Annotated in this window: 63 protein-coding genes (2 of these 63 cut by a window edge); 40 read left to right on the top strand and 23 right to left on the bottom strand. The window is 67.0% G+C overall.

The features are described 5' to 3' along the window. Positions 1–349: the 5' portion of a hypothetical protein gene (locus tag FVQ89_RS11165; RefSeq protein WP_147902012.1), read on the bottom strand. The gene continues 188 nt to the left of window position 1, outside the view; 349 of the gene's 537 nt are visible here — the first part of the coding sequence; its start codon is at positions 347–349; the stop codon falls past the left edge of the window. Between the two features lie 57 nt (positions 350–406). Between FVQ89_RS11165 and FVQ89_RS11170 the strand changes: the two genes are divergently transcribed. Beyond that, positions 407–706 carry a hypothetical protein gene (locus FVQ89_RS11170; protein WP_147902013.1) on the top strand — a complete coding sequence of 100 codons (300 nt, stop codon included), beginning with the start codon at positions 407–409 and terminating at the stop codon, positions 704–706. A gap of 2 nt (positions 707–708) precedes the next feature. On the opposite strand, the gene FVQ89_RS11175 is transcribed toward FVQ89_RS11170, so the two are convergent. After that, positions 709–963, bottom strand: coding sequence for a hypothetical protein (locus FVQ89_RS11175; protein WP_147902014.1), 255 nt, complete (start codon positions 961–963; stop codon positions 709–711). A gap of 53 nt (positions 964–1,016) precedes the next feature. Between FVQ89_RS11175 and FVQ89_RS11180 the strand changes: the two genes are divergently transcribed. The 5 genes from FVQ89_RS11180 to FVQ89_RS11200 all read left to right on the top strand — a co-directional run bounded on the left by FVQ89_RS11180 (position 1,017) and on the right by FVQ89_RS11200 (position 4,121). After that, entirely contained in the window at positions 1,017–1,427 is a 411-nt protein-coding gene (locus FVQ89_RS11180) for a hypothetical protein (protein ID WP_147902015.1), read from the top strand. Next, a complete protein-coding gene (locus tag FVQ89_RS11185) occupies positions 1,427–1,753 on the top strand; it encodes a hypothetical protein (protein WP_147902016.1) in 327 nt (108 codons plus the stop codon). The genes FVQ89_RS11180 and FVQ89_RS11185 overlap by 1 nt, the downstream gene beginning before the upstream one ends. A gap of 378 nt (positions 1,754–2,131) precedes the next feature. Next, a complete protein-coding gene (locus FVQ89_RS11190; RefSeq protein ID WP_187265013.1) occupies positions 2,132–2,695 on the top strand; it encodes a hypothetical protein in 564 nt (187 codons plus the stop codon). After that, positions 2,695–3,087 carry a hypothetical protein gene (locus FVQ89_RS11195; RefSeq protein WP_147902018.1) on the top strand — a complete coding sequence of 131 codons (393 nt, stop codon included), beginning with the start codon at positions 2,695–2,697 and terminating at the stop codon, positions 3,085–3,087. The genes FVQ89_RS11190 and FVQ89_RS11195 overlap by 1 nt, the downstream gene beginning before the upstream one ends. Beyond that, a complete protein-coding gene (locus FVQ89_RS11200) occupies positions 3,084–4,121 on the top strand; it encodes a hypothetical protein (protein WP_147902019.1) in 1,038 nt (345 codons plus the stop codon). The genes FVQ89_RS11195 and FVQ89_RS11200 overlap by 4 nt, the downstream gene beginning before the upstream one ends. Before the next feature lie 117 nt (positions 4,122–4,238). Here the strand turns inward: FVQ89_RS11200 and FVQ89_RS11205 are convergent, their stop codons facing one another. Beyond that, positions 4,239–4,733, bottom strand: coding sequence for a hypothetical protein (locus tag FVQ89_RS11205; RefSeq protein ID WP_147902020.1), 495 nt, complete (start codon positions 4,731–4,733; stop codon positions 4,239–4,241). Positions 4,734–4,866: 133 nt separating this feature from the next. Here FVQ89_RS11205 and FVQ89_RS11210 point away from each other — a divergent pair, with 133 nt between their 5' ends. The 26 genes from FVQ89_RS11210 to FVQ89_RS11340 all read left to right on the top strand — a co-directional run bounded on the left by FVQ89_RS11210 (position 4,867) and on the right by FVQ89_RS11340 (position 29,052). Further along, positions 4,867–5,625 (top strand): HNH endonuclease, encoded by a 759-nt coding sequence (locus tag FVQ89_RS11210; protein WP_147902021.1) that lies wholly within the window; start codon positions 4,867–4,869, stop codon positions 5,623–5,625. 769 nt (positions 5,626–6,394) lie between these two features. Then, entirely contained in the window at positions 6,395–6,610 is a 216-nt protein-coding gene (locus tag FVQ89_RS11215; RefSeq protein WP_147902022.1) for a hypothetical protein, read from the top strand. Then, complete coding sequence (locus FVQ89_RS11220; protein WP_147902023.1) at positions 6,610–7,107, top strand: hypothetical protein; 498 nt, start codon at positions 6,610–6,612, stop codon at positions 7,105–7,107. The genes FVQ89_RS11215 and FVQ89_RS11220 overlap by 1 nt, the downstream gene beginning before the upstream one ends. A 2-nt stretch (positions 7,108–7,109) precedes the next feature. Beyond that, positions 7,110–8,810, top strand: a complete 1,701-nt coding sequence (locus tag FVQ89_RS11225; RefSeq protein WP_147902024.1) for a terminase — start codon at positions 7,110–7,112, stop codon at positions 8,808–8,810. An 11-nt stretch (positions 8,811–8,821) separates the two neighbouring features. After that, positions 8,822–10,153: a hypothetical protein gene (locus FVQ89_RS11230; protein ID WP_147902025.1), complete on the top strand. Its 1,332-nt coding sequence runs from the start codon at positions 8,822–8,824 to the stop codon at positions 10,151–10,153. Continuing rightward, positions 10,140–10,943 (top strand): hypothetical protein, encoded by an 804-nt coding sequence (locus FVQ89_RS11235; RefSeq protein WP_147902026.1) that lies wholly within the window; start codon positions 10,140–10,142, stop codon positions 10,941–10,943. The genes FVQ89_RS11230 and FVQ89_RS11235 overlap by 14 nt, the downstream gene beginning before the upstream one ends. 76 nt (positions 10,944–11,019) lie before the next feature. Continuing rightward, complete coding sequence (locus FVQ89_RS11240) at positions 11,020–11,595, top strand: hypothetical protein (protein WP_147902027.1); 576 nt, start codon at positions 11,020–11,022, stop codon at positions 11,593–11,595. Between the two features lie 69 nt (positions 11,596–11,664). Next, positions 11,665–12,891 carry a P22 phage major capsid protein family protein gene (locus tag FVQ89_RS11245; RefSeq protein ID WP_147902028.1) on the top strand — a complete coding sequence of 409 codons (1,227 nt, stop codon included), beginning with the start codon at positions 11,665–11,667 and terminating at the stop codon, positions 12,889–12,891. A gap of 35 nt (positions 12,892–12,926) precedes the next feature. Beyond that, a complete protein-coding gene (locus FVQ89_RS11250; protein ID WP_147902029.1) occupies positions 12,927–13,508 on the top strand; it encodes a hypothetical protein in 582 nt (193 codons plus the stop codon). Further along, complete coding sequence (locus FVQ89_RS11255; RefSeq protein WP_147902030.1) at positions 13,505–13,834, top strand: hypothetical protein; 330 nt, start codon at positions 13,505–13,507, stop codon at positions 13,832–13,834. The genes FVQ89_RS11250 and FVQ89_RS11255 overlap by 4 nt, the downstream gene beginning before the upstream one ends. Further along, the gene (locus FVQ89_RS11260) at positions 13,834–14,112 is read left to right on the top strand and encodes a hypothetical protein (protein ID WP_147902031.1); all 279 of its coding nucleotides are present in this window, start codon (positions 13,834–13,836) and stop codon (positions 14,110–14,112) included. The genes FVQ89_RS11255 and FVQ89_RS11260 overlap by 1 nt, the downstream gene beginning before the upstream one ends. Positions 14,113–14,190: 78 nt before the next feature. Then, entirely contained in the window at positions 14,191–14,511 is a 321-nt protein-coding gene (locus FVQ89_RS11265; protein ID WP_147902032.1) for a hypothetical protein, read from the top strand. A gap of 96 nt (positions 14,512–14,607) precedes the next feature. Further along, on the top strand, positions 14,608–15,444 hold the full coding sequence (locus FVQ89_RS11270) for an IPT/TIG domain-containing protein (RefSeq protein ID WP_147902033.1): 837 nt from the start codon (positions 14,608–14,610) through the stop codon (positions 15,442–15,444). Positions 15,445–15,529: 85 nt separating this feature from the next. Beyond that, positions 15,530–15,877 (top strand): hypothetical protein, encoded by a 348-nt coding sequence (locus tag FVQ89_RS11275; protein WP_147902034.1) that lies wholly within the window; start codon positions 15,530–15,532, stop codon positions 15,875–15,877. After that, the gene (locus FVQ89_RS11280) at positions 15,823–16,239 is read left to right on the top strand and encodes a hypothetical protein (protein WP_147902035.1); all 417 of its coding nucleotides are present in this window, start codon (positions 15,823–15,825) and stop codon (positions 16,237–16,239) included. Before FVQ89_RS11275 ends, FVQ89_RS11280 begins: the two co-directional genes overlap by 55 nt. A 341-nt stretch (positions 16,240–16,580) precedes the next feature. Then, a complete protein-coding gene (locus FVQ89_RS11285) occupies positions 16,581–17,681 on the top strand; it encodes a hypothetical protein (RefSeq protein WP_187265014.1) in 1,101 nt (366 codons plus the stop codon). A gap of 209 nt (positions 17,682–17,890) precedes the next feature. Next, entirely contained in the window at positions 17,891–20,161 is a 2,271-nt protein-coding gene (locus FVQ89_RS11290) for a tape measure protein (protein WP_255513618.1), read from the top strand. Further along, positions 20,158–22,443 (top strand): hypothetical protein, encoded by a 2,286-nt coding sequence (locus FVQ89_RS11295; protein ID WP_147902038.1) that lies wholly within the window; start codon positions 20,158–20,160, stop codon positions 22,441–22,443. The genes FVQ89_RS11290 and FVQ89_RS11295 overlap by 4 nt, the downstream gene beginning before the upstream one ends. Then, positions 22,440–23,693: a hypothetical protein gene (locus FVQ89_RS11300; protein ID WP_147902039.1), complete on the top strand. Its 1,254-nt coding sequence runs from the start codon at positions 22,440–22,442 to the stop codon at positions 23,691–23,693. The genes FVQ89_RS11295 and FVQ89_RS11300 overlap by 4 nt, the downstream gene beginning before the upstream one ends. 194 nt (positions 23,694–23,887) lie before the next feature. After that, complete coding sequence (locus FVQ89_RS14675) at positions 23,888–24,496, top strand: hypothetical protein (RefSeq protein ID WP_147902040.1); 609 nt, start codon at positions 23,888–23,890, stop codon at positions 24,494–24,496. Then, positions 24,493–24,672: a hypothetical protein gene (locus FVQ89_RS11310; protein ID WP_147902041.1), complete on the top strand. Its 180-nt coding sequence runs from the start codon at positions 24,493–24,495 to the stop codon at positions 24,670–24,672. Before FVQ89_RS14675 ends, FVQ89_RS11310 begins: the two co-directional genes overlap by 4 nt. Next, positions 24,669–25,835 carry a hypothetical protein gene (locus FVQ89_RS14470; RefSeq protein ID WP_187265015.1) on the top strand — a complete coding sequence of 389 codons (1,167 nt, stop codon included), beginning with the start codon at positions 24,669–24,671 and terminating at the stop codon, positions 25,833–25,835. Before FVQ89_RS11310 ends, FVQ89_RS14470 begins: the two co-directional genes overlap by 4 nt. After that, positions 25,832–26,224 (top strand): hypothetical protein, encoded by a 393-nt coding sequence (locus tag FVQ89_RS11320; protein WP_147902042.1) that lies wholly within the window; start codon positions 25,832–25,834, stop codon positions 26,222–26,224. The genes FVQ89_RS14470 and FVQ89_RS11320 overlap by 4 nt, the downstream gene beginning before the upstream one ends. Before the next feature lie 146 nt (positions 26,225–26,370). After that, on the top strand, positions 26,371–27,255 hold the full coding sequence (locus tag FVQ89_RS11330) for a hypothetical protein (RefSeq protein ID WP_147902043.1): 885 nt from the start codon (positions 26,371–26,373) through the stop codon (positions 27,253–27,255). Next, positions 27,255–28,058 carry a hypothetical protein gene (locus tag FVQ89_RS11335; protein ID WP_147902044.1) on the top strand — a complete coding sequence of 268 codons (804 nt, stop codon included), beginning with the start codon at positions 27,255–27,257 and terminating at the stop codon, positions 28,056–28,058. Before FVQ89_RS11330 ends, FVQ89_RS11335 begins: the two co-directional genes overlap by 1 nt. Positions 28,059–28,122: 64 nt before the next feature. Beyond that, positions 28,123–29,052, top strand: coding sequence for a toll/interleukin-1 receptor domain-containing protein (locus FVQ89_RS11340; protein WP_187265016.1), 930 nt, complete (start codon positions 28,123–28,125; stop codon positions 29,050–29,052). A 94-nt stretch (positions 29,053–29,146) separates the two neighbouring features. On the opposite strand, the gene FVQ89_RS11345 is transcribed toward FVQ89_RS11340, so the two are convergent. Both FVQ89_RS11345 and FVQ89_RS11350 read right to left on the bottom strand, forming a co-directional pair. Then, the gene (locus FVQ89_RS11345) at positions 29,147–29,899 is read right to left on the bottom strand and encodes a helix-turn-helix domain-containing protein (RefSeq protein ID WP_147902046.1); all 753 of its coding nucleotides are present in this window, start codon (positions 29,897–29,899) and stop codon (positions 29,147–29,149) included. A gap of 85 nt (positions 29,900–29,984) precedes the next feature. Beyond that, entirely contained in the window at positions 29,985–30,188 is a 204-nt protein-coding gene (locus FVQ89_RS11350; RefSeq protein WP_147902047.1) for a YjbF family lipoprotein, read from the bottom strand. Positions 30,189–30,332: 144 nt separating this feature from the next. On the opposite strand from FVQ89_RS11350, the gene FVQ89_RS11355 reads away from it, so the two are divergent. Further along, positions 30,333–30,596, top strand: a complete 264-nt coding sequence (locus FVQ89_RS11355; RefSeq protein WP_147902048.1) for a hypothetical protein — start codon at positions 30,333–30,335, stop codon at positions 30,594–30,596. Positions 30,597–30,603: 7 nt separating this feature from the next. Here the strand turns inward: FVQ89_RS11355 and FVQ89_RS11360 are convergent, their stop codons facing one another. From FVQ89_RS11360 to FVQ89_RS11375, 4 genes are all read right to left on the bottom strand, one after another. Further along, positions 30,604–30,933 (bottom strand): hypothetical protein, encoded by a 330-nt coding sequence (locus FVQ89_RS11360; protein ID WP_147902049.1) that lies wholly within the window; start codon positions 30,931–30,933, stop codon positions 30,604–30,606. 137 nt (positions 30,934–31,070) lie between these two features. Continuing rightward, positions 31,071–31,598: an SHOCT domain-containing protein gene (locus tag FVQ89_RS11365; RefSeq protein WP_222706085.1), complete on the bottom strand. Its 528-nt coding sequence runs from the start codon at positions 31,596–31,598 to the stop codon at positions 31,071–31,073. Between the two features lie 126 nt (positions 31,599–31,724). Next, complete coding sequence (locus FVQ89_RS14680) at positions 31,725–32,543, bottom strand: tyrosine-type recombinase/integrase (RefSeq protein ID WP_222706086.1); 819 nt, start codon at positions 32,541–32,543, stop codon at positions 31,725–31,727. Between the two features lie 302 nt (positions 32,544–32,845). Further along, on the bottom strand, positions 32,846–33,034 hold the full coding sequence (locus FVQ89_RS11375) for a tyrosine-type recombinase/integrase (RefSeq protein ID WP_147902051.1): 189 nt from the start codon (positions 33,032–33,034) through the stop codon (positions 32,846–32,848). Positions 33,035–33,409: 375 nt separating this feature from the next. On the opposite strand from FVQ89_RS11375, the gene FVQ89_RS11380 reads away from it, so the two are divergent. Next, complete coding sequence (locus FVQ89_RS11380) at positions 33,410–34,735, top strand: hypothetical protein (RefSeq protein WP_147902052.1); 1,326 nt, start codon at positions 33,410–33,412, stop codon at positions 34,733–34,735. 209 nt (positions 34,736–34,944) lie between these two features. Here the strand turns inward: FVQ89_RS11380 and FVQ89_RS11385 are convergent, their stop codons facing one another. Beyond that, complete coding sequence (locus FVQ89_RS11385; protein ID WP_147902053.1) at positions 34,945–36,102, bottom strand: SIR2 family protein; 1,158 nt, start codon at positions 36,100–36,102, stop codon at positions 34,945–34,947. 346 nt (positions 36,103–36,448) lie between these two features. Between FVQ89_RS11385 and FVQ89_RS11390 the strand changes: the two genes are divergently transcribed. Further along, a complete protein-coding gene (locus FVQ89_RS11390) occupies positions 36,449–37,093 on the top strand; it encodes a hypothetical protein (RefSeq protein ID WP_147902054.1) in 645 nt (214 codons plus the stop codon). After that, a complete protein-coding gene (locus FVQ89_RS11395; RefSeq protein WP_147902055.1) occupies positions 37,090–37,650 on the top strand; it encodes a hypothetical protein in 561 nt (186 codons plus the stop codon). Before FVQ89_RS11390 ends, FVQ89_RS11395 begins: the two co-directional genes overlap by 4 nt. A gap of 203 nt (positions 37,651–37,853) precedes the next feature. On the opposite strand, the gene FVQ89_RS11400 is transcribed toward FVQ89_RS11395, so the two are convergent. Continuing rightward, complete coding sequence (locus tag FVQ89_RS11400; protein WP_147902056.1) at positions 37,854–41,594, bottom strand: SCO7613 C-terminal domain-containing membrane protein; 3,741 nt, start codon at positions 41,592–41,594, stop codon at positions 37,854–37,856. Positions 41,595–41,723: 129 nt separating this feature from the next. Between FVQ89_RS11400 and FVQ89_RS11405 the strand changes: the two genes are divergently transcribed. Next, on the top strand, positions 41,724–42,563 hold the full coding sequence (locus tag FVQ89_RS11405; protein WP_147902057.1) for a DUF1684 domain-containing protein: 840 nt from the start codon (positions 41,724–41,726) through the stop codon (positions 42,561–42,563). On the opposite strand, the gene FVQ89_RS11410 is transcribed toward FVQ89_RS11405, so the two are convergent. From FVQ89_RS11410 to FVQ89_RS11420, 3 genes are read right to left on the bottom strand one after another with little or no spacing between them, the layout of a single operon-like run. After that, positions 42,535–43,602: an isopenicillin N synthase family oxygenase gene (locus tag FVQ89_RS11410; protein WP_147902058.1), complete on the bottom strand. Its 1,068-nt coding sequence runs from the start codon at positions 43,600–43,602 to the stop codon at positions 42,535–42,537. The genes FVQ89_RS11405 and FVQ89_RS11410 overlap by 29 nt on opposite strands. Positions 43,603–43,642: 40 nt before the next feature. Continuing rightward, positions 43,643–44,554 (bottom strand): hypothetical protein, encoded by a 912-nt coding sequence (locus FVQ89_RS11415; protein WP_147902059.1) that lies wholly within the window; start codon positions 44,552–44,554, stop codon positions 43,643–43,645. 35 nt (positions 44,555–44,589) lie between these two features. Beyond that, positions 44,590–45,018, bottom strand: coding sequence for a VanZ family protein (locus FVQ89_RS11420; RefSeq protein WP_147902060.1), 429 nt, complete (start codon positions 45,016–45,018; stop codon positions 44,590–44,592). 65 nt (positions 45,019–45,083) lie between these two features. Here FVQ89_RS11420 and FVQ89_RS11425 point away from each other — a divergent pair, with 65 nt between their 5' ends. The 3 genes from FVQ89_RS11425 (at position 45,084) to FVQ89_RS14475 (ending at position 47,523) form a co-directional block, all read left to right on the top strand. Then, the gene (locus FVQ89_RS11425) at positions 45,084–46,721 is read left to right on the top strand and encodes a bifunctional 3'-5' exonuclease/DNA polymerase (protein WP_147902061.1); all 1,638 of its coding nucleotides are present in this window, start codon (positions 45,084–45,086) and stop codon (positions 46,719–46,721) included. A 119-nt stretch (positions 46,722–46,840) separates the two neighbouring features. Further along, positions 46,841–47,344, top strand: a complete 504-nt coding sequence (locus FVQ89_RS11430; RefSeq protein ID WP_147902062.1) for a DUF3145 domain-containing protein — start codon at positions 46,841–46,843, stop codon at positions 47,342–47,344. A 26-nt stretch (positions 47,345–47,370) separates the two neighbouring features. Next, on the top strand, positions 47,371–47,523 hold the full coding sequence (locus tag FVQ89_RS14475; protein ID WP_187265017.1) for a hypothetical protein: 153 nt from the start codon (positions 47,371–47,373) through the stop codon (positions 47,521–47,523). Between the two features lie 29 nt (positions 47,524–47,552). Here the strand turns inward: FVQ89_RS14475 and fabF are convergent, their stop codons facing one another. The 9 genes from fabF to FVQ89_RS11475 form a co-directional block, all read right to left on the bottom strand. Then, on the bottom strand, positions 47,553–48,788 hold the full coding sequence (fabF, locus tag FVQ89_RS11435; protein ID WP_147902063.1) for a beta-ketoacyl-ACP synthase II: 1,236 nt from the start codon (positions 48,786–48,788) through the stop codon (positions 47,553–47,555). A gap of 94 nt (positions 48,789–48,882) precedes the next feature. Beyond that, a complete protein-coding gene (locus FVQ89_RS11440; protein ID WP_147902064.1) occupies positions 48,883–49,131 on the bottom strand; it encodes an acyl carrier protein in 249 nt (82 codons plus the stop codon). 40 nt (positions 49,132–49,171) lie between these two features. Beyond that, on the bottom strand, positions 49,172–50,170 hold the full coding sequence (locus FVQ89_RS11445; protein WP_147902065.1) for a beta-ketoacyl-ACP synthase III: 999 nt from the start codon (positions 50,168–50,170) through the stop codon (positions 49,172–49,174). Next, positions 50,167–51,096 carry an ACP S-malonyltransferase gene (locus tag FVQ89_RS11450; RefSeq protein ID WP_147902066.1) on the bottom strand — a complete coding sequence of 310 codons (930 nt, stop codon included), beginning with the start codon at positions 51,094–51,096 and terminating at the stop codon, positions 50,167–50,169. Before FVQ89_RS11450 ends, FVQ89_RS11445 begins: the two co-directional genes overlap by 4 nt. 76 nt (positions 51,097–51,172) lie before the next feature. After that, positions 51,173–52,159 (bottom strand): carbohydrate kinase, encoded by a 987-nt coding sequence (locus tag FVQ89_RS11455; RefSeq protein ID WP_147902067.1) that lies wholly within the window; start codon positions 52,157–52,159, stop codon positions 51,173–51,175. Between the two features lie 11 nt (positions 52,160–52,170). Then, complete coding sequence (locus tag FVQ89_RS11460) at positions 52,171–53,355, bottom strand: ADP-dependent glucokinase/phosphofructokinase (RefSeq protein WP_147902068.1); 1,185 nt, start codon at positions 53,353–53,355, stop codon at positions 52,171–52,173. A 26-nt stretch (positions 53,356–53,381) separates the two neighbouring features. After that, complete coding sequence (locus FVQ89_RS11465) at positions 53,382–54,245, bottom strand: ketose-bisphosphate aldolase (protein WP_147902069.1); 864 nt, start codon at positions 54,243–54,245, stop codon at positions 53,382–53,384. 53 nt (positions 54,246–54,298) lie between these two features. Then, positions 54,299–55,168, bottom strand: coding sequence for a carbohydrate ABC transporter permease (locus FVQ89_RS11470; protein WP_147902070.1), 870 nt, complete (start codon positions 55,166–55,168; stop codon positions 54,299–54,301). Positions 55,169–55,170: 2 nt separating this feature from the next. After that, positions 55,171–55,566, bottom strand: partial view of a carbohydrate ABC transporter permease gene (locus tag FVQ89_RS11475; protein ID WP_255513573.1) — the 3' portion only. The gene runs 513 nt beyond the window's last position; the window shows 396 of its 909 coding nt (coding positions 514–909); the start codon falls outside the window, past its right edge; it ends in the stop codon at positions 55,171–55,173.

Below are 55,566 nucleotides of genomic sequence, written 5' to 3' on the forward strand. Positions count from 1 at the left end.
CACGGATCCAACTCCCGAGGCCGTCTACCCCAAGACTCGCTGCCCGCACGCGGATGCGTGAGGAGGAAACAGTGAGCTCGGCCGCGTCTATGAGAGACGCGCGGTTGTCGTTGATCCAGCCGGCGACTTCCTGGACAAACTCACGTCTGTCGTCAGCGAGCGCTCTGGCGACGGCCGCCTTGTGGGAGGTCTCGGCTATGCGAGCGGCCTGCTGTGACGTCTTCCACGCCGCGATGGCGACGGTCGTCGAGGCTGCGACCCCCAGTGCCGTCACCAACACGAGCAGCCAATCGGTGAGCGTCGGGCCGAAGTCGACGGGTAGCGGGATCGGCAGTGGCGTGGGATCCATGCTCGGCACCGTAGCGGCTGCGGCTCGAGTGGTCTGCCCCTCAAAGTGGTGCTCGTCGTGAGCGCGTTGTTCGCCGACGCCGCAAGGAACTGGCGCAAGCTCCGCTCCGAGTTCGAGGACTACCGAGAGCAGGCATATGAGAGGGCTGCGGAGGCGTGCAGGGATCACCTGCTGAACCGCCGCGGTCGAGCCGCGCACGTCGATCCGTACTCGCTGTTCATGGGACCCTGGGCGCGAGTGCAGGCGTACGCCTCGGAGGAGTTGCTCGAGTGGTTCGCCGAGCACGGACGGATGACGTTCGAAGAGTTCGAGCGCCAGCGGATCGACGCCCTCCACTACGAGGAGATGGCGGGATGACGCTACGGCCGCCAGGGGCGGTCGTTCGGGTCGAAGACCTGAATTCCCCCGCTCGCAATGGATCCCTCTTGACCGCGGAGCTCGTCGACCTCCCCGCGCAGCGATTGAACCTCGCCGATGAGGAGTCGGAGCGCTCGGATGATCGGCTGGAAGACCATTTCGTCTTCAGTCTTGTTGATCCCGCCGTAGGTCTTGATGTACTTCGCGGGCGAGGTGAGCAGCTCGATCGCTTCGTCGAGCGGGTCGTCGGTAGCCATGCCGAGACGGTAGCGCTCGAGGCTCCTCGCCGGAAGCCCCCGCAGGTGACCGCATGACCGGGCACCCGAAGAAGCAGCCACGGCGCGTGCGGTCGCCTCGGCACGTGCCGAAGGCTCTGCTCGATGCGCTCGACGAGCGCGACGGGCACGTGTCGTCATGGACCGGCCGCGAGTATGTGCGCGGCTCCGACTCCGACGTGCTCGTGCCGCAGCACCGTCAGGGCGGGATGGGAGGTCGACCCGACAAGCACCGGATCGAGAACCTCGTGTGGCTCGAGTCGGCGATCAACGGGCTCATCACTTCGGACGCGAATTTTCAGACGGAGGCGATGCGGCGAGGGATCGCGATCTCTCTGCACGCTGATGCCCGCCACGTCCCTGTGCTGCATGCCGCCCATGGCGGCGAGGTGTGGCTGACGGCCGATGGCCGCGCCGCCCCGACCGATCAGGAGGTGCCGTTCTGATGGACCGAGGAAACACCTACGGACTCCCCGGCACGGCTGAGCGGGCGTCCCTGTTTCTGCCGCTGACGCCGAGCGGGCTGCGCGACGTGTTCGACCCACCGGAAGAGATCACCGTGACTCGCCGGGAGACCGGCGAGCTCCTGACCTTCGTGCTACTGGACGAGCGGACCCTCGAGTGCGGCGATGTGCAGGACGGGAATGGCGCTTGCAAGTCGTGGGACTGCCACCGGATGCGCCTCGGCAAGTGCCTGTGCGGTCGGCACCAGAACGCTCCGGGCACGCCCGATGACGAGCGCCCGATTGTGCGGATCCGGAGGGCCTCTTGAGCGACTCCGTAATGACCTACGTCGTCTACTGGCGCGAACGGGGCGTGCTCAAGGTCGGCCACGCTCGCGCCGCATCCCGTGTGCGGGGGTTCCTTGCCACCGGAGCCGAGATCGTCGTGCTCGTGCGAGACACCTCCCTCGAGTGGGAGAAGCGGGCGCTCGTCGACCTCGCCGCGCGGTTCCCGCGCGCGTTCGCGACGCACCACGAGTCAACCGATCTGCTCTGGCGCGGCCGGGGCTTCACCGAGTGCTTCCTCGTCGCCCCGGGCGACCTGGGGGCCGCAGTTACCGCGTTCAGGAGAGCTGTTCAGCATGCCATTCAGTCCGACGAGGAAGCTCAAGTCCGAGCCGCTACTGCGGAGCGAGAGATTCCTCTCGATGCCGCAGTCGTTGCGGCTGTTCCTGCTGGCGCTGCTGATGTACGTCGACGCCGCCGGTCGGGAGATCGCGTCGTCGAGGGTGCTGCGGGAGGCGCTGTACGAGTTCGACGAGGACGTGACTCCGGAAACCGTCGACGAGATGCTACTTGCCCTCGAAGGGCGCGGGTGGCTGCTTCTCTACGAGTCAGGTCGTCGCCTGTTCTTGCAGGTGAATCCTGCCCCGTGGGCGGAGTTCGTGTCGATCGATGGCCGCGACGGCTCGCGACACCCGTCACCCGACCCGGGCCCGGAGGCGGCCCAGCGGGCGGCGTGGGCGGCCTCCGGGCCGACTCCGGCAGAGGGGAAGGGGGAAAGCGGGGGAGAAGCGGGAGACGGGGAGCGCCCCACGTGGATGTCCGACCCGGACATGCCTCCCCCGCAGGGCTGCAAGCTCCATCCGATCAACACGGGACTGATCCCTTGCGGGGCATGTGCCGGTGCGCGAAAGCTGCACGACCAATTCATCAGGGGAGAGATCTCCCACGACGACGCCGTGAAGGCATGGGGAGGAGCGGTCGGCTGATGAGATTCCAGATGGACATCCCCGACGAGCAGTTCTGGAAGCTCGCGGGCAAGGCTGAGCAGTTCGACATGAAGGTACCCGAGTACGTCGCGGACCTGTGTGCCGTGGCCGCGTCGACGTCGGTGCCGTTCGACTCCGATCCCGTGTTGCAGCTCTGGCGTGCCCGCTACACCGACGCGCAGATCGCCGCGCGGCTGTCCATGACGAACAGCGCTGTCTCGTCGAGGCGGCGTCGGTACGGTCTGCCGGCGAATCGGCGTCGTGCGAGGGACGAGGGTTCGCTCGCGGTCGGCGAGAAGGAGATCTCGCGCCGCAGTGCACACATCGAACACGGGGCGTTCGCCCTTGACGACCAACAGCGGCGAGGGCCCGCGGGGAGGAAGGCGTTATGAGTACCGAGTCCGTAGCGGATCTGGTGGAGCGGCTCGCAGTTCAGGACGGCGAGGCGCGCCCGCTGCTCGTGCAGTTGCGGCGCGCGTGCCACAGCGACATCGGCGGAACCGCGGCGGGTGCATCATCGGGTGCTGCGATGCCGATCGATCCGGGCGCGGTCGACCTCTGGCGAGAGATCGTGGTCGGCGACGATGAGCACGTCGGCATCACCGACCTTTACCGGGGAATGTCGGCTCGACGGCCGACGGGGTCCGCTGTCGTCGACCTGCTCGCATGGTCGATCTCGTTCCATGCCGCGCTGGATCGGGGCGACCTCGGCGAGACGGCGGTGGCCGTGGCGGAGGAACGGCTTTCGGGGTGGGTGCAGCGCATTCGGCAGGTCTTCGACCCGAGGTGGCAGGCCCCGCTACGTGGATTCGCTTGCCCGGTGTGCGGCCTCGCGCGCGTCGTGGTGTGGGCGAGCGGTCAGGAGGCCGAGGTCGACGCGGTTGTCGTGAACCTCGAGGATGGCGAGCTTGTTGCCCGCTGCCGCAACTCGAGCGACCAGTGTGGCGGGATCTGGAAGGGCGACCCGCAGGTTATCCACATGGCCCGGCAGGGGGGCGTCGACGTTGAGGCGATCGCCGGCGCTCTTCGTGAAGCGAGATACCCGACAACGACCGAGACGCTCATCCCGGATACGTCCAAACTCGTGAAGTCGCTCGTCGGCGACCCGCTGAGGGATGACCCTCAGACGGCGGCCGAGATCAGCGAGTTGCAGGCGCGCCGCGCAACCCGAATCATTGTCGGCGCACGAACCGCCCCGTTAGCAGTGAGGCGCGCGGCAGAGTTGCGGCGAGACGGGTGGACGGTCGTGGCGGTGACGTCGCCACGCACCGTCGGAGCTCTCCACGGTGTTGTCGCGGATCGTCTTGAGCTCGTTCACGACGGACTGACCGCGGCTGCCGAGGCTGGCATCCGAGGCGCCGCGAATCCGTGCCTCGAGGCATCTCGTTCGCGTGCCATGGAGGCGTACACGGGCCGACTGTCGTAGGGCCAGCGGGGGCAGCGGGATGTCCTGCTATTTCGAGCCTGCGGCGTCGGATTAGTGGTGCTTGATTGCCCGCCCGCCATGTGGGCCGAGGCCGATGGATAGATCGGGGGCCTGCATTTATCCAAGGGCGCCGCGGACGTGCTCTAGCAGCGCCAACGTTTCCGCGTACTCCTCTTGGGGGGCGATCGTCGAGAAGGGGACGACGATGGAGCGCTCCTGCGTCCTGAGTGTGAGGCGCAAGCGACCAGGCCAGGGTGAGCCGTCGCGCGAGCGCTTGGTGGTGTCGATAGTCAGCCGATCGACGCGGAGCGGCCGCACCGAAAGCTCGACCGTGACCTGCGACACGTTCGGATTACGGCGATTGATGCTGGCTTCGGCGATCAAGCCGGGGGTGAACACGGCGATCTTCCCAGCGAAGTCAAAGTTCCCGGAATCCTCTGAGCTTGAGGTGAGGAGTAGGACATGCTCGTTCCCAATAGCGAGTGCAAGCCGCGCGAGAAAATTGAAATACCAATCCCGCATCTCCGGTGGATCTTGGCTGAGCATGGCCCACCCCTGGTCGCGGGTGATGCGGTCGTGAAGGGATTGAACCACTTCGTCGTAGTCGGTCATGCGGCAAGATTACGCCTGACTCTCACCCCTGATCGAAGACCCCGCATTCACCATGCGCGTGGAGCCTCGCGACTCTCCTCCGGCTATCGTCGCGGCCGTTCCAAGCTCTCGCCGCACTCGCTAGTGTCGACGCGTGGCAATCTCTCGAAGTGAGAAGCTGCTGTGGGCGAGGTCGCACAACCGTTGCGCGATCTGCCGGCGTCCATTGACGATTGACGCCGACAGTGCAGCCCTGCCGGGACTGATCCTTGGCCAAGTGGCGCACATCATCGCCCGCCAAGAGGCTGGCCCTCGAGGGTCAGGAGATGGCCGCCATCAGCTTGATGACTACGAGAACTTGATTCTTCTGTGCGCTGACGACCACAAGCGAGTCGACGATCAGCCTGATGTGTTCACCGTTGACGAACTTAGGGAGCGCAAGAGAGCTCATGAGCGGTGGGCCGAGGAGAGGTTCGCAGATGACCATTTGGAACCAGTTCGTCTCCAGAAAGGCCCCGGCGAGGACGCGCTCAAGATGCACATGGTTGTTAGCGGAGCGGAGGTGTGGGATCTCGTAGCCGGAGCCGGTCTGTGGAACATGCGGTCGGTCGAGGGGGACGGGGATCCGGATGCCTCCGACGCGGCTGATGAATTTCTCAGCTACGCACGGGACGTCGGAGTGTGTGCCGAAGAGACACTGGCCGACGGGTTCGCAGCAGTCCGCGAGGTCCAGCGCACATTGCAATCGATGCTGGATGGGCTCTTGGAGCGTGGGCTGGCCGTCTATGGGCGTCGTGTGACGCGAACGCTGGTGGGCGGAGTGATCGAGGATCCGCAACCGTTCGACGTAACGCATCTCGTTGTACTCGATGGCGAAGAGCTCCGTGCGCGCCTGGGGATCGACGACGCGTAGCTCGACCGCGTGGGTTTGCTTCGATATCTCGAGAAGCTGTGTTAATCTGAAACTGTGCCGGTGAGCCATGCCTACCGGCAGGTAGACGCCCCGTAGAGCACCAGCTCCGGGGCGTTTCTCATGTCCGCTTCCCCTCACCCCCGCAGACGAACGATCGAGCGCCCGCGGTAGGGCTTGCTGCGCTGAGGTGTTGAGGGGATCTTCTGCCCGGAGGTGGTCGTGTGTTCGATGCCACCGGGAGCCCGCTTCGTCGAGGCTGGGGCGGGTAGATGCCCTGGGAGAGCTCACGGCCGAAGCATGTTCCGACTGACGTGCGGGATGCCTGCCTGAAGCGCGACGGGTACCGGTGTGTAGAGATGCTGGTGAACGGGGACCGGTGCCCAGCCACAACCAACCTCGCGGCCGCCCACATCGAACAGTGGCGGCCGGGGGAGCGCACGACCGTTGACATGGTCCGCGCTCTCTGTGACTGGCACCACAACCGAGAGACGCAACGCGAAGCCGCCCGGGCCCGGCCCCGCCGAGGATCGCGACTGCGCCCGCCAGAGCGTCACCCTGGCCTTCACTGAACCGACATCCACGCTGCGACGACCGTTCGCGACGCAATCCGACGAGACCCCCGGTCCACCCCCTCCCCCCGGCCTTTCCCCCGCGGGGAGTTGCTGTGGCTCGCGTTCTGTACGGGTCTGGGAATCCGCCGTCCGGGCCGCGCAGCGGGGCTGACGCTCTGGGCCGAAGGGCCACCTACCGATCCCGAAACGGGGTAGCGATGTTCATGCCCGACTCGACGACATTCGCCCTTGTGGCGACCGACCTCGAGGAGGCCGTTGACACGGCGATCGAGCACCTGAAGACGATTGCGACCGACGAGCTGCGTCCGGGCTTCGTTGTCCCGGAGCTGGTGCGTGAGGCGATCGAGTTCCGCGACGGAGAGTGGGTCCGGACCTTCCGGTTCCGAGCGGAGCTGCTGCCGGCGGGTGCCTGATGGCGGGGCGTGGTCCCACGCCGAAGGATCCGGCACGGCGGGCTCGCCGCAACAAGGATCCCCAGGCGCTCACGGTGTTCGAGGCGACCCCGTCGACGCAGCCCGACCTTCCGACGCGCTACAAGGTTCGCAAGGACGAGGACGGCGACGACTGGGACCAGCCCGTCGACTGGCCCACCAGCACGCGTGAGTGGTGGGCGATGTGGGGGCGCTCGCCAATGGCGACGAGCTTCACCGAGGTCGACTGGTCAGAGCTCCTCATCGCTGCGTTCCTGCACGCCGAGTTCATGGAGGGCAATTACAAGGTCGCGAGTGAGCTGCGCCTTCGTACCGCCAAGTTCGGCGCGACTGCGGAGGACCGCCTGCGGCTGCGGATGCAGTTCGCGATCGCCACGGACGCTGAGCTGGGCGCGGTCGAGAAGAAGCAACGGATCGACAGTCGGGCCCGGCGTGCTGGGGTCGCCGCGCGCAGGCCGGCGAGTGAGGTGGAGGGGTAGCGATGCCCTGGCGTCCTCTCGATGATGAGCCCTTCCCGACCCTCGGCTATCACGTCGCGGATCAGATGTCCGAGTACCTCGGATTCGAGGTCGGCGGCGAGCTCGTGCCGTTCGTGCCAACGCTCGAGATGCTCGAGTTCCTCGTCGACTTCTACGAGATCGACCCGGTCAGCTGCCGGCGGGTGAAGCGACGCGGCATCCTGCAACGGCCCCGTGGGTGGGGCAAGTCGCCGAACCTCGCAGCACTCGGCATCGCCGAGGCGCTGTTCGAGGTCGTGCCCGACGGATGGGACGCTGACGGTCAGCCAGTAGCGCGACCTTGGTTGAGCATCAAGCGCACCGTGAACGTTCCGATCACGGCGACGTCGGAGGATCAGGTCAAGAACACGTGGCAGCCGCTGCTCGCGATGGTGACCGAAGGGTCGCTCGTCGATGAGTTCGACATCGACCCGATGGACTCGTTCATCTCGATGCCAGGCGGCGGAAAGATCGAAGCCCGCACGTCAGCAGGCCGATCGATCAAGGGTCTCCCGGACCAAGTTGCCGCAGTGTTGGATCAGACCGAGGAGTGGGTGAAGGGGAACGGCGGGCATCGCCTCGCGCAGAATCTCCGAAACAACGCTACGAAGGCTGGCGGCGTCATCTTCGAGTCCCCGAACGCCTTCACACCGGGTGAGGGCTCAGTCGCCGAGATGTCGGCGCTCGACTGGGAAAAGATCAAGTCCGGGAAGTACCCCGACCTCGCCGAGGCCCGACAGGTGCTCTACGACCACCGCGAAGCGCCCCCTGACACGGACCCGAGCGATCGTGATTCGCTCATCGCGGGACTGAGATACGCCTACGGCGATAGCTCGGACGACCCGCGTGGGTGCGTTCTTCATGACCCGCCGTGTGCTCCCGGGTGGGCGCCGATCGAGGGGACTGCTCTCGCGTTCCTTGACACGTCGAACGACCCGCAGGTGCTCCGTGCGGACTTCCTGAATCAGATCACGCACTCGCTCGACTCGTGGCTCTCGCAGCCTGAGGTGAGAGCGATCGTGGCCGATGGCGAAGGCGGCCGTGCTGAGCCGAAGACGATCACTCGCACGGAACCCGTTGTGCTCGGCTTTGACGGATCGCAAGGCCGCAAGGACGACCGGATCGCCGACTCGACGGTGCTCATCGGCTACTCGATCCGGCAGAGGCACTTCTTCGTGCTCGGGATGTGGGAGCAGCCCGACGGGCCCGCCGGTCGCGGGTGGCGACCTCCGGAGCTCGAGATCGAGAAGACCGTCGACGACGCGCACAAGCGCTACAACGTGGTCGGGTTCTTCGCGGATCCGTCCGCCGGGTGGGCGGGGAACGTGAAGAACTGGGAAGCGAAGCACGGCCGGAAGTACAAGGCGAAGCTCAGCCGCGACAACCCGATCCAGTGGAAGCAGAAGGACGTGTCGCGCACGTGCGAGACATTCGATCAGCTCCACGCTCAGATCGTTGCGGCCGACGTCACGGTCGAAGCGCATCCGCGGCTCATCGCGCACATGATCAACGGTCGCCGTGACCCGCGGCGGTCGGGCTACGTCGTGAAGAAGCCAGACGACGATCAGGACTACTCGAAGGTCGACGCCTGCTGGGGCCTGATGCTCTGCTTCGCTGCTGCGCTCGTCGCGATCGGTGCGGGAGTCAACACGCAGACGCGGCGGATGCCGCGACAGCTCGCATAGAGGAGGGCCGCATGCCGACCACCCCCGAGGAGTGGCTGCCGATTCTGGCGCAGCGGATGGACGAGCGGATGCCGCGCGTCTTGAAGCTTCGACGCTACTCGCGCGGCGACGCGGACCTTCCCGAGATGGGGCGGAACACTCGGAAGTCGTGGGAGGCGTTCCAGAAGAAGGCGCGCAAGAACGTCGCTGGGCTCGCGTGCTCGTCGCTTGCAGGCCGGATCGTGCCGAACGGGCTCCGGGTCGGCGCAAGCTCGAGCGGGGAGCTGCTCGACGCGCTCAAGGTCGTGTGGCGCAACAACCGTCTCGCGATCGTTATCCCCGGCGCCATCTGGGACATGCTCTCGGTCGGGATCGGTCACCTCGTCGTTGGGATCCGCGACGGAGAACCCATCATCACGTCCGAGGGGCCGGAGCGTGTCTACGTCGAGCCTGACCCGGTGCAGCCGTGGCGGGCCCGTGCGTCGCTTCAGGCGTGGCGCGACACGATTCTCAAGCAGGACTTCGCCCTCGTAACCGTTCCGGGGCTGCGGCAGCGGTTCGAGCGGTCGACCGTCACTCAGGGCGGGTCGATCCGAGGCAAGGTGTCGGGCGACTGGACGCCGGTCGGGGAGCCCGAAGTGTTCGACGGCCCGCCACCCGTGTTCGTGCTCGAGAACTTCGGCGGGGTCGCCGAGTTCGAACCTCATCTCGACGCGATCGACGCGGTGAACCTCGGCAAGCTTCAGCGTCTCGTCGTCACCGCCTACCAGGCGTTCAAGGCGCGTGCGTTCAAGAATCTGCCCGAGACGGACGACGACGGGAACGCGATCGACTGGGCTTCACGACTCAACTTCGCGCCCGGTGCGATGGTCGACCTGCCCGAGGGTATCGACATCTGGGAGTCGGGTGCGGTCGAGATCGCCGGGCTGCTCGAGGGTGAGAAGACGGACCTGCGCGACCTCGCTGCGGTGATGCAGGTTCCGCTGGACGTGTTCATCCCGTCCGGCCAGAACCAGTCCGCCACGGGCGCCGCGAACGCGCACAAGGGCGAGATCCAAAAGGCGAAGGACCGCCTCGTGCGAGCGGCGCTCCCGGTCGACGGTGCGCTGCTGCTCGCCGCACGCGTTCTCGGGTTCGACGTGCAGGAGACGATCCAGTCGACCTGGGAGCCGCCAGAACACATCGCGCTATCCGAGAAGGCGGCTGCCGCCTCCCAGGCGCGCGCTGCGGGCAAGAGTCAGCGGTGGATCGACGAGCACATCTGGGGAATGTCGCCCGACGAGATCGAAGCCGAGCAGACCGAGCGTGCCCGCGAGCAGCTCGAGGTGATCGCGCTGACCGGAGCGCCCGGTGGCGACGCGTGAGGCGCTGACCCGCGCGGACGAGGTCGCAGCAGACGCGATCCGTTCCCGCGTGAGCCGGTACATAGCCAGCGTGTGGGGTTCTGCCAGCTCGCTGCGAGACGCGGATGTCGACCGGATCGTAAGGCAGTCGCTGCCGGTCATCCGGGCAGGCCGTCTTCAGATGGCGCAGATGACCGCGAGCTACGTCCTCGGCCTCGCGCGGGTGGATGGTTTCGATCGGCCGCCGATGGCGGTTGACCCGAAGATCATCGACTACCGCGGCGTGCCCGACGAGGTCGTCTACCGGCGGCCGGCTGTGCAGACCTACACCGCACTGTCGAAGGGAACGCCCTTCGAGGCGGCGAAGCAGCAGGGGCTGAACCGACTGCTATCGATCGCCACCACCGACATGCAGCAGGCCCGCAACCGTCAGGCGCGGATCTCGTACGCGGGCGCCGGATACGAGTACAGAATTCGCACCCTCACGGGGCGAGAGAACTGTGCGCTTTGCGTGATCGCGTCGACCCAGCGATACAACGCGTATTCACTCATGCCGATCCATCCCGGATGCGATTGCGGGCAAGAAGGCGTGAGGGGGGCAGGTGATCCCGGGCAGACCATCGACCCGGATCTCCTCGCGAACACCTACGCAGCGGTTGAGGAGAAGCTCGGTCCAAGAGACGCGTCCGGAGTGCCTGCCGCGACCACGATCTCGGACTACCGCAACCTCATCGTCGTCAATCAGCACGGCGAGCTCGGTCCGACTCTCGCTTGGCGAGGAGACCGATTCACCGGTCCCGACGACATCTGACTTCCCGCGCGACCTGCGCGGTAAGCGGCGCCCCGAATGGGGAACCGAACCCATCACTCCGAAACGGGGAACAACCATGTTCAGCACTCGCCGATTCGTGGATGGCCCGCTCGCGTGCCGTCCGCGTCTGCTCTTCATCACCGACCCGACGGGCACGGGCGGAGGATCGAACGATCCGACGCCGCCCGCCGACGACGCCGATGCCGACAAGTGGAAGGCGCACTCCCGCACCTGGGAGGCCCGCGCCAAGGCCAAGCCGGACATCACCAAGGAGGAGCTCGCCGAGCTTCGCGAGAAGGCGGCAAAGGTCGACCAGGCCGACGAGGACAAGAAGTCCGAGATCGACAAGCTCACCGAGCGACTCGGCAAGGCGGAGCAAGCTCTCGCGGAACGCGAGGCCAAGGACGCCGAGACGGCCAAGAAGAGCGAGCTCGCCACCATCGCGGCCGAGGTCGCGAAGGCGAAGGGTGTCCCCGCGGACGCCCTTCGCGGCGGGACGCGGGAAGAGCTCGAGGTGCACGCCGACCAGCTCGCGTCGATCCTGCCGAAGACGCCCGCGGCGCCCGGAACGGGCGGGCAGGGCGAGGGCGAGCCAATCGGCGATGGCGACATGTCGGCGGTCGACGTCGTGAAGGCGGCGCGCGGCCACTAACCAATTCCCCCCGGTGTCGTTCGCCACGAACGCCTGGGCTCAATCACTGCATGAAAGGCAGGTATTCCCGTGGCAGACAACATCTTCCAGAAGGCGACGAAGCTCGCCGCTACCGCGCTTGAGCTGCTCAAGCTCGACGTGAAGCTCCCATCCCTGTTCACCATCAAGCTGGGCAAGGCGGACTTCACCGGAGCGGCGGGCGACGTCGTCGGGATCAAGCGCCCCCCGATCCTCGTCGCGCGCGATAAGGGCTGGCGCAATGACGACCCGATCGTCGTGGACCGCATCGCCCAGACGAAGATCCAGGTGAAGCTCGACAAGTTCCCCGTCCAGGCGGTTCACCTGTCGCCGGAGGAGGCCACGCTCGACGAGGTCGAGTTCGTGCGCGACATCCAGGCGCCGCAGGTGCAGTCGATGGTGACCTTCTTCGAGAAGGTCATCACCGCGACCCTTCGTGCGGCATCGTTCGTGCTCGAGGTGGCGTTCACTCCGGGTGCCACGGACTACAGCGGCGACCCGCGCAAGGTCGCCTTGCGCGCGCGCAAGCTGCTCAATGACGCATGGGTGCCGGACGGTGGCCGCTACTGGCTCGTGGGTTCGAGCGTCTCCGAGCAGATCGCCGGCCACGAGAAGCTCCTCGCGGTTGACACCTCGGGGTTGCCCGAGGCGCTCCGGGAAGGCGTCGTCGGCAAGCTCGGCGGGTTCATCGTCATCGAGGTTCAGGCGCTCGGCGAGGACGAGTCGTACTTCGTCCACTCCACGGCGGTCGCACTGGCGAACGTCGCCCCGGTGGTGCCGCGCGGTGCCGTCTCCGGCGCATCGGTCACCGCCAACGGCATGGCTGTCACGCAGATCTTCGACTACGACTCGACTCACGCCAAGGACCGGTCCATCGTGGAGTCCTTCCTCGGTGCGGGCGTCGTCACTGACCCCGAGCGGGACGACGAGGGGGCGATCCTCTTCGACGACGACGAGCCGCGGATGCAGTTCGTCCGCGCAGTCAAGGTGATCTTCGGCGCAGTCGCGGGGGTGCAGGCCTACACCGTGCAGGTGACGGGCGGGCCCACGGGCGGGGAGTTCACGCTGACCGTCGACGGTGAGACCACGGACCCGATCGCGCACAACGCGACGAACGCGGCGATTGCCTCGGCGCTCAACGCGCTCGAGGGGGTCGCTGGCGTCAAGGTCACCGGGTCGGCCACGAAGACGGTGAAGTTCACCGAGTACGTGACCCTCACCGCGGCGACGTCGCTCACCGGCGGCGACTCGCCCGATGTCGAAGTGACCGCGGCCTAACCCGCCGAGTCGACCAATCCGAAGGGAGTCAGGGCATGACTGAGGAGTACATCCCCCTCGCGACTGCGGACGACGTCGTCCCCGTGGTCGGTCGTGCCCTGACCCCGGAGGAGACGCAGCGTGTGGATGCCGTCCTCGCGAAGGCGTCGGAGCTGTTCCGGCGGGAGTCGGGTCAGCAATTCACCCCGGGCCGCTCGCAGCAGCGGCTCAAGGTCGACGGCGGCGAGGTCCGCCTCCCGCAGCGACCCGTCACCGCTGTTCACGAACTGCTCGACTCTCGAGGTCGACCGGTATCCTTCACCCGTTTCAAGTCGGTGCTCACAACACCGCTGTCGGCAAGCGAGTTCGTGATCGTGGATTACTCGCACGGCGACGAGATCGTGCCAGAGCTCGTGCGGCTTGCGATCGCTGAGATTGCGAAGACGGTGCTCACCGTCTCAAAGGACGCTGCGGCCGGCCTCACCGCGTCTACGCGAGTTCGCGGCCCGTTCACGCGGCAGGAGACCTACGCGACGTGGGCCATCGGCGGCACTACCCGCCTGGCCCCGGAAGACGTTGCGCTGGCTCGTTCGTTCCGAACGCGGCTCGGCGGGACGCATGTGGCGGCTGGCCGGTGACCGCGATCAAGGTGTACCGGGCGCCCGGTGCAACCAAGGACCGGTGGGGCGACCCGCAGACGCCTCCTCCGAGCACGTGGCCGGTCTGGGCGACCTACTTCGGCGATGCGTCATGGGCGACGGGCGACGAGTCAACCGAGCCCACGCGCCGCACGATCACCACCCGCCGCGAGGTGTATATCGAGCTCAGCCGACCGAGCGGGATCCTGACCACTGATGAGGTGGAGGTCGACGGCATCCGTTACCGGATTGACGGCACGGTTGCCGAGTGGGAGGAGGACGGCGAGCATGCCGGCACCCACTTCCGGATCGAGGTGGCCGCGTAGTGGCGGGCGCAACGTTTCCGATTGACGGCCACAACCGCAAGGAGATCCGCGAGCAGCTTCTCCTCGACTCGCGTGGCCAGGGGATCGAGGACGCTCTCGCTGACGCGGCGACGCGCGCTGCCGGCCCGGGTCACGAGGTCTTCGTCACCCGCGGCTACGGTCCTGCTGGCCGTCTCGCGGTTCTGATCGTGGATCGCCGGGAGTCGTCGCCGTCCACGGGCACCAAGCGCGAGCGTGAGAAAGCGCTTCGTGAGGCTCTCGCTCGCGTGAAGCTCTAGGGAGGTTTTCCGGTGCCAGAGTTCGCCTCCCGATGGCCCGACATGCGCAGATGGTCAATCGACCGAATCAAGGCAGCGTTGGCTGCCAGCAGCCCCGGCATCGAAGCCTTCGCAGTGCGCGACGAGTCACGCGAAGTGCAGATCGTTGTGCAGGTAGCGCCGGGACAGATCGAGACCGCTGTGTCGCGCAACTACCTCGTCACGGTCGAATGCTGGGCGGCCACGAAAGGCGCCGCGTTCGACCTCTGCGCCGATGCGCTGTACGCGCTCGAGTCCTCACCGAGGCGCGGTCCGTTCGTGAAGAGCGAGGGAAGCTCCGGACCGAACGAGCAGCGCGACGACGACGGCACGTACTACTTCGACGCGACGACGACCATCACTGCCCAGCGGGTCGCGTAGGCGTCGCGTCATCCGGCGGCCGCGACGGCTCGCCTCTCAGACTCCGCCGGTCGCCGAGCGGACCCCAGAAATCACCACCTACCAGGAAGGCGGACCATGACCGCTGCAATCATCGAGAACGACCGGGCGAACAATCCGGATCTCGTCCGCCTCATCAAGGACGGTCGGATCCTCATCGGCGCGTACGGGGTGCCGGATGCACCGACCGGTCCCGACTGGGATCCGTCGGCCGATATCGCGTCAGGTAAGCGCATCGACCTCGGCTACTACTCTGACTCGGGATTCACGCTCACCCCGGAGCCGGGCGACAACGTCAACTTCAAGGCGCACAACAGTGACGTCGTTCTCGACGAGGACGGGCCGGGTACCTGGGCGACGCAATTCTCGGCGATCGAGTCGGGTCGCAAGCAGGCAGAGGTCTACTTCGATGCGGCGATCGACGGGAGCTCGGGGCACATGCGTGTCTCGAAGGCATCCGTGAAGACCTTCCGCGACCTCGTCCTCGTCGGGATCTCGGGTGATGACGATGTCGTGATCGCGCACTTCCCGCGGGCCAAGGTCGCCGACCGGGACGCGATCACCTTCGGGCCCGCCGATCTCAACTCGTACGGGATGACCCTTCGCGCCTACCGCGATCCTGTCCTGGGCTACCAGTTCGACGCGTGGTCGACACTCTGGATCGACAGCGCCCCGGCGGCTCCGACCATCACGACGGTCTCGCCGGCCGAGCAGCAGGCCGCCGCTGGCAATGTCGTCATCGACGGCACGAACCTGGCGGGCGCCACGGTCACGATCGGCGGCGATCTCGCCTTCATCGTCTCGAACACCGCCACGCAGATCGTCGTGCTCATGCCGGGCGGCGATGCCGGGACGGCGGACATCGAGGTCACCACCTCGGGCGGCACGGCCAGCGTCACCTACGACCGCGTCTGACTCAGACCCCTGCGAGGCGGGTGACGGCGACCCCCGCCTCGCAGGCAATTCCTCGACGTCGCCACAACACGAAAGGTCGCCAACCATGAACAACGCAGTCGACATCACTCCGGGCGCGAGCCCCGAGTCCGCGCCGACGATCGAGTTCAACATCGTCGGATACGGCAAGTTTGAGCTCCCAGTGCTGGGGCAACCTGGCGTGCCGCTAGGGATCACGACCGCATTCGGCATCTTCCAGGACGCCGAGAACGGCAACAACGACTCGCAGAAGCTCGCTGCCTGGTCCCACCTCATCCAGTCGCTCGTGGACAGCTTCCCGAAGGCCTCGCGGATCCTCGCGCGTCTCGACGGTCCCACGGTGGCGCAGGTGTTCCGGAGGTGGGGCGAAAAGTCGAACGAGTACGACCCTTCTCTCGTGTCCTCCCCGCTCTAATCCGCTGGCACCGGGCGGCGCTGAGGTACGACCTCGCGCCGCTCGGTGTTCGGGTAGAGGACTTCACCAGCGAGCGGTGCTCATGGAATGAGTTCTGGGACTACGTCTCAGAGATTCTCCGCGAGCCGTCGTCGCACCTGTTCTCGGCACTCGCGGGCGACAAGTACGTGCCGCACCCCGCCGAACGAGCTGCGTGGGCCGTGTTCGAGCAAGACATCAACACACGCCAGAAGCGGGGTGCGATCCGCATCCGCATCCCGCGTCCGTGGGCGGGGAAGAGCCCCAACTACGGCCAGTCGTCTGCAACGGAAGTCACTCCCGACAGGCTCGCCCGCCGCGCGAAGCTCGCCGCCATGTTTTAGTGTCGGGTCGAGATGCTGCGAAGTTGTGCCACCTCACCACCGGCGTTCGCAGGTGAGTTATTTACAGGTGATCCTGCGCGCCGACATAATCGAGCCATCCAAAATCCGCGTTGCGGGAGAATCCTGCGACACTGCGACGACAATCGCATTCTGGAGGCGCGCACAAGAGGGGCGGCGGTGGCATGGCGCGGAGGCAGCCTGAATTGCAGCGAATGCGGGGTGAGAAAGTCCGAGGCGCTGATGCACCGGAGGCCGCGGGTACGAGCGAGAAACCTGCCGCAGCGTCAAGTCACCTGCTGTCCTGGGGCCAAGTGTGGCTTCTGATTCCGCTTTGGACCATCATGGTGCCGACTGCGCTCGGGCTGGGGCTGTCGCTTATGGTTCTACTCCAGGACCCGAGCGGGAGCAGCTGGTATCCGAAAATGCGGGAGTACGCCCTCTGGGCATACGAGGCGTCGGTGGAAGTGATGCCGTGGCTGGTTCCCGTGTTTCCGGCCACGCTCGTTGCAATTCTTGTGTGGCTGGCGATTCCGCAAAGGCAAGTCACGGTAACTGGCTGGCGCATATTCGCAGACGAACCCATTCTGGCCGAGAGTGGTAGAGCGCTCTCGCTGGCGGAGACCCAACGAGTAGTGGCCACCGTTTCATCTGTCTTCACTAGCCTCTACGTAGCTTGGTGCCTAGCCACTTTGCTCGGAGTCCTGTGGCCGAGCGTAGGCCTGCCACGGGGGGCCGCCGCCCTATTCGCCTTGTTGCCAGTGGTCGTACTGTTCGGCGCCATCATCGCCCGCTACTCCGGCGAGACCCCTGAGGGCCTCTATGTTGCTGCTCGAGAGCACCATGAGAGAACGTCGCAGCGGATGCAGGTGGTCGGATCGCGATGGGCGCCTTCAGGCATCGGTCGTGCTCTTGGCATTGCGACAGCCCTCTGGGTGTGTGTCTCGGCCGCAAGCGTCGGCGTGATTTTCCTGCGATATGCGGGTGCCCTGAGCCCGCGAGATGTTGCCTTTCTGGGGGTACTCGGGATCTTCTTTGCAATATGGGGTCTGTTTCCGGGTCTAGCAGCGGTGTTCGTATTCACGATTGCGTTTCCGCCAGGGATTCGGTGGTTGGCCGCCGTGGGTATCGGCATCTTCTGGCTGGTAATTCCCGTGGCATATCTGGTCAGTGGCGTGATCGCGGCCATCGCAGGGGAAGACGCCCTGATCGTCTTCTTGACCTTGCCCGGATTCGTCCTTCCGGGGCTCGTGTGGGTCGTGCCGTGGTGGGCCGGCAAGTATCCGTTGGCTGGTGCTTCGCTCTGGTGGTTGCGAAAGTCCCACGCCGCGACGCAGAGCTACGCGGCTAGCCGGAAGGCGATATTGCGGGACGCGGTTCTCGGAGCACGACCCGGCAGGCGCTATCTTTCAGGTCTTGTGCGTCGCCTGAGGCATCGACTGTAGGCGCTATCAGTGACACCGGCCCGCCAGCTCCCCAGCGCTAGAGACTGACTCCACGCATCCTCCATCGGTTTCGAAACCCGGCTCGATTCCGATAAACCTGGCGACTCTTCCGCCGGTCGCGCGGGGGCGATGGCGACGACCCATAGCGCGGTGAGCCTTGTGCTGCCTGCGACCTATTGAGGAAGCACGGAGGTGCCGAATTGTCCGCTGTGCTGTACGTGGAGATCGTCCCGACGACGAAGGGGATCAAGCGTCGGGTCGAGAAGGAATTCGGCAGCGGCTTCGACGGCGTCGAGAAGCAGGCCAGCAGTGTCTTCGGCCGCATCACCGGCTTCGCGAAGGGCGCCGCGACCGCCGTCACTGGGGCCGCCGCAGCCCTCGCGGGTCTGGCGATCAAGGGGGGCCTTGGACGACTCCTCAACATCGAGGACGCGCAGGCAAAGCTCAAGGGCCTAGGCCACGATGCCGAATCCGTCACGGAGATCATGGGCTCCGCACTGGGCGCTGTGCGTGGCACCGCGTACGGCCTCGACACGGCGGCGACAGTCGCCGCATCGGCGGTTGCCGCAGGCATCAAGCCCGGGAGAGAGCTTGAGAAGTACCTACGACTGACCGCCGACGCCGCGACCATCGCGGGCACGTCGATGGACGAGATGGGCTCGATCATCAACAAGGTCACAGCCAACGGCCGGGCGATGACCGAGAACCTGTACCAGCTACAGGACCGGGGCATCCCCATCATGCAGTGGTTGGCGACCGAGTACGGCGTCTCGCAGGACGCGCTCCGAGAGATGGTGTCGGCGGGCAAGGTCGACGCGGAGACGTTCCGCCGTGTAATCGAGGAGAACATCGGGGGCGCGGCGCTCGCGTCGGGCGATACCACTCGCGGCGCGTTCGCGAACATGCTCGCCGCCGTCAGCCGAGTCGGCGCGAACTTCCTATCCGGCGTGTTCCCCATGTTCCGGGAGTTCTTCGTCGGGATCACCGAGCTCATCGCGCCCCTCGAGGCTCGCGCGAAGGAGTGGGGAGCTGCATTCGGTAGCGCGGTAGATGCTGCCGTCGAGGCGATCGCCGTCGCTCGGGCCGGATTCAGTGGCGAGCTAATGGAGGACGACAGCTTCCTCCCGCTGTCGATCGTGCAACGCCTCATGTCTCTCGGCGAGGGGCTCGCCAACGTCACTGAGCAAGTCCCGAGTCTCATGCCTCTTCTCGCGCCGCTGGGCGCGGCATTCGCCGCTCTCGGCGCGGGTGGACTCGCCGGTGTCTTGGCGAACCTCCCGATCGTGGGCGGGCTGTTCAAGGGGCTCGCTGGCCCTGCCGCGTTCCTGACGGGGCCCATTGGCCTCATCCTCTCCGCCTTCGCGGGACTCGTCGCGGTATCGCCGCAGCTTCAGTCCGCACTCGGCGGCGTGGTCTCGACCGTATTCAGCAGCCTGTCCGGCTTGCTCGAAGCGCTCGCACCGGCACTCTCTTCGATGCTGCCGATCTTCTCGCAGATCGCGATGGTGCTGGCAGGAGTCCTCGCTCAGGCACTAGTGGCAGTCACACCGTTCCTCGGTGACCTCGTCGCGATGGTCGGCAGCCTCGCGGCGCAGGTGCTTCCGATGGCCATGCCTCTGGTGGCGCAGCTCGCTCAGATCCTCTCCGGTGCCCTCGCCACGGCTATCCCGCTCGTCGCTGGCGTCCTGTCGATGCTCATGCCGGTTCTCGGGCAGCTGTTCGAGGCCCTCATGCCCGTAGTCGAGGCTGTATTCGCCCTGCTGAAGCCGGTGCTCGCTCTCATCCAGCCGCTACTAGATCTGATCTTCACTGCGCTCGAGCCACTCCTGCCGGTGATCGCGCCCCTCATCGAGCACGCGCTCACCCCGCTGCTGCTGGCCCTCGAGTACCTGTTGCCACCGATCATCGACGTGGTCGAGGTGATCGCGAACGCGCTCATGCCGATCATCAGCGGGCTTACGCAGATCCTTGGCGGGCTGATCGACTTCCTGGTCGGTGTTTTCACGGGTGACTGGGAGCGTGCGTGGAAGGGCATCGCTGGCATCTTCTCCGGCGTCTGGAACACGATCGTCTCCATCGCAGAGGGGGTCGTGAACGCGGTCATCGCTCTCATCAACGGCCTCATCAACGGCGTGAACGACATCACTGGATCGGTGGGTATCCCGAAGATCCCGCGTATCCCCGGTGTCGACTTCTCGGCCGCACGGCTCGCTGATGGTGCTCTGGTGCCCGCACAACCTGGCGGCATCTTCGCCAACATCGGTGAGGGTCGTCACGACGAGATCGTGATGCCTCTCGCCGGTCCGGTTCTTGACCGGATTCGAGAGGCGCTCTGGGACGGTCGCGAGGGTGCAGAGGCCCAGGGGAGTGACGATCCGCTGCGGATTGCGGACGAGAGCATCGATCGGCTCGCGAACAAGGTCGCGGGCGCTGTCGAGAGTCGCACGCGCGTGCTGCTGCGAAAAGGGGAGGGCCGATGACGCTCGTTCAGATCGCATCGCAAGAGCTCGCACTATCCGGAAACAACTATCCGGGTGTCGCCCTGCGCGCAACGATCTGGCGTGACAACTCCGGGTCCGGCGTCGACGCGGCGGCGAACGAAGAGGACGTCTATGCGAAGGTGATGCTCATCAAGCGGGGCCCGAGCTCCGCAGGCACGAGCAGCTACAACGCGAATGGTGTGTGCTCGGCGTCTGCCGTTGTGAACGGGAGCACTCGCTACTCCTCCGGTGGCCTCAGCTACGACTTCCGTTCGTCATCGGGACGGAACGAGACGGACACCGTCCAGATGCTGTGGGAGGGATGGGTCGCCGTTCCGCACGCCAGCGACGGGAGGAAGACCCTCAACTACTCGGCCCAATGGGTCGGCGACTCGAACCTCGGCAGCCGGAGCGTCTCGGGCTCCGTGTCGCTCCCGCGCATCACAGTTGCGCCGAATACGCCGACAGCGACCGTGGCGACGCGCGTCTCCGACTCGGAGGTCACCGTCGGATGGGCCCAGACCAATCCCGGTCACGGAACGCCGACGTCGAACAGGATCGAGCGCCGCATCAACGGGGGCGCGTGGGCGGATGCATCCACGGTGTCGCCGACTACCTCGGTATCACTCTCGTGCTCCTCCAACCAGCGACTCGAGTACCGGGTCCGGGCGACGAACGGGGCAGGGGCCTCGGCATGGTCGGCCGCCTCTGCGCCCGTGTTCACCACTCCGGCTCTGCCGACGGCATTCACCGTCGCGAAGGATGCGGCGCTCGACATCAACCTCGCGTGGACGCCGAACGTCGGCTACACCGAACACGAGCACGTGATCGAGTGGTCGGGGGACGGCGGCTCGACTTGGGCGCCGCTGGCGACGGTCCCGGCGGGTACATCGACCTTCAAGCACGCCGACCCTGACCCTGCCGAGACTCACACATATCAGGTGCGCGCTCGCGCCACGTCGGGCGGTCTGGCGTCGGAGTGGGTGCGATCGGCCACGGTCCAGCTACTCGCGCCGCCGAACAAGCCGACCATCCCCACCATCGACGCGTACCAGTCGAAGAGCGACGACTTCGTGCTGTCCTGGTCGCACAATCCGGTCGACACGACCCCGCAGTCCGCCTATCAGATGCAGTCGTCGACCGACGGCGGCGCGACATGGGCGACGGGCGAGAAGACGGCCACTCCGACCTCGGCCTACACGGTCGCCGGAGGCACACACGACGCCGAGGTGGCGCTCACGCTCCGAGTCCGCACCTGGGGGCAGGCGACGTCGGGTGGATCCGACGAGATGGGGGCGTCACCGTGGTCGGACCCGGAAACGGTGACGTTCAAGACCCGGCCCGTAGTGACCATCGACCGGCCGGCAGATGGCGAGACGTGGCTCGAGGCCGAGCTCGATGTCGCCCTCGGATTCACGCAGTCCGAGGGCGCGACGTTCGTCCGCGCCGTCGTCACCCTGATGCAGGGAGAGGCGGTACTCGAGCAGATCCTCACGACCACACTCGCATCGACGAAACTCGCGACACGGGTGCTCGACGGCGGTTCGTACATGCTGAGGGTGACCGCACTGGACTCGAACGGCCTCAGCTCTGTAGCGGCCGTCGCGGACTTCGATGTCGCTTACACACTGCCCGTGGCCGCAGGCGTGGGCGTCACCTACCTACGGGAGTCCGGTGTCGCGCAGCTCGATCTCGCGTTCCCTGACCCGGACGAGGGGGAGGCGGCGGCCGCGCGCGTGACCGTCACACGCGCGATCGACGGCGGCCGCGAAGAGACGGTCATTGCCAACTACCCGATCGACGACCCCACACTGACCGTGCTTGACACGACTCCAACGATCCACGGGGCGAACAGCTACAGGGTCCGCACCATCTCGGCCGACGGCGCGGTGGCAGACATAGTCGAACTGCTCGAGACGACAGAGGAGTGGTACGCGTTCCTGTCGACCGGCGAGGGCTTCGCGCGCATCGTCTCATTCCACGGGAACCTGAAGTTCGACTCGAGCCCATCGCGCGCCGTGGCGCTCGTGGTGACCGCAGGCCGCCGGAACCCGATCGCGTTGTTCGGTGAGAACCGATCGCTCGTCGTGTCGGGGTCGGCGTCGCTCGCGCCGGGTGTCGGGTCTGCGCCCAAGGAGATTGACGAGTTCCTGTTGGACGCCGAGATCGTCTGCTACCGCGACCCCTCCGGGCGTCGAATCTTCGGCGCTGTGTCCGGTTCGGTCTCGTCGCCCTCGAGTCGGGTGCAGGAGTTCCGGTACAGGGTAACGGAGGCGTCGTGATTGGACTGCCCGCTGGCGTGCTGCCAGTGCGCGATGTGACGACGCGCGAGATTCTCTACGGATCCCGCACGACGTCGCACCGCTATGAGCTGCTCAAGCACAACCCGGCAACTGGGCGCGATTCGCTCATCGGGGAGCTCGATGGAGTGGAGCCAGGTGGCTCGCTCTCGTGGTCGGTCTCGGCGCGGGTGAAGAAGTCAGGCTCCATCACGGTCCATGATCTCGCCACTGCTGCATCCGGTATGACCCGGATTGCCGATATCGACCTCGTGCAGGTGCGAATACGGCCGGTGCTGGTGATCGAGGGCCTCCCGGAGCAGCCGCTCGGCGTGTACGTCGTCACGGCGTCCCCAGAGGCGTGGACTGCAACCGGGCGCACCTTCGCCGTCGAGCTGCACGACAAGTCGACCGCACTCGATCAGGACGCATTCGACACCACCTTCGTGGCGGAGGCGGGGCTGCCAGTGCTCGAGATAGTGCGCGACATCATCAAGTCGGCAGGCGAGTCCATAGTCATCGACGGATCGGACACGCGGACCCTCGCTTCGTCGCTCGTCTTCCCTGTGGCACCGGAGACGACGAAGCTCACGATCGTCAACGACCTCCTGAAGGTGCTCGACTACACGGCGCTCTGGGTCGACGGCGTCGGCAACTTCAGGGCGACACCCTACGTGCGCCCTGCGGACCGATCGATCCGGTACGCGATGCTGAACGATTCCGATGGGCAGCAGCTCGTGCGCGAGCTCACCGACGGTGAGGAGTCCGTGTATTCGCCGGACTTCAAGCGGGATCGCGACAGCTTCGGAGTGCCGAATATCGTCGTGGCCGTTGCCACTGGGGATGGTGATGCGGAGCCACTGACGGGCTCGTGGTCGAATGACGATCCGGCTTGCCCGTACTCGCGTCTTGTTCCGGACCCCGACAACCCGGGGGAGTACGTTCGCGCGCTCAGGCGAGTGAAAGTGCTCAGCGGGGTCGACGTGCCTGACTTCTCGGCGGAGCCGGATCCGGCCGGGGCGACCGAGGCGCACCTCAGTAGCGTCGCCCGCCAGTCACTCATCGCATCTTCATCGGTTCAGGCGGCGGTGTCAGTGCGCTGCCTGCCTCTGCCCTTGGAACTGCTCGACGCCGTGCGGTTCGAATCGACGCCGGCGGGGGTGGACGCGCGGCACACGGTGCAGAGGGTCGAGATCCCCTTGCGGTTTGACGAGTTGATGAGTGTCGATCTTCAGGAGGTGATCGACCTGTGACTCGGTTCATCTGGGGGACGGTCACCGGGGTGGCACCGCTGCGGGTGCGTCTCGACGGTGAAGATGCAGCGCTGCCGGTCACGCCGGACAGCCTGGTTGACCCGGTGCGTCTGAGTGTCGGCGATCGTGTGCGGTGCGAGTTGTCGACGCGGCAGATCGTGGTTCATGGTCGCTCGGCGGCATCGGCTGATCCGATGGGGTCCTATCGTCTGGTTCGGCGGCTCTACTTCCGCTCGTCCGACACGTTCGACCGCTCGGCGTTCCCGTGGCTGCGTGCGCTGGATGTGCAGGTGCAGGGGGCGGGGAGCGCAGGCGGCGGCAACGGCTCGGGCGGTTCGGGCGGCGGTGGCGGGGCTGGCGGGGAGTACGCGCGCAGCTTCATCACGGACCTCTCTCTGTTGCCGGTGCTGGTGCCGGTGACGGTCGGGGCGGGCGGGATCGGTGACTCGACGGTCGGCTCAGGCGACGGTGGGGCATCGTCGTTCGATGATCTGGTCATCGCGGTGGGCGGGTACCGGCTCTCCTCCCGACAGGCGGGCGGGCTGGGCGGCACGGGCGGCGTGGGCGACCTTCTCATCCGAGGAGGCGGCGGCAGCGGCGGCTCGACCGGCTCGCCGATCGGAGGCGCGGGCGGGGGCTCGTTCCTCGGCACGGGCGGGCGGGGGTTGCAGTCCTCGTCCACGACCACCGATGGCGACCCGGGCGGCGGGTACGGGGGCGGTGGCGGTGGCGGTCGCGGTGACGGCGCGGCCATCGGCGGCGACGGGGCGCCCGGAATCGTGATCGTCGAGCTGTTCGCATGAGGTACGCGCAGGTCGTCGAGGGCCTGGTGGTCAACGTCGTCATCTGGGACGGCGAGGCCCCCTACGGGCCGGAAGGGCAGCTCGTGTTGCCCGGAACGGACATGCCGGTCGGGATCGGCTGGCGATACGAAGGCGGCGCGTGGATCGCGCCTCAGATCATCGAGGAGGACACATGACGAGCACCCTCGCCGTGGCGAAGGCCACAGTGAAGAAGGCGACGCTGAGCTACCTGCGCAAGAACGGCAGCGGCGTGCTGACGAGCTACTGCCAGCAGTTCGTGGGCAACTACTGGGAGACCCACTTCGGCAAGCCGACCCCGAACAGCTACGGGACCGCGAATGCGGCGAACGCCGCCTCGACGGTCCACACGAAGGACTGGCGCAAGGCGAGCCCGGGCGACATCGTGATGTTCGTCGAGAACCACGTCGGGATCTACCTCGGCTCGGGGCTCATGGCGTCCGCGACCGGATGGTCGACCAACGCCGTGAAGAGCCTCGGGAAGAGCGTCTACGTCCACAAGGTCGACGACTACGCGGAGCACCTCACCCTCAAGGGCTTCTCGCACACGAACGGGAAGCGCGAGCGGATCACGGGTCTGACCGATGAGAACGCACCCAAGGCGACGCCCAAGCCGACTGCGAAGCAGCGGCAGGTGAAGTCCACCACGCAGGCGCGGCGGCGGAAGGCGGCGACGACCAGCTCGTCCTACGACCCGAAGCAGAACCTCGCGCCCGGCAAGATCGTCACCCCGAAGGGCTACGTCCGCGGCCAGACGCCCAAGGGCCAGAAGAGCAACATCTGGCTCCTCATCGGGAGCTACTACTCCCACGTCTCCGGCTTCACCGACGCGGGCACGCACGACCTCAAAGACCTCACCCCGCAGCCGACGCCCGACCCGGCACCCGCGCCGGAGCCGACGCCCGACCCGGCACCCGAGCCGACCCCGGAACCGACGCCGACCCCGGAACCGGAGCCGGAGCCGGAGCCCGAGCCCCAGCCGGAGACGCCGGCAGAACCGATCACAGAGGAGGACGCAATGACCGTCACGCATCTCATCAACCCGCCCGAGCTCGACGCAGGCGCGCTCGGCGCTGTCGTCGAGGACGCGAAGACCCGCAAGCGGCTGTACGCCTGGTACGTGATCGCTGCGCTCGTCATTGGTGCCCTCATTACGGGCACCGTGGCAGGCGTCGGCGCGGCCGCGACCCTCGCGACGATGAGCCTGGCCTCGTGGCTCGAGGCATGGGTGATCGTGCTCGCGATCGCCGTTGGTGTCGTCGGGTACGTCGGCCCCTACGCTGCGGTCCTCGCTTCGGCGAACACCCCGACGAAGCAGTGACCCCGGAGATCCTCGGAGGGCTAATCGGTCTGGGAGCGACGCTGCTGACTGTCGGCGGCGTCGCTCTCGGGCACGTCCTCTCTTCACGGGTGCAGCGTCGGGCGACCGAGGTGCAGGCCGTCGCGAACAAGAAGTCCAACGAGCACCAGATGATCGACCAGCTTCAAGAGGAAGTCGGTCGTCTCAGCCAGGAGCTGACTCGTCGTGGTGGGAACCTCGACGAGAGGCTCGAGCGGGTCGACAGACGCAACGACCAGCTGACCGAGGAGCTCACAGAGCGAACCGTGGAACGCGACAAGCTCCGTCAGTACGCGCACGACCTCCGAGGGCACATCTTCGACGGGGAGCCTCCGCCGCCACCCGAGTGGCCCGAGGGGGTGACGAAGTGAGTCGAGACACCGTCGACGAGTACGAGGTGCCCGTCGATCCGATGGACGAGCTGCAATGCGAGTCCTGCCAGTAGGCCGACACCCCCAAGGGCCCGGTGCCCGACCAAGCCCTACCCGCTGCATCCGCATTTATGGAGGTACTTCCCGTGGTAGCTGTCATCTTCCGAAAGGCGGACGTGCTGTCCGGTGTCTCAGGCGCGTGGTGGGTCGCGTGGCAGATGCACCACCTGCAAGCGGGCGACCCGATCGTCTCCGACGGCGCCCGGGGAGCACATGTCACTGCCGACGAGGTGGTCTACGAGCTCGCTCCAACTCCGCCCGGGAACGCGGCGGGGTTGACGGTTCGCCCGGGAGCGGAGACCCACCTCTGGTGGTTCGCGATCCCCGATGTCGAAGTGATCACCGTCGGCGAGCTGATCGATCTGCATCAGGTCGATCCCGACACGCTCGAGCCGCTAGTGCCCCTGCCGCCGTCCGCACAGGAAGTGTTGGCCGAGGCGGCGTCCGCCAGTGCCGCGGCGACGGTAGCAGCGAGCGAAGCGGAAGATGCGCGCGACGCCGCGCAGGGGGCCTCGGTCGATGCGGTTGCCGCATACATGGAGGGGCACCCGAAGGCCGACCTGATGAGCGGCAAGGTGCCGACCTCGCAGCTCCCGCCGCTGGCAGTCTCAGACTTCCTCGGCAAGGTCGACAGCGAAGCCGAGATGCTGGCCCTGTCCGGACAGCGCGGGGACTGGTGCATCCGCAGCGACACCAAGACGACATGGATCATTGCCGACGACGAGCCGTCCGACCCTGACTCGTGGCAGTCGATCGCCTACCCGATCGCACCGGTCAGCACCGTCAACGGCCAGACCGGCGACATCCTGCTCGGCGCTGCCGATGTCGGCGCGCCCACACTCGGTGCATTCGCCGCGATGGCCGCGCTCGCATCCGGGGCATGGCAGCGGTGGACGGGGACCGAGGAACAGCTCGGCGAGCTCGTCCCGCCCTACGACACGAGCAAGCTCTACATCGTCGTGGACATCTGATGCTCCGGCTCGACCAGATCAGCGACCTGTGCGTTGCAGTCGACGGCGTCTCACTCGCTCGGGCGCGTAAGGCGTATGTGGCGGCGTCGGATGGCACAGGTCTCGTGCTCGTCGGCGAGCGGGCCCCGTTGCTACAGCGGACGAACCTCGCAGTGGATCCGCGGGGGACGGCTCTACCTGCTCTGTCGAATCACGATGTCAGGTTCGACCAGAGCCGCTACGGCAACAACGGAAGCTACTCTCTCGTGACCAACGCGGCGGATGGGCCGCTCCCGGAGCTGACCACCTACGTCCGATTCACGCAGACGTCGGAGACGGTCACGACCTATGGTTTCCACCTGACCGGCAACCCTGAGACGGGCACATTCGGGACCGAATACGGATTCCCGGTGACGCCGGGGGAGCGGATCGCGCTCTCGGTGTTCTTGCGTGTCACCGGAGACCCCGCGCCGGTCGGCAGGCTCCGCGTCCGATTCGGCGACGACACGATCAACTGGCGACCCGGGGGAGTCGCTACCGAGATCGTCAGCATGGTCGACGGTGGGTGGGCGCGGATCGGGAACACGTTCACCGTGCCGGCGGGGGCGACGCGATTCGCCGCGTACCTCGTGAACCAGTCCGGGACCAACGGGCCCGGAACCGTGATGGACGCCACCGGGCTCCTCCTCGAGCGGGAAGCCACGGTTCAGTCATTCTTCTCCGGCGCGACCACAGGCGAAGAGCTCGACGTCTACGAGTGGTCTGGTGAAGTCGACGCATCCGCATCGACGTTCGCCCACGATCTGTGGCGTCCAATCTCTTAGGCGGGTCGCGCGCTACGTGAATTCCTCTCGGACCGATAGAGTCTGCGCGGATCGGGAGGACAGCGTGCAGGTTTTCATCAGTTGGTCGGGCAAGCAATCGAACACGGTCGCCGTGGCGCTCCGAGACTGGTTGCCGCAGGTGCTCGCGAGGAAGGTCACTGCGTTCGTCTCGTCGGAAGACATCGACAGGGGAGCGCGCGGCCTCAACAAGATCGCGGACGAACTCGAAGAGTCCCAGTTTGGGATCGTTGTCGTGACGCGGACGAATGTCGGGTCAACTTGGATCAACTTTGAAGCGGGGGCGCTCGGGAAGTCGGTCACCGATGGACGCGTGGCCCCTCTCTTGGTCGGCCTGGCAGACGCCGATCTTGACGGTCCTCTGAAGCAGTTCCAGAACACAGCGGCCACCGACCGTGACGCTGTCTTCGCCCTTGTCACGTCGGTCAACAATGCGAACGTGGATCGCGTGGACCCCGATACCGTGCGCACGTTGTTCGACGTGCATTGGGACGAGTTCGAGGCAGCCGTGGAACGTGCAATGTTGCTCCACACGGCACCTCCGCCGAAACGTAGTCCTGACGACCTCCTTGAGGAGGTGCTAACTACCATTCGTGCGTTGCAGCGGGAGGTGGCGGATCTGCGCGGTGCTCCATCCCAGAGCGAGCGTGAACGCGTGCGCCGTTGGATGGACTCGATGGGATACGACGAGAAAGTCTGGTCGCCGACGAAGTCTCCGAACGTTGAGCGTTTGCGGAGGATCCTGGGTACCTCGGGGGCAGGTGCAAAGATAAGCGCATCTCTGGAGACCGCGGATGTGTATCTAGGTGGTCCACCAAAGCCCATTTCGCAAGAAAAGCTGACAGACATGCAAGCTCTCGCTACGAATCAACAATTGACAATCACGATCTACCTTGTCGACGGCGAGCGTATTATCTTCAGTCCCGACGGAACCCGGACCCGGCTGCATCCGGACGACATTGACCCCATTGGATAGCTTGAGCCATCGTGCCGATGGCGCCCGACTCGTTTTTGACGCCCCCGTGCGCTCCTCTCCGTAGGAGTCGCGCGGGGGCGCCTCTCGTCGTTTGTCAGAAGCCCGTGGTACCGCGGGTCGCGAGGGGTTCCGCGAAGAAGCGGACCCCAGTGGTGGGCATCCCGAGCATCGCCATCGCATCAAGAGCATCCCGCTCGGCATCGCGCCAGGTCCGCGCGAGCAGCCCGTTGTGCTCCTCACCCTGCTCAGCCTTCTGCGCTTCCCGATAGGCAGGAAGCGCGCCGACGATCGAAAGCGCGTCATACATCGGCTCAAGGATCGCGCGGCGCTGCGTGTCGTCGCCGATCTCGATGCCGTTCTCATCCCAACTCGGAGCCCAACCGAGGACGACCCGCTGCCGGGCGCGATCCCGGATCGAGTCGGCGGGGATGAGGTAAGCGTCGCCGTCGCGGGACCTCTGGGCGCCGGCAAGCCGTCCGGATTCGATCTGCTGAAGCACCGCCTGGCGGCTGACGCCGAGGAACCGCATCGCGTCGGCCACAGTGAGCATGGTGTGTCCGTCGGTGAGGGCCTCGCGTACCTCGAACTCCCTCTCGGTGGACGTCTCGACATGCACGGGCTTCGCGTCCGGCACAAGGGTCGCGAGCGCGTTGGTAGCGAGGGCGACGACGGTGCGGGTGGCGACGCCGAGGTCCGGGCCGTCGATGTTGACGCGGACTCCGATCCGATCCGATGCGGGCTCGCTGATCGACGGGTCGAATCCGTCGAGGTGGTCGATCAGGCGGTCCACGACATCGCTCGTGCGTCCGGTCCCGCTGAACTCGATGTAGCTGACGAACGTAGGCACGGGGTTCTCCTTTCTGATGTGGGGTGGGATGATGGTTGGAACCGGGGACCGGGCCACTACCTTTGGCCCGGTCCCCTTTTCGCGGCTACCGTTCAGGCGGCCACTTGAACCCCGCGCGTCTCGCGTCTGCGATGCTGTTCCGCATCGAGCGCCAATCGCTCGCGGTCCCGGAGAAGGTCGCTACGATCCTCCCGTCGTGGCTCACGATCATGTGGCCCCGCTTGGAGATCCGAGTCTCGAAGCCCTGCGCCTCGAGTGCCTTCGCGATCTTCTTCAGTTCCTTGTCCATCTATCCCTCCTTTCCTTGTCGATAGTAATATTCTACCCGCACTAACCTTGCTACGCAACAAGGAAAGTGAGACCAGTGTGCGCCCAATCGCGGGGCGGTCAAGAGGCATAGACCGCGCGTCACGGGCGCCGCTACGATCTGCGCATGCAAGCAGCGATCATCGCGTTGTACGTCTTGGCCTTTGCGCTGCCGTTCGTGGCGCTCCTGCGAGTCGTGTTCGTGAATCGCAAGAGTGCGCCCGCGCCTCCCTCGCCGGAATTCACCGACGATTTCGAAGCTGACATGCACGCCATCGCTCACCAGATTGGCGATTCGATCCGATATGACGCGAAGGTGGAGTTCGGCCTCGTTGGATCGGGCGTCGCGCTCGCGTCGATCGCCGGGATACTCAGCGTCATCGCGCTCTGACCAGTAGTCAGCTGCGACTCTCGAGATCGTCGTGCCAGTACGCAGTGTACGAGCCGGGGGTACCGTCACGTAGATGTTGACGGTGAACGGCCATGCACCCGGCCTTCAGGGTCCGGTAGTAGCCGACGAGCTGCCCTGCCGCGTCCTCGGCCCGGTAGCCGACCTCATCGCCGCGGCGTATCAAGCGGACGGTGCCGTACTCACGCCCGTATTGCGCGACCATCACCCAGACGCAGAGAGCGCGCTCTTCGGCGGCGAGGATTGGGTGCCACTCGGCCGTGGGTTCCCGGCTGCGGCGTTCGTACGCGTCGTGGGCGTCTTGGATCTTGTGATGCACGCCGTCTCCCCGAGTGTCGGGCAGCCCGGCCGCTGCGAAGCGAAGAGGCCGCGCGAACCTCGGAGTTCTCCGTCTTGCGTCGCGCGACCGTGAAGGGATGTTACCGCTGCACGACCGACAGCCAGCGCCGGGACTGTTCAAAGCCGTGCGAGGAGCTCGGCCTTCTTCGTGGTGAACTCTTCGTCGGTGAGCACGCCGGCGTCTCGCAGCGAAGCGAGCTTCGCGATTTGCTCAGTCACATCGACCCCGGGGGCCGCTGTCGGGGCTGGCTCCGGCACCGGTGCGGCTGCGGCCTCGACCGCGGCGTCGTACTTGCCGAGGATGAGGTCAGTGACGACCGTCTTCACGGTCGCGGCCTCGCCGTGCGAGACGCGGAAGTCGATCGTGTTGCCGGACGTGATGATCGAGACGAACGAGTTCATAATGCCATCGCGTCTCGTCGTGACCGAGCTGATGTTCTTCACCGGGATCATCTCGGTTCCGGATTTGCCATTCTTGACGCCAGTCGCGAGAAGACTGAGCCCGCCGGTCATGATGCCCGCCGTGATCTTGCCGCCCGAAACGCCGCGAGGGCGCTCCCATTCGATGCGGTCCCGGTAGATCTGTACCTTGGCGTTCTTGCCTGAGATGTGCGAGGTGAAGCTATACAGAGGGGCGTCGGTCATGGCGACGATCATAGGGGGCTCGCGAGCCCGCGCCGCGGGCGCCCGTGGTCCGTGGTGCGATCCCCTCGCACCGAATTGAGAAGGCGCGAGGGGATCCAGTTTGCGTCGAGGCTGGGCCCGGAGTGTCTATGCGGCCGCGAGCGCAGCTTGCCGCAGCGAGTCGGGGTCGACAGCGGTGTACACCTGAGTGGTCGCGACGCTCGCGTGCCCGAGCAGCTCCTGCACTGCCCGGATGTCTCGCCCCCCGTGCTGGTAGGCGCGAGTGGCGTAGCGGTGCCGAAGCTGGTGGGCGGTCGCGCCGGGGAGCGCCCGCGAGATCAGCTTGGAGACGTACTGGGCGGAGAGGTGACCTTCGACCTGCCCTGGGAACAGGTAGCCGGCGTGGCCGAGGATCTCGGCGGCGAGGTCGTCGGAGATCGGGACTCGGCGCATGCGGCCGCCCTTGCCCTGCACGCGTAGAGACCATCCGAGGAGGTCGCGCTCGACGTCATCGCCCTGGACGAGGGCGATCTCTCGGCAGCGGAGTCCTGCCAGGGCAGCGAGTCGGATCATCATGCGGGTGCGAGGGTCTGCGACGCCCAGGCCGTCCTCGAGGGACGACTCGGGGGCGGGGCGGGGCGAGCCGACGGGTACCCGGACGCGCGGCAGTCGTTCGGCCGGGTTCGTGGTGGTGAGGTCGGAGAGGGTGGCCCAGCGGTAGAACTCGCGCATCGTGGAGCGGAAGCTCTTGACTGCCGATGGTCCCCAGGTGCTGTTGTTGATGTAGTCGACGAGATCGCGGGCGGTTACGCCCCAGGGGTCTATGCCGATGTCAGCGGCGAAGCGACGTAGGTAGTAGCTCCGGAGAGTGATCGTCGGCTTCGGGGACCGACTGGCGGTGAGGTGGTCGAGGTACCCACGGATGGGGCTCGCCCAAGGTGCAGAGGGCGTGACTTGCTGTGTCATCCTCGACTGTGGCACCAGCTTAAGGTGACGTTCACTCCCCATTTCGCGGGCTACCCGTTCGCGTGAAGAATGGCGATCGCATGGTCACGCTCATGCCTCTATTGCTTCGACGGCACTAGGTGCCGGTCGGATCGGCGTGACCGGGGCGACCCATGATCCGTCGGTCACGGGTTCAAGTCCCGTCCGCCCTACGAATGATTCAAAGGGAAGCGCCGCGAGGCCCGTTCTTAGGTTCGGCTGCGTGTCCCCCCGAGAACCGCGTTCAGGCGTGCGAGAGCGGCGGCATCGGCGTGGCTGCCCATTCAATGGCTGTACAGGTTCAGCGTCAGCTGCGCGGACTCGTGGCCGAGCCAGGTCTGCACCGTCTTGACGTCGATGCCGTTCGAGAGCCAAAGAGTGGCGGCCGTGTGGCGCAGGTCGTGAACGCGGCGACCCCGGCACGACTTCGACCAACCGACGATGCGACGCCAATTCGAGTTGTTGAGGCGCATCCCCCGCCGCGAGCGCCCCCGGCTGGGCGGACGGCTCCCGCAAGGGGCGCGGGCTCGTGTTCGCAACCGTCGCTCGTGACCACAGCACGCGGCGGTGGGTCGACGACGAGAGCCCACGAGCGCGCGAGGTCTTCGTCGGCGGCAGAGCCCGAATCCTGGTCGAGCCGTTGACGGCCATTCGATGGCGCGGCGGGCACGTCGTCCTCCACACGGGCGGGCGCGTGCGCATCGTGAACTCCGAGGGCCGCGAGCTTGTTCTCGATGGCGACGAAATCGAGACCCTGACCGCGGAGTCGGGTCGTTGTAGGTATTCCGGCCTGGCTATGAGCCGGGCAGGCTGTCTGTTCGGCGGTCGAACTCCCCTAAGGTGTCCGCATGGCGGAAGTCCTCAGCATCTGGACTCAGTACGGCTATTCGGGTTCGCCTTACTCGACCACGGCGCTGAAGCCAACAGATGCAGACGCCCGATTGTTGGTCGGTCGAGATCACGAACTCGACGTGATCCTGAGTGACCTCGCGAGCGGTGTGCAGCTCGTCGCGCTTGAGGGCGGCTATGGCGTGGGGAAGTCGAGCCTCGCCGCCGTCGCCACGGCGCAAGCCACTTCCTGGAAGCAAATACGGGGCCACACGGTTCGATTCCTTGCCACGAGCAAGCCGCTTGAACTTACCGACAGCGACACAGCCGCCACACTCGAAAAGCGCGCCTATTACCAGATCGCAGCCGCCCTCCTATCAGCCGAAGCGCAATTGAGAGCTGCGGGATTTGGTTTACAGCAGATGGCCGAGTTTCGCGCCTGGCTGAGTTCGCCACAGGCCAGTTCGTGGTCGGCGGGTATTGGCGCGAGCGTACCCTTCGTTGCAGGTGGCAACGCATCGTTTGGCCGCGGCAAGACCATGAATACCAGCCAAGGCTTCACAGACGAGGGAGCAATTGATCTCGTTGACGCCTGGCTGAGAGAGGTCTTCCCAACTCCGCAGGCCGGCGGCGTCATTCTTCTGCTCGACAACCTCGAGAGCCTTGGCAAGCACGCTGGTCTCATCGACGTTTTCGAGTCGTTGAGGGATCGACTGTTCAAGCGTGACGGTCTCCGCTGGATCATCAGCGGAGCCGAAGGAATGGTCGGAGCCGGCCTTCGGACGCAGAAGATGAGCGGAGTATTCGCGGAGCCCATTGAAGTCTTGCCGCTGGATCACACCTATGCGCAACAGGTCATCGAGCGTCGCGCGGAGGTGGTTGAGCAGCGCGATGACGCCAGCTTGCCCGTCTCCCCAGCGGCGTTCGAAGCCGCCTATCTCGCCACGGGCCAGAATCTGCGGTTCACACTGGGCCTAGCTGAGCGCTATTCGTTGCGCAGTGCACCTAAGAAGGTCCTCTGGATGTCAGCGCAAGAGCGGGCAGCGGCGTTTCGGAGTTATCAGATCAATGAGGGCAAGAAAGTCGTGGCTCAACTAACCAAGAAGCTCAACGAAGCCGCGCGCAAGGTCCTGCGCGTTCTGGTGATCGACAAGAACGGCCTCGCCTACCCGAGTGAGTTCGTGGAGTTCGGATACGCCACAATGCCGCCCCTGCTGACGCAATTGAAGGCGCTTTCGGCTCTCGGGCTGATCACTTACACGCCCGACAAAGACGACGCACGTCGGCGGCTGATCGCCGCCACCGACAACGGACGCCTGGTGATCGCCAGCGAGCTGTCGCCCTAGGTAAGTCGGTTCCCACAACGCGTGGCCGTGCCGCCTCGCGCTTGAATGATCACGCCGCGGCTCTCTACGACTCGCCTTCATAAGGCACGCGGCGCCGAACGATGAGGTGCCGAAACCGTGGCATAAGAGACGATGAGGCCCGCGATCCTCTCGATCCGGGCGCCCGATCCGCGCGGCTAGACGTCGCCGAGCTTCGCGTTCGTTCGTCGCTACGAGATGAAGCCACTCCAAGCTCCGCGCGCCGCGAATCCTGACGCCCCTCGCCTATCGAATCGGAGCCACGCCTTCGAGTCGCCTCGAGCAGCGTCCCATCCCACGGCCGCCTCGACCTCCCGCCGAGAAGGCCGATCACCCAGCGTGACGACCAGCATGGCCGGCGGTTTCTCGCGGCCTCGTAGCTCTGCTTCGAATAGGTCATTCACACACACATCACGGAACGAATAGCCGACAACAAGCCAGTGACTGCTGTCCGCGAGGGCACTCGCAAGACCGGTGTACGCGAGAGCGAACGGATACTGCGTTACCGCTCCCGTCTTGTCCCGTTGGTTCGCGAGCACAACCGCGGGACGCAGGGCGGTTCGTCCTCGTCGTACCGTCTCCCATGGTCGATAGGTGCCCAGGAAGGTGGTGTCGAGCTTGTAGAAGCTCTTCCCGTTGCCCCAGAAGTTCAGCGAGCCATGTAGTTGGAGCAGGTGCACGCGAGCGTATTCCGGGAAGTCGAGCGTGCGCCTCAGCATCGGCACTTCGTGCTTGGTCGTTTTGCCGGTTGTGACTGTGCCCTTCCGCCACCCGTGGCCGAGGTCTGCAAGTTCCGGCTTGCAGGTTTCGAGCAGCGCGCTCAGCAAGAGAGTGTCGTAGTTCAGATTGCCGAAGGTGACGACCCCATCAAAGGCACCAACGATTGCGTGCGTTACCTCGTACATCTCGCCCATGTCGTCTGAGTAGGCCCGGGCCTGCTCGAAGATGACCTCCAGAACATGGCTCACGCCAGCGTCGCGAACCTGCATCGCGAACTCAGCAGCCTTCTCGATCGCGGCAAGGAGTTCGGGGTTCTCAGATTCGACGAGGTCAGCCATCTTCTTGAGGTCTGCGAGCATCGAACTCTGACCACCAAAGGCGCCGACGATGTTCTCGAAATCTGAGTAGTCGGCTTGTCCGCTGGCGCTGTACGAGTCAGCGATCTTCTTCATGGCGTCGGCGACAGCTTCGTCTACCCCCTCGGTGCCGCTCGCCATCCGCTTCAGTACTTCTTCTGAGATGCGCCCGAGGCCCAGCTCCGGGTTGAACGCGATACTCAGGCCGTTTCCAACGAGAACAGCGGCATTTCGGGCATCAGGACCCGGCTTACTCATCGACCAGCGATTCATGGTTCATGAGCAAAGGTTGGCATAGAGCCCTCGGCGGCTCATACCAAAAACGATCGGATTATGCGTGTAGGCATCCACCTACTCGAGGCCCAGACTTCCAAATGAAGCAGTCGTGGACGACTTTCACGGCTACGCCGGTAGGCGCAGCCAACGCGGTCGGCAATCCCTTGATGCGCTGGGTCGGTCTCCTAGCCTGGCCGGCTACTAGCTGGCGCTAGTCGGAGCCGGCGATCTGTGCCCGGGCCCCGTCGTGACGCCCGCCGGCCCTCACGCGCGCGATCCCCAGGTTCGAGACCACCACATCGGTTCCCTAGCCGGGCCATCGTGAGCCGCTAGCGTCATCGGCATGAACCCGATCACCGGCGTCCCGACCTGGGTGGACTACATGCTTGCGGCTGCGGCGATCCTCGGCGCGATCGCGTGGCCCCTCGTCGTGATGGTGGTCCTCCTGGCGTTCCGGAAGCCGCTGCGCGATGCCCTGGAGCACCTGATTGAGTTTCGCTTCGGCAACGCGACTGTAAAGTTCGATCGAGCCGCCGCAGACGTGAGCGCCAACCTGATCGAGGCCATCGCCGACTCGGACGCCGACGCTTCTGAGGAGCCCGACGTCGGCGATGTGAGGCCGCGTCCGCAGCTCCGTGACCTCTACGCCGCCAAGGCCCAGGAGAACCCTCTCAATGCACTGCTGGAGGGCTTCATCGCAATCGAGGTCTGGTTCGACCAGCTACTCACCGAGCGCGGCGAGAGCACGCACGAAGGCGCCCGGAAGCGGAGCGTCCAGGAGATGGCGGCCATCGCCGTCGAGCGCGGCTTCCTCCCACGCCAGTTGCTCGACACGGTGCAGGGTCTCGGCATCGTGCGAGACCTCGCGATCCGCGATCGAGAGAAGGTGACACCGAATCAGGCGCGGGAGTTCCTGCTACTCGCGGATGCCTTCCTCGGTTACGCCGACCTAGAGGCGCGCAAGACGGCTAAGGAGTCGAAGCCGTGAGCGAGGCCGACGCCTGGCTGGCGTTCTCGCGAGCCGCCGACATCCTCACAGTCCTCGCGGCAGCAATCGCGATTTTAGGTGTGCTCGCGGCATGGCTCTCTCGTCCGAGGCTGACGATTCATCCGTTCGTCGACCAGTCAGGGCTGACGGTCTCCATCATCAACTCCAGAGGCTCTCGCCCGGCGTACAACCTCGACTGGGTTTGGGAGGGTCTCAACGATCTGGGCGAAGCCCGGCACGGCACCGGCGAACCGTGGCAGAACTCACTGCACCCGGGGGAGGGGCGCACGCTCTACCTGTATGCGGTCAACACCAATCTCGATCATGAGGCCGATGCCCGAGATGTCACGCTGCCGCAACTGGTGCCCGACGAAGGTGCGCTCGTGGTCTTCCGGTGGAGGCACCCGGTGCTGACGTGGGTGCGCGCATGGGTGATGCTGCGCTGGACTCGAACTGCAAGGGAGGCAAGCAAGCCACCGGAGGTCCTACGAGGCATGGCAGCGTGGTGCGCCTACAGGACGGCGCACAAGTACGAGCGGAAGACGCGCAAGGGCTAGGTTCGACTGCGCTCGTGGCTCGGCCAGAGTCTGAATTTCTTCAGGGACTTCCTCAGCTCGGCTAATCTCGGCTGACGTCAAATCCGGATTCGGTCCGAAAGTGTCGAGATCTCGCCGAGTCTCTTGTCGGGTGTGATCGGGCGTGAGGTGCCTGGGAGTCGCCGTCGGTCACGGGTTCGAGTCCCGCCCGCGCTACCACTCGGCTACCGCAGGTCCCGGATCCGCGCCGCGAGCGACGCATCCGCTCCGGTACGGCGCTCCCAGCCGACCGCGATCACGAGCAGCACGAGTCCTGCCGTCGCGAGGGTGATCCACCACAGCAGGGGGCTGATCTCGTCTCCCAGCTGCACGAGGAAGACCACGAGGATCTCGATCGGCAGCGCCGCGATCCCGAGGATGAACGGCGCGGCCAGCGTCTTCCGCGCGCCGATGAGTACCGCGACCAGCGCCATCGCGACCACGAGGATCGCGCGCCACGTGTCGGGCGAGGTGAACGTCGCCATCACCGACGGCAGCAGGGTCGCCACGATGCCGGGCCCGAGTAGGCGCCACGAACCGGTCGACGCGAGCGGCCACGAGTTGAGGCCCGGCTTCTCGTCCGCGAGAGTGCCGCGCACGAGCACGATCGCTCCCACCAGGGTCAGAGCGAGCCCGAGCGGTAGAGAGAAGCCCTCCACCCGCAGCACCTCGCGCGGGCTCCAGGCGGCAACCGCCGTCACCCAGGCGAGCGCCCACTGGAACCACACGGGCGGGAAAGCCGGCCGCGTCTCGCGTGCCCGCCAGACGGTCGCGATCATCGCCACGAGGAGTGCCAGCTCGAGGCCCCAGAGCGTCCAGATCGCCAGCGGGTTCGCATCGACCGCCCAGATCGTGCCCCCGACGAGCAGTGCGAGCCCCGGCGCCGTGAGCCAGCGCGAGCTCGCCCCGCCGGTGCGCACGATCCGTGCCACGGCGAATGCGATCGCCGAGGAGACGAGCGAGAACCCGAGGGCCGCGATGAGCGGATGCGCTGCATCCACCGGCCCCGCATCGAGTCCGATCCCGACCCGGATCGCCTGCACGGTGCCCGCCGCACCTGCCACGACCGCAGCCGCGAGGATCGGCAAGCGGATGCTCTCGAATCGCGTCGCGGAGACGCCGGGCGCCCGGGTGAGCAGCGCGCCCACGACGACGAACACGACTCCTGCAGCAAGCAACGCGCCGACGCGCCAGTACCCGACCATCACATCACCCGAGGTGGCCCCGCCCGCGAGCAGCCCGAGTGACGGCGCGATCGCCGCGCCGAGCCCGGTGGTCACGAGTGCCGCAGGGGCGCGCCGCTCGCCCGCACCACGGGCGAGGAACACGACGCCCACGACGATCGCGGCGATGGCCGGCGGGAGCACATAGGGCTCCACCACGGCGATGCCGATCATGGCCCACGCGCACCAGAGCGCGCCCGTCCATGCGGCCGCTGCCGTCCACCATCCGTAGGTGCGGCGCAGCCACAGCCCGGATGCCGCTGCACCGATACCCAGCACCAGCAGCACCACGAAGGCGATCTCGAGCCCGGCGGCGATGCGCACGAGCGCCAGCACCACCGCGACCGCGCCGGTCACGAGAGACGACACCTCGATGGCGAGTTGCACCGCAGCGGCGGCCCTCTCGCCGTCAGGGCGGCGCGCGAGCACCGCGCGCAGCAGCGCCGACCCGGGGAGTGCGCACGCCACGAGCACAGCGATGACGGGCAGCGCGTACGGCGAACCGCTGCCCGGCAGCTGAGCGGTGAGACAGACCACGACGATCGCCGCCGTCGGAACCAGAATGGCCGCGGCTCCTGCCCGCAACTCGACGACGGATCCCGAGCGACGCGTGCCGACGAGCGTTGCGGCGAGCACGAGCACGACGCCCACCGAAAGGGCAGTCCACCAGCTGCGCTCCGACAGCACGGTGGCGACGCTCGCGATGAAGGGGACCGCGGCGACTCCGAGGGCGGCGTACCAACTCGCCACGGGGAGCCAGGAGCCGATGCTCACCGCGAGGACTACGACGGCGGCCGCGGAGGTGACGAGCGCGAGGATCCCCAGCGGTTCGAGGACGGTGAGACTCAACGCGGCCGCACCCGCCACCAGCGCATACCCGAACCCGACGGCGGTGTGGGTCGAGCGAACCCGCGGGGGAGCGGTCCGTGCGGCGAGGGCGAGCACCGCGACCGCCACTGCACCCGTGACCGACGCGGTCGCCTCGTCCGGCCAAGAGAACGCAACCGCTGAGACGAGAGCCCCGTACCCGATCGCGTGGATCGGCAATCGCGCTCCGAGGTTCGCGGTCCGAAGCGGCGTGAACACCGCCAGAGCGATGAACGAGACGGCGGCGAGCGCGAGCGCGAGCCCGATCGAGATCGTGAGCGGAGCCGCGACCGCGAGCGGCAGCCCGAGCACCGCGAAGACGGCCAGCCACCGGGCGAGCACGGTGATGACCGCGCGAGCGCTCGTCCGTCCGGTTCCCCGCCCCAGCACCGCGACGCCGCCGGCGATGATGAGGAGCCCGGCAACCGCCGCAAGCGCCCATCCCGCCGCTGACGGCTCGATCGCCTCCGCGAATCCTTGCCAGCGCGAGAAGAGCAACAGTAGCGACCGGCCCGTCAGAAGCACCCCGATCGGCACCGCGACGACACCGGCGGCGGCGAGCACGGCGACCGCCAGCGGCACGCGGTGCACCGACCCTGTCCGGCGGATCACGCCCACCGCCACAATCGGCATAGTCACCGCGACCGACGCGAGCAGAACCAGCCAAGGATCGTCGGTCGCGATCGGAACCGCCGTGACGAGCACGACGAGCCCGGCCGAGGTGAGCAGCCCCGAGACGGCGCTCCACACGGCGGGCACGATCCGGCGCGTGGTGAGGAACCCGAGCGCGGCCAGCGTGAGCAGCACCACGGCACCCCACACCGACTCCGAGCCCCGGAATCCGCTGGGCGCGGCGCTGACAGCCAACGGGATCGCCGTGATCGCGCCGACCGCCTGAATCACCCCGAGCGTCGCGGCGTCGGCAGACAACGAGTGCCCCAGTTTCCGCACGAAACGAGGAAGCAGCTCCAGCAGTCCCCACGCCAGAGCGACGACGCCGATGTGACCCCACGCGGCGGGCCAGGCGGAGCCCCCAGCCGTCGACTGCTCGCCGATCGCGTAGCCGAGAAACGCGGGCACGATCGCGATGCCGACGAGGCCGGACCAGATCCACACACGCATGCCCGTGCGCACACCCACGGCGAGCAGCGCACCGCCGCTCACCGCGAGACCCAGCGCGCCGAAGAACCAGGCGCTCACGTCGTCGGGGGCGGCGTCGGAGAACGCCCAGATGTCCAAGGCGAGGAAGACCATCGCGAGCGCGCCGATCGCCTCCGAGGAGAAGGCGAGCCCCCGACGTCGGAGCCACCACGCGCCGCCGAGGAAGACCGCGGTCACCACCGCGATGATCGTCGTGCGGGTCGCGAAGTCGGTGAGGTCGGGGTTCAGGAAGGTAAAAACGATGGCGGCGACGCCGAGCAGACCCGCACCGACGACGGCGAGCACCGACTGCAGGCTGACGGCCGACCGGGGTCGATCCGGGGTGGGGACCCAGGCATCGGAGGCAGCGGGATACGGCTCGCGGGGATACGACTCGCTGGGGTCCGACGTTCCGACATCCGGTGAGGCAGCCGCACCGACGGCCTCGTGTGTCGAGGCCCCCGGCGCATCGGCGGTGGGCAGCGCATCGATCAGCGCCTGGCGTTCCCGCAGAGCGGCGACCGCCGCCTGAGACGCGCTCCACACTCCGGCACCGCGCTCGTCGCGAAGATCGACGTGGCACCTCGCGCACACCCCGTTCTGCACGGCCGGGGCTCCGTGCCACAGCCGGGTGTCGCAGCGGGGGCACTGGGCCGTGTCGAGCAGGAAACGGGCGACGTCCTCGGTCCAGGTCATGTCCGGAGCCTAGCCAGCGGCCAGGCGGCGCTCGTCCGCCGCGCGGTTGATGGGGATGGATCGAGCGAACGAGGAAATACTCCCGTGTCAGGCGCCGTTGAACCCGTGGAGTCGACAAGGATGGACCGCATGACCGACACCGCTGCCGCAACCGTTTCGCAGACCCCCGAAGAGCAGCTCGCGTACTTCCACTCGCGCCGAGAGCTCGCGGTGGTGCAGCCGCAGGGCAGCCTCGCGCTCACGACCACGCAGGTGATCGACACGCCGCAGACGGTGTGGGGCGTTCCCGGCACCTGGGCTCCGCTTCCCGAGGGCGAGTCGGGCGTGAGCCTCACGGCCGAGGCGTCCGACGGCATCCAGGTCGACGGCCAGCTCGTCGACGGCACGGTCAGCGTTCGCGGTCGCGACTCGGCCGAGCCGTCGAACATCCGCTTCAGCGACACCGTGAGCGGATTCGTCATCGCCCAGGAGGGCGGCTTCTACGCGGTGCGCGTGTGGGACGCCCAGTCGGAGGCGATCCAGGAGTTCGGCGGGATCGATGCGTTCGACTACGACCCGTCGTGGGTCATCACCGCCGACTGGTCGGTCAACCCCGAGGGCACGACCATGGGCTTCGAGCACCTGAAGTCCGACGGGCAGACCCGCGAGGAGGTCGTTCCCGGGCGGATCACCTTCACGCGCGACGGCGTCGACTACGACCTCGCCGCGTTCAAGTCGGGGCGCGCGCTGCAGCTCGTCTTCGCTGACAGCACGAACGGCGACTCCACCTACAGCGTGGGCCGCTTCCTGTTCGTCGCCCCCAACGCGGATGGCACCATCACGCTCGACTTCAACCGCGCGATCTTGCCGCCCTGCGCCTTCAGTTACGCGTTCAACTGCCCGCTGCCGCCGAAGCAGAACCGCTTCCCGTTCGCCATCGAGGCGGGTGAGAAGAACGCCGTCAAGAAGGACGGCTCGCTGCTTCACTGACCGCGGCGAGCACGCGCGCGGTCTCGGATCCCGTGCGCGTGTTCTTCACACCGGCGCGCGACCCGGCGAGCTTCGCCGTGATGTGCTCGTCGATCGTGACCGGGTCGTAGCGGTCGGGGTGCTCCGCGTCGACGCAGCCGGGAAGCGTCGAGACGACCGCGTCCCAGTTGCCGTCGTGGAAGAACGCGGCGGATCGCCGACGCTCGATCGTGCCGTCGACGATCGGCGGCTTCACCCGGTGCAGGGTCGACATCCACCGGTCGTTCGTCCAGCGTCCGGTGAGGTCGCCCAGGTTGATGAGCAGCGCGCCGTCGATCGGCATGACGTCGTGCCATCCGCCGTCGGTGCCGAGCACCTGCAGGCCCGCGACCTGATCGGCCCAGAGGATCGTCACGATCCCGAAGTCGGTGTGCTCGCCCATGCCGGTGAGGTCGCCGTCGAGCGTGACATCGGTCCCCGCCGGGAGGGCGTAGTTGTTCATGCGGAGCACGTCGATCGAGTGCGAGGTGTACGCGTCGAAGAAGCCCTCCGGCAGTTCGAGCGCGTCGCAGAACGCCCGCACCATCGTGCGCGCCACACGACTGGCCTCGCGGTAGTACCGCGTGACGCGCTCGGCGAAGTCGGGGGCGTCCGCATCCGGCCACACGTTCTCGGGGTAGTGCTCCTCGGGCAACCCGGCGTCCGGATGGTCGCTCATCGCGTCGCCGATGTTGAAGGCCTCGAAGAAGTCGTTCATGCGGTTGGCGGATTCCACTCCGAGCGAGAGCGAGAGTGACTCGGTCTTCGGGGCCGTGTACCCGCGGTTCACCTCCGGAGGCGTCACGTAGCCCTTCTTCACCTCCAGCGGCAGCGCGAAGAAGTCGTCGAGCGCGGATGCGAGCCCCGCGATGACCTCCTCGGGCACGCCATGCCCCGTGATCTGGATGAATCCGACCTCGCGGCACGCGGCGTCGAGCGCTCGCGCGACCGCGGCGCGTTCGCTGTCCGTGCCGCCCACGACGTACGGCGAGATGTCGACAACGGGGACTTGGAACACCATGGCGTCACCCTACGCCGCGCATGTTCCGGCGAGGTTTCGCTCACTCCGCGTCGTCGGTCGTCCCCGCCTCGGATTCGTACACCTCGACGACGAACGAGCTGAACGCGTCTGCGTCGTCGACTTCGCCCGTGTATGCCGTGCGATCGCCGAGCAGCAGTGGTGTCGACTCGAGCGTGCCCACGTCCGACAGCGGGACTCCGCCTTCCGTCACCCGCGACGTCGCCTTCTCGACCCACTGTCGGAAGCGCACCGAGGTGATGCAGCTCTCGAGGTCGTCATCGACGTACCCGGCGTTGCGCACCAGCATCACGAGCTCGTCGTCGGTGAGCGGCTGGTAGGCATCCTCCAGGCGTGCGGAGGCCAACGCCGTCACGACATCGAGCACGCCGTCGGGCTGATACTGCGCCATGCATGCGATGAGGTTTGCGGAGCGGATCGAGTAGTCATCCGCGGGCGCCGTGTCGATCATGGCGACGGGATGTATCTCGAAGCTGAGGTACCCGGCGTCGAGCCACTGGGTGAGGGTGTCGGAGATCGTCGAGATGAGGGTCGCCGAGTCCTTGTCGGCGAAGTCGACGTAGAGCGTCAGGGCCGGGATGCCGTCGGTCTCGTCGATCGCGGTGGGATGCGGGGACTCACCCGCCTCGAGGCGAGCCGTCGACACGACCGATGCCGTCGTGCCGTCACCCGTGAACAGGATCCCGTCGCTGGCCATGTTCTCGGGACCGGCTGCGGCTTCCCGAGCGTTCGCGTTCACGGCCGCGGTGCCGGCGACGGCGATGAGCGCCGTGGCGGCGGCCACGCCGGAGATCAGCAGGATGCGGTTCCGAATCCGTTGGCGTCGAAGTCGTGCGCGCTTGATCGCCGCGCCTTCCCGCGATCGCTGGATCTGCTCGCGCTTGGAGAGCTTGCGCCGCTGCTTGCGGCTGAGTGGGGTCTCGCGTTCGGGCATCAGGGGGATGCTCGACGCGGTCGCTGGGCGCTTCGTCAGTCGGAGCTCGGAGGACGCTGTGAGCGTGCGCGCCGTGAGCGCCACGTCGCGACCACGAGGGCGCCGATCAGCGCGCCGGAGGTGTTGGCGACCACGTCCTGGAGGGTCGCGAACCGCTCGGGCAATGCGAGCTGGACTGCTTCGATGAGCGCGCTCGTCGCGAGACCCGCGAGCGTCGCCGACCACACCCGCATGCTGTAGGCGGTCATCGCGAGGATCCCGAACGGGACGAACATCGCGATGTTCGCGGCGAACTCCAGGATCGCGTAGACCGTCGCGAAGGGGATGCCGAGATCGACGAGCCACCCGGCCGCGAACCCGACGAGGCCGGAGACGGCCTCCGCGTCCGGCTCGGGCGTCCACACCACGAATCCCACCGCGACGAGATAGATCGCGAACACGATCCGAAGCAGCAGAAGACGCACCGATACAGGCTATCCATCGGTTGAGGGTGAACCTGAGCGTCACCGGCTGCGACGATGATGGTGCCATGTTCGTCGCGCTGAGCGCCCCCTCCGAGGGGCGTGTGGAGGTTGCGACGCTCGATGCCGATGCGGTCGAGATCACGCGCGAGACGATCGACCGCGGGCGGCTCCCCGAGCTCGTCCGCGAGCTCGAAGGCGATCGTCCACGGTGGGTCTGGGCGGATACGGCGAGGTGGTACCCATCGCTGCTCGCGGCCGGAACCCGCATCGAACGGTGCGTCGATCTGCGGATGGTTCGCCTGCTCCTACGGAACTCCGTCAGCACGCGCGATACCCGGCTTGCGTCGGTTCCGCGCGATCGGTGGGACGTCCCGGCCTCGTCGACAGGTGCGTCCGACGCCCTGTTCGAGCTGGAGGCGCCCGCACCCGACGACGACCCGGTCGAGGAGCTGCGGATGCAACGCGCGGTCATCGCCGAGAGCGCGAGCCCGGGTCGCCTGTCACTGCTCGCGGCCGCCGACAGCCTCGGCGCGCTCGTCGCCGTAGAGATGCGGTTCGCGGGATTGCCGTGGGATCGCGATCGGCACGAGGGCATTCTCACCGAGCTGCTCGGACCACGTGCTCCCGGAGCACGGCCCCGCCGTATGGAGGAGCTGGTCGGCTCGATCCGGGAAGCCCTCGATGATCCCGAGGTGAACCCGGATTCGCCCCCGGTGCTGCTGCGGAGTCTGCAACGGGCGGGCCTGCAGGTTGCGAGCACGAGCCGGTGGGAGTTGCGTGGCATCGAGCACCCGGTGATCGAACCCCTGCTGGCCTACAAGAAGCTCGCCCGGCTCTACAGCGCCAACGGCTGGGCGTGGCTGGATGAATGGGTCGCCGACGGGCGGTTCCGACCGGTGTATCTGCCGTCGAGCGTCGTCACAGGACGATGGGCCTCGGAGGGCGGAGGCGCGCTGCAGCTTCCGAAGCAGATCCGTGGGGCCGCCGTCGCCGATCCCGGCTGGAAACTCGTCGTGGCGGATGCCGCCCAGCTGGAACCGCGGGTGCTCGCGGCGATGTCCGGTGATGCCGCGATGGCGCGTGCGGGTCAGGCTCACGACATGTACGAGGGGATGGTGAGCGCGGGCGCTGTCGAGACGCGCAGCCAGGCGAAGTACGGCATGCTCGGCGCGATCTACGGAGGCACCGCCGGCGAGTCGGGGCGGATGCGTCCTCGGATCGAGCGCGCGTTCCCGCGTGCCATGGCGTTCGTCGAGGACGCCGCGCGCGCGGGGGAGCGGGGCGAGGTGGTGAGCACCTGGCTCGGGCGCAGCTCGCCGCCCGGGCACGCCGCGGGCTACGACGAGACGCGCTCACCGGAGGACCGCGACCGCTCGAGGAGCGGTCAGCGGGCGTGGGGGCGGTTCACGCGCAACTTCGTGGTGCAGGGCACGGCTGCGGAGTGGGCTCTGTGCTGGATGGGCGGTCTTCGCCGCGTGCTCTGGGAGTTGGGCGAGGAGGGGGCGTTGCTCATCGAGCGACCGCACCTCGTGTTCTTCCTCCACGACGAGCTCATCGTCCATACGCCGGAACGATTCGCGGAGGAGGTCGCGGAGGCCCTGCGAGCGTCGGCAGCGGAGGCGGGGCGCATCATGTTCGGCTCAGCACCCGTGGAGTTCCCGCTCACGGTCGCGATCGTCGACACCTACGCGGATGCCGACTGAGAGCACACGCCGAACGACATGCTTGTGATTACGGGGATTCACCGGGCATAATTGCCCCAAGCAACAGCGAACGTACGTCAGGTCGATGGGGAAGTCGCATCTGACGAACGGAGAGAAAAGTGGCTGCTGCGATCGCGCGCGGAGTGGTGTACGTCCACTCCGCTCCTCGTGCTCTCTGCCCTCATGTCGAGTGGGCGGCGGGTCGAGCCCTCGGGCGTCCGGTGAGCTTCGACTGGCGCCCGCAGCCGGTGCTGCCCGGCGCCCAGCGCACGGAGTACTTCTGGGAGGGGCCTCGGGGTACCGGCGCCATCCTGGCGTCTGCACTGCGTGGGTGGGAGCACCTGCGCTACGAGGTCACGGAAGATGCCGGTCTCGGCACCGACGGCGGCCGTTGGATGCACACGCCGGACCTGGGGGTCTTCTTCGCTCAGACCGACACGGCAGGCAACACGGTGATCCCCGAGGATCGCGTCCGCGCGGCGATGGAATCGGCGGGATCCGACGCCTTCGAGCTGCACCGTCAGCTCCGCGTCGCACTGGGCCAGGCGTGGGACGACGAACTGGAGCCGTTCCGCTACGCGGGCGAGGACAGCCCGGTGATCTGGCTGCACAAGGTCGGCTGACCGCGAAGACGCGGGAGGGGAGCGAGATGATGGTTCAGACGGACGCGATCGACATCCGCAGGCTGCTCGACGAGCTCGAGGAGCCGCTTATCCAAGTCACCGAGGTCGTGCAGTCGGAGAGCGACGACGACTTCGACGGGGAGTGCACACTGCACGACGGCTGCCGCGTCATCCGCTGACGACGCGCGGCGCCCTCGGCCTGAGTGGATCAGACAGAGCGGATGGCGACGACGGCGTTGTGGCCGCCGAAACCGAACGAGTTGCTGATCGCGAGTTGAGGCGCGTCTCCGAGACCCCGCGGCGACGTGACGACGTCGAGGGGGATCTCGGGGTCCTGCTCGGTGAGGTTGATCGTCGGCGGGGCGAGACGGTGCTGCACGGCGAGGATTGTGAAGATCGCCTCGAGCGCGCCGGTGCCGCCGAGCAGGTGACCGGTGGATGCCTTGGTCGCCGACACGGGGATGTCGTGTACGCGGTCGCCGAAGACGGCCAGGAGTGCCTTGTACTCCGCGATGTCGCCCACGGGGGTGCTCGTCGCGTGCGCATTGATGTGCGTGACGTCGTCGGGAGTTGCGCCCGCCTGCTCGAGCGCCGCACGCACCGCGCGCGACGCCCCCCAGCCCTCGGGGTCGGGCGCCGTGATGTGGTACGAGTCGCTCGAGACGCCGCCGCCGGCGAGCTCCGCGTAGATGCGTGCTCCACGCGCCTTCGCGTGCTCCTCGGTCTCGAGCACGAGCGAGGCAGCACCCTCGCCCATCACGAACCCGTCGCGAGTGGCGTCGTAAGGTCGCGACGCGGTCTCGGGGGAGTCGTTGCGCTTCGAGAGCGCCTGCATGGCCGCGAAGGAACCGATCGTGATCCCGTGGATAGCCGACTCCGTGCCTCCCGCGATCACGATGTCGGCGAGGCCCTGCTGCAGGTGGTCGTACGCGTTCGCGATCGCTTCGGTGCTCGACGCGCAGGCCGAGACGTCCGTCCGCGCGAAGGCTCGCGCGTTGAGGTTCATCGAGACCGCGGCGGCGGCCGCGTTCGGCATCAGCATGGGGACCGTCATCGGGAGCACGCGTCGCGGGCCCTTGGCCTTCAGCGTGTCCCAGGCGTCCAGGAGCGTCCACACGCCGCCGATCCCGGTGGAGTAGTCGACGCCGAGGCGCTCCGGCTCGATCTCGGGTGCGCCTGCATCGGCCCACGCCTCTCGGGACGCGATGAGCGCGAACTGGCTCGACGGGTCGAGGCGCTTGATCTCGGTGCGCTCGAGGACCTCCTCGGGGCGCACCTTCGCCTCTGCCGCGAAGGTGACGGGCAGGCCCAGTTCCGCGACCCACTCGTGGGTCAGCGCGCGGGCGCCGGACTCTCCTGCAAGCAGTGCGTTCCAGCTGTCGGAGGCGGTGCCGCCGAGAGGGGAGGACGTGCCGATACCGGTGACGACGATCTTCTTGGTCATTCGAAGTGCTCCGAGGGGTGGTAGAACGCGCGCCGCGGGGTCTGCGGGCGAAAGGGATCGGGCGGGGACGAGGTCAGCCCCCGCCCGTCATCGACTAGCTCTGGGCGTTGACGATGTACGTGACGGCGTCGCCGACGGTCTTGAGGTTCTTGACCTCTTCGTCGGGGATCTTCACGTCGAACTTCTCCTCGGCGTTGACCACGATGGTCATCATCGAGATCGAATCGATGTCGAGGTCGTCGGTGAACGACTTGTCGAGCTCGACGGTGTCCGCCGCGATTCCGGTCTCGTCGTTGATGAGCTCCGCGAGGCCGGCGAGGACTTCTTCGGTGGACAGTGCCATGTTGATTTCTCCTAGGGGTGTCGAGTGACCGGGGACAAGTTTAGGGGAGGCGCACCACTTGGGCCCCGAAGACGAGGCCCGCGCCGAATCCGATCTGCAGCGCGAGCCCTCCAGAGAGCTCCGGGTGCTCCTCGAGCGCGCGGTGGGTGGCGAGGGGGATCGAGGCGGCCGAGGTGTTGCCGGTGGTTGCGATGTCACGCGCGATCGCGACCGAATCGGGCAGCGCCAGCTGCTTCGCGAACTCGTCGATGATGCGCATGTTGGCCTGGTGCGGCACGAAGAGCGCGAGATCCTCGGGCTGAACCCCGGCGACCTCCAGTGCCTGGCGCGCCACCTTGGCCATCTCCCAGACCGCCCAGCGGAAGACGGTCTGGCCCTCCTGGCGAAGGGTCGGCCAGACCTTCTCGCCGTCGCGGTACTCCACGAGGGTTCCGTTCATGCCCACGGCGTCCGCCTTGGAGCCGTCCGATCCCCAGACGGGCGCGGCGATGCCGGGCTCATCGGAAGGGCCGATGACGACGGCGCCCGCGCCATCGCCCAGCAGGAACGAGATCGAGCGATCCGTCGGGTCGACGATGTCGGAGAGCTTCTCGGCGCCGATCACGAGCGCGTTCCGGGCAGCTCCCGCACGGATGAGTGCGTCAGCCTGCGTGACGCCGTAGCTGAAGCCAGCGCATGCGGCGTTCTCGTCGTAGGCGGCTGCCGGGTTGGCGCCCACCCGATCGGCCACGACCGCGGCCATCGAGGGCGTCTGCTGGACATTGCTGATCGTGGCGATGATCACGAGGTCGATCTCGGCAGGATCGATGCCGGAACGCTCGATGGCTTGCTCGGCCGCCGCGGTGGCCAGATCAGTCGCGCTCAGGTCGTGCGAGGCACGGGTGCGGGTCACGATCCCCGTGCGCTGGCGGATCCACTCGTCGCTCGAGTCGATCGGGCCGACGAGGTCGTCGTTGGGCACGACGAGGTCTCCGCGTGCGGCGCCGTAGCTGTAGATCCGGGTGTACCGGGGCCCTTCGGCCTGACGGAGCGTGGTCACGCGGCGGACTCCTGATCGATGAGGGCCTGCGCGGCCGAGAGGTCGTCGGGTGTCTTCACCGCGACGGTGGGGATGCCCTTGAGACCGCGCTTGGCGAGTCCCACGAGTGCGCCGGCGGGAGCGAGCTCCACGAGGCCGGTGATGCCGGACGCGGCGAAGTTCTCCATTGTCAGGTCCCAGCGGACAGGCGAGGCCACCTGCCCGACGACGAGATCGAGGAACTCGCGGCCGGAGGCCACGGTGCTGCCGTCGCGGTTCGTCCAGATGCGCAGCCTCGGGTCCGACACGGTCACCTCGGAGGCGGCGGCGCGCAGGGCCTCCACCGCCGACTCCATGAACCGGGTGTGGAACGCTCCGGCAACCTGCAGCGGGATCACGCGCGCGCCCGCGGGAGGCTCCTCGCGCAGTCGCTCGAGCGCGTCGAGTTCGCCGGCGACCACGATCTGGCCGCCGCCGTTGACATTCGCCGCCGCAAGGCCGAGCGCGTTCAGCCGCTCGGTCAGCGCGTCGGCGTCTGCGCCGATCACGGCGCTCATCCCGGTCGCCACCTGCGCGGCCGCGTCGGCCATGGCGCGCCCCCGGATCGCGACGAGGCGCATCGCGTCGGACTCGTCGATGATCCCGGCACCGGCGGCCGCGGCGAGCTCTCCGACCGAATGCCCCGCGATCCCGGCGATGCGATCACGGCGTCCGCCGTCGAGCACACCCGCAATCGACAGCAGCGACGCCCCCACGATGAGCGGCTGGGCAACCGCGGTGTCGCGGATCGTGTCGGCATCCGAGGTCGTGCCGTGCGTCCGCAGATCGACTCCCGCCGCCTCGGCGAGAGCTTCCAGATGATCCGAGAACTGCGGCTCGGCGAGCCAGGGCTCGAGGAATCCAGGGGTCTGTGAGCCCTGCCCGGGCGCCACGATCACGACGGTCACCTACCCATCCTGCCAAGCTCGCATGCGTCCGGTCGAATACGAGCCACGGAATACCGGCCGGATCCTTGGGGGATGTCTACAGACGGATGCTCGGCGCGGGCGGCCGCGCGACGAGGAGTTCGCCGTGGCCGTCGACGGCGAGCGGGCCGCCCGCAGCAGGGAGGAGGTGGGTCGCCCCGCGGGGCGTGGGACGGCCTCCGAGCACGACGACGCCGTCGGTGACCACGATGACGGCGAAGCCCGCGTCGATCAATCCCGGCCCGTCGACCGGAATCCGCTCGAGGCGGAAGTAGCGTTCGGCGTCGGGCGGCAGTAGCTGGCCCGAGGGTGCGGCAGAGAACACCAGCTCGCGCAGCTCGACGGGAGTGCGTGGCCGGAGATTGACCGCGGCGAGGGCCCGATCGAAGCCGATCCCCAGATGGCCGCTCGCGGCCCCGTCGATCGCGAAATCGCGCCATTCGAGGAGGATCGACAGGTCTTCGGGTTGTTGGACTTCGACCAGGAACACGCCTTCACCGATGGCGTGGAGCTCCCCCGGAGGTACCCACACGACGTCGCCGGGGACGACCACGATGGGATGGAGGAGGGCCAGAAGGGCGTCGGCGTCCTGCCGGGCTACGAGATCGTCGAGCTCCGACCGGAGGACAGCACGGCGCAGACCGACGTGCACCGTCCCGCCCTCGAGGATGTACCAGGCCTCAGCCTTGCCGTGCTCGTGCCCGAGCTGCTGCAGGGCGAAGTGATCATCGGGGTGCGCGTGCACCGGCAGGCGTTGCCCCGCGTCGAGCAGCTTGACGAGAAGGCGGATGTCCGAGCCCCAGCGGAAGGCGTGCTCGACCCCCAACCATTGCGCGGGCGCCTCGCGAACGGCATCCCGGAGGAGCCGCCCGCCCGGCAGGCGGCTGAGCCCCGTCTGCTGTTCCCCGAAGACGGTCGTGGTCGACGCGACCCAGTCCTCGGGCTCGTAGGGCGCTGCGTCGGCCTCGCCACGGAAGGCCGCGATGCGCGAACCGCCGCGGTAGAAGCGGTTCGCCGGTCGGTTGGAGACGAGGGGGATGGTCATCCCGTCGCTCCCTATTCTCGCGCCCAGGAGGCGAGGAACCCGCCGACGAACGTGTCGCCCAGCCCGATCGTCGTGGGGAAGGGCGCGGCGATCGAGAACGCCGGGACACCGGACGTGTCCGGAAGGGTTGCGAGAACGGTCTCGACCACATGTGCTCCCGCTCGATGGTGCGGCAGCGCAGCGGTGGCCGCGAAGTCGGCGGCATCGTGACCGTCACCGCATCGGTAGCGCGTCGCCGCCATCTGGACGGCGCTCGCCAGCGCTGCCTGATGCCTCCCGGCCTCCGGTCCGTGCCCGATCGCCCAATAGCGCGTGTGCACCACGAGCGTTCGAGCCGGCACCGCCACCGCGATCTCCTGGAGGGCGCGGACGACGTCCTCGGGGTCGAGCAGGTCGACGCGGCGCCTCAGGTCCTCCTGCAGCTCGTCCTCGTTCATTCCGTACACATCCGCACGGGGGAGGAGTGCTTGCCGTACGAGCGAACGGAACTCCGGGACGTAGTAGCCGGCGTCCTCCACGTACACGAGCGCGTCGGATGGCAGGCGTTCCATCGCCGAGTGCAGCTCCCGGAGGCGCGTGCGCAGCAACTGCTCATCGCGCATCGTGTTGAAACCCGAGACGAGCAAGATCTCGGCGTTCGCGAGCTCGTCTCCGAGGTCGGACGCGAGAGCCATCGTCCTGTTGGGCGGGTCGTCCGCGAAGATGAGGCGATTCGCGCCGCCGGAGACGAGAACCGTGTCGCCGACGGTGACCCGTGTGCCGGCCGGGTACTGCACGATGAGGTGCGGATGGCGTGAGTCTTCGTGGGCGCTCGAGATCCACCGCATCGAGCGGGGCAGGAGGTCGCGCACGGTGTCGTCGATGCTCACGAGATGCTGAACCGACCCGATGCCGAGCGAGTCGAGTGCGATCCCGGCCCGCACTCCCGTGCCGCCGAGGGTGACACGGAGCGGGAATCGGGCTGCGAACCGCTCGATGAGGTCCGAGTCGCCGACGTGCCGCTCGCCCCCGGCATCCGCCCGCAGGAAGGCCAGGATCACGACGAGCAGCGACCGCTCGTCGAGGATCGGCGTCGCGACGTCGAGTTCGTCGGGGGTGATCCCGAACTGCTCGACGAGCGCATCGATCGTGCCCGGCTCCCAGTGGATCTCGTAGTCCACCGTGCCGCCGAGCCCGAGGACGATGCTTCCGCCCACGACGCCGATCCTCTCCTGCGATCCGATCAATACAGAGGTGCCTTGCCGGCCGTCCCGAACAGCTCGATCTTCTGAGCCGCGACGACCTTCATCGCGGCGAGCGGCTCCGGCTGGATCGCCAGCGGCTCGCGAAGGCGGATGTCGGTGCCGAGCACCTCGCGCATCTTGTTGTGGTACGCGACCTTGATGTCGCTCGAGATGTTGATCTTGTTGATGCCGCGCTTCACGGCCTCGGCCAGCTCCGAGTCGGGATTGGCCGACCCGCCATGCAGGACGAGCGGGATGCCGAGCGCTCCCTTGATCTCGCTCAGCAGCTCGTGCTTGAGCTCGGGGTTCTTGTCGGACGGGTAGAGGCCGTGCGAGGTGCCGATTGCAACGGCGAGGGAGTCGACCCCCGTCTCCTGCACGAACTGCACGGCGTCGGCCGGATCCGTGTAGATGATCTCGGCGGCCCCGGACTCCCCGTACGAGTCGTTCGCACCGATCGTGCCGAGCTCACCCTCGACCACGACGCCGACGGCGTGAGCGGCCTCGACGACCTTCCGCGTGAGGGCCACGTTCTCGGCGAAGGGCTGCATCGACGCGTCGATCATCACCGAGGTGAACCCTGCCTGGATGGCCTGGATCATCTGCTCGAAGGTGCCGCCGTGGTCCCAGTGGATCGCGACCGGAACGCTCGAGCGGTGGGCGCGCGCACGCATCGCGGGGATCAGATCCGTCGTGATGTGGCGGACTTCGTCCGGGTGGATCGCGATGATCACGGGGGCGTCGAGCTCCTCGCTGATGTCCATGATCCCGGTGAACATCGCCCAGTCGCTGATGTTGAATGCGGGGATCGCGAAGCCGTTCTCGTGAGCGACGTCGAGGATGGACTTTCCGGTGTAGAGCACGTGATTCTCCTTGTTCGATGTGCGGTTGTCCGGCGGGCGCGGAAGGACGCCCGTCAGCTCTTGACAGCGCCGGAGGCGAGGCCTCCGATGAAGAAGCGCTGGAAGAAGAGGAAGAGGACCAGGACCGGGATCGAACCGAGGATGCTCATCGCCATCATCTCGTTCCACTCGTACGAGTGCTGTCCCATGAGGAGTTGGATGCCGATCGGCACCGTCCGCATGTCCGTGGTCTTCGTGAGGGTGAGCGCGAAGAGGTACTCGTTCCACGCGATCATGAAGGTGTAGACGCCGACCGACACGATGCCGGGAACCGAGATCGGCACGAGGACGCGCCAGAGCGCGGTCCAGGAGCCGGCGCCGTCGACGCGCACCGCCTCGTCGAGCTCGCGAGGCAGGGTGTTGAAGTACCCGGTCATCATGATGATCGCGTAGGGGAGCGTGAACACCATGTAGGTCAAGATCAGCCCCGGATAGGTGTTGTAGAGCCCCAGGGTGACCATCAGGCCGAAGTACGGGATGAGCAGCGTGATCGGCGGTACCGCCTGCACGCTGACGATGACGACGTTGAGCGGCCGCTTGAACGGGAACTCGAACCGGCTGAAGGCGTAGGCGGCGAGGATCGCCACCAGCAGCGTCAGGAGCGTCACCGCTCCGGCGACGATGTAGCTGTTGAGGAAGAAGCGCACCTTCTCCGGATCCGTGAGAATACGCGCGTAGGCGTCGAAGGAGAACGCCTCTGTCACGAGGCGCGGCGGGAACTCGAAGATCTGCGTGTTCGGCTTGAACGAGCTCGACAGCATCCACAGCACGGGTGCGAAGGCGAAGGTCGCGCCGGCGACGAGACCCAGGAGCAGGGCGAGGCGCGCGAGGTTCGTCCGCGTTCCGCGAGAGACGCCTGGACGACGGGAGGTCTGGATGGTCATGGTCAGTCCCTCGCTCGCTGATGGCGGACGTAGAGCACCGCGAGCACCATCGAGAGGAGCAGGATGAGCACGGCGCTGGTCGAGGCGAGCGCGAACTCGTACTTCGCGAACGCCAGCTTGTAGGTGTAGGTGCTGAGCATCTCGGTGGCCACGATCGGACCGCCGCCCGTGGTCATCCAGATGAGCGCGAACTGCTGCGACGTCCAGATGAAGTCGAGGAGCGCCATCGAGATGATGATCGGCTTGAGCTGCGGGATGGTGACGTTCCAGAAGCGCTGGATGGGCCCGGCGCCATCGACCTTCGCGGCCTCGTAAAGGTCGGCAGGGATCCCTTGCAGGCCGGCGAGCAGGCTGATCATGAAGAACGGGTAGCCCGACCAGATGTTGATGAAGGTCAC

It is taken from the genome of Homoserinibacter sp. GY 40078, from assembly GCF_008017545.1.
Classification (GTDB): Bacteria; Actinomycetota; Actinomycetes; order Actinomycetales; family Microbacteriaceae; genus Homoserinibacter.

Bases quoted from the DNA above. Each gene is read 5' to 3' on its own strand.
- FVQ89_RS14475 (WP_187265017.1), top strand. From the start codon at position 47,371: ATGATGGTTCAGACGGACGCGATCGACATCCGCAGGCTGCTCGACGAG.
- FVQ89_RS11220 (WP_147902023.1), top strand. From the start codon at position 6,610: ATGGCGGGGCGTGGTCCCACGCCGAAGGATCCGGCACGGCGGGCTCGC.
- fabF (WP_147902063.1), bottom strand. From the start codon at position 48,788: ATGACCAAGAAGATCGTCGTCACCGGTATCGGCACGTCCTCCCCTCTC.
- FVQ89_RS11335 (WP_147902044.1), top strand. From the start codon at position 27,255: ATGCTCCGGCTCGACCAGATCAGCGACCTGTGCGTTGCAGTCGACGGC.
- FVQ89_RS11270 (WP_147902033.1), top strand. From the start codon at position 14,608: ATGACCGCTGCAATCATCGAGAACGACCGGGCGAACAATCCGGATCTC.
- FVQ89_RS11200 (WP_147902019.1), top strand. From the start codon at position 3,084: ATGAGTACCGAGTCCGTAGCGGATCTGGTGGAGCGGCTCGCAGTTCAG.
- FVQ89_RS11185 (WP_147902016.1), top strand. From the start codon at position 1,427: ATGGACCGAGGAAACACCTACGGACTCCCCGGCACGGCTGAGCGGGCG.
- FVQ89_RS14470 (WP_187265015.1), top strand. From the start codon at position 24,669: ATGACGAGCACCCTCGCCGTGGCGAAGGCCACAGTGAAGAAGGCGACG.
- FVQ89_RS11175 (WP_147902014.1), bottom strand. From the start codon at position 963: ATGGCTACCGACGACCCGCTCGACGAAGCGATCGAGCTGCTCACCTCG.
- FVQ89_RS11215 (WP_147902022.1), top strand. From the start codon at position 6,395: ATGTTCATGCCCGACTCGACGACATTCGCCCTTGTGGCGACCGACCTC.
- FVQ89_RS11190 (WP_187265013.1), top strand. From the start codon at position 2,132: ATGCCGCAGTCGTTGCGGCTGTTCCTGCTGGCGCTGCTGATGTACGTC.
- FVQ89_RS11425 (WP_147902061.1), top strand. From the start codon at position 45,084: ATGTTCGTCGCGCTGAGCGCCCCCTCCGAGGGGCGTGTGGAGGTTGCG.
- FVQ89_RS11470 (WP_147902070.1), bottom strand. From the start codon at position 55,168: ATGACCATCCAGACCTCCCGTCGTCCAGGCGTCTCTCGCGGAACGCGG.
- FVQ89_RS11405 (WP_147902057.1), top strand. From the start codon at position 41,724: ATGACCGACACCGCTGCCGCAACCGTTTCGCAGACCCCCGAAGAGCAG.
- FVQ89_RS11385 (WP_147902053.1), bottom strand. From the start codon at position 36,102: ATGAATCGCTGGTCGATGAGTAAGCCGGGTCCTGATGCCCGAAATGCC.
- FVQ89_RS11180 (WP_147902015.1), top strand. From the start codon at position 1,017: ATGACCGGGCACCCGAAGAAGCAGCCACGGCGCGTGCGGTCGCCTCGG.
- FVQ89_RS14675 (WP_147902040.1), top strand. From the start codon at position 23,888: ATGGGGTCCTATCGTCTGGTTCGGCGGCTCTACTTCCGCTCGTCCGAC.
- FVQ89_RS11225 (WP_147902024.1), top strand. From the start codon at position 7,110: ATGCCCTGGCGTCCTCTCGATGATGAGCCCTTCCCGACCCTCGGCTAT.
- FVQ89_RS11380 (WP_147902052.1), top strand. From the start codon at position 33,410: ATGGCGGAAGTCCTCAGCATCTGGACTCAGTACGGCTATTCGGGTTCG.
- FVQ89_RS11240 (WP_147902027.1), top strand. From the start codon at position 11,020: ATGTTCAGCACTCGCCGATTCGTGGATGGCCCGCTCGCGTGCCGTCCG.
- FVQ89_RS11250 (WP_147902029.1), top strand. From the start codon at position 12,927: ATGACTGAGGAGTACATCCCCCTCGCGACTGCGGACGACGTCGTCCCC.
- FVQ89_RS11440 (WP_147902064.1), bottom strand. From the start codon at position 49,131: ATGGCACTGTCCACCGAAGAAGTCCTCGCCGGCCTCGCGGAGCTCATC.
- FVQ89_RS11285 (WP_187265014.1), top strand. From the start codon at position 16,581: ATGGTGCCGACTGCGCTCGGGCTGGGGCTGTCGCTTATGGTTCTACTC.
- FVQ89_RS11275 (WP_147902034.1), top strand. From the start codon at position 15,530: ATGAACAACGCAGTCGACATCACTCCGGGCGCGAGCCCCGAGTCCGCG.
- FVQ89_RS11355 (WP_147902048.1), top strand. From the start codon at position 30,333: ATGCAAGCAGCGATCATCGCGTTGTACGTCTTGGCCTTTGCGCTGCCG.
- FVQ89_RS11350 (WP_147902047.1), bottom strand. From the start codon at position 30,188: ATGGACAAGGAACTGAAGAAGATCGCGAAGGCACTCGAGGCGCAGGGC.
- FVQ89_RS11375 (WP_147902051.1), bottom strand. From the start codon at position 33,034: ATGCGCCTCAACAACTCGAATTGGCGTCGCATCGTCGGTTGGTCGAAG.
- FVQ89_RS11415 (WP_147902059.1), bottom strand. From the start codon at position 44,554: ATGCCCGAACGCGAGACCCCACTCAGCCGCAAGCAGCGGCGCAAGCTC.
- FVQ89_RS11455 (WP_147902067.1), bottom strand. From the start codon at position 52,159: ATGACCATCCCCCTCGTCTCCAACCGACCGGCGAACCGCTTCTACCGC.
- FVQ89_RS11205 (WP_147902020.1), bottom strand. From the start codon at position 4,733: ATGACCGACTACGACGAAGTGGTTCAATCCCTTCACGACCGCATCACC.
- FVQ89_RS11390 (WP_147902054.1), top strand. From the start codon at position 36,449: ATGAACCCGATCACCGGCGTCCCGACCTGGGTGGACTACATGCTTGCG.
- FVQ89_RS11195 (WP_147902018.1), top strand. From the start codon at position 2,695: ATGAGATTCCAGATGGACATCCCCGACGAGCAGTTCTGGAAGCTCGCG.
- FVQ89_RS11365 (WP_222706085.1), bottom strand. From the start codon at position 31,598: ATGACCGACGCCCCTCTGTATAGCTTCACCTCGCACATCTCAGGCAAG.
- FVQ89_RS11310 (WP_147902041.1), top strand. From the start codon at position 24,493: ATGAGGTACGCGCAGGTCGTCGAGGGCCTGGTGGTCAACGTCGTCATC.
- FVQ89_RS11295 (WP_147902038.1), top strand. From the start codon at position 20,158: ATGACGCTCGTTCAGATCGCATCGCAAGAGCTCGCACTATCCGGAAAC.
- FVQ89_RS11230 (WP_147902025.1), top strand. From the start codon at position 8,822: ATGCCGACCACCCCCGAGGAGTGGCTGCCGATTCTGGCGCAGCGGATG.
- FVQ89_RS11410 (WP_147902058.1), bottom strand. From the start codon at position 43,602: ATGGTGTTCCAAGTCCCCGTTGTCGACATCTCGCCGTACGTCGTGGGC.
- FVQ89_RS11400 (WP_147902056.1), bottom strand. From the start codon at position 41,594: ATGACCTGGACCGAGGACGTCGCCCGTTTCCTGCTCGACACGGCCCAG.
- FVQ89_RS14680 (WP_222706086.1), bottom strand. From the start codon at position 32,543: ATGACACAGCAAGTCACGCCCTCTGCACCTTGGGCGAGCCCCATCCGT.